The organism is Escherichia sp. WS1265 (genome assembly GCF_046487585.1).
Classification (GTDB): domain Bacteria; phylum Pseudomonadota; class Gammaproteobacteria; order Enterobacterales; family Enterobacteriaceae; genus Escherichia; species Escherichia coli.
Genome location: NZ_JBJQJE010000004.1, coordinates 170,496 through 227,023 on the forward strand (window position 1 = coordinate 170,496; position 56,528 = coordinate 227,023).

61 protein-coding genes (2 of these 61 cut by a window edge) are annotated in these 56,528 nt (G+C 48.0%); 23 read left to right on the top strand and 38 right to left on the bottom strand.

Features of this window, described 5'->3' with window-relative positions; all coding sequences use genetic code 11:
* The 6 genes in view from ACJHX3_RS06055 to potA are tightly spaced (at most 56 nt apart) and all read right to left on the bottom strand, a layout consistent with a single transcriptional unit that may run on beyond the window.
* Window positions 1-530: the 5' portion of a TPM domain-containing protein gene (locus tag ACJHX3_RS06055; RefSeq protein ID WP_042063993.1), read on the bottom strand. It extends 256 nt beyond the left edge of the window; 530 of the gene's 786 nt are visible here — the first part of the coding sequence; it begins with the start codon at window positions 528-530; its stop codon lies beyond the left edge, outside the window.
* A complete protein-coding gene (locus ACJHX3_RS06060) occupies window positions 527-988 on the bottom strand; it encodes a DUF3592 domain-containing protein (protein ID WP_042063992.1) in 462 nt (153 codons plus the stop codon). The genes ACJHX3_RS06055 and ACJHX3_RS06060 overlap by 4 nt, the downstream gene beginning before the upstream one ends.
* Window positions 989-1,044: 56 nt before the next feature.
* Window positions 1,045-2,091, bottom strand: a complete 1,047-nt coding sequence (gene potD / locus ACJHX3_RS06065; RefSeq protein ID WP_042063991.1) for a spermidine/putrescine ABC transporter substrate-binding protein PotD — start codon at window positions 2,089-2,091, stop codon at window positions 1,045-1,047.
* The gene (gene potC, locus ACJHX3_RS06070) at window positions 2,088-2,882 is read right to left on the bottom strand and encodes a spermidine/putrescine ABC transporter permease PotC (protein WP_000580316.1); all 795 of its coding nucleotides are present in this window, start codon (window positions 2,880-2,882) and stop codon (window positions 2,088-2,090) included. Before potC ends, potD begins: the two co-directional genes overlap by 4 nt.
* On the bottom strand, window positions 2,879-3,736 hold the full coding sequence (potB, locus tag ACJHX3_RS06075; protein WP_000799393.1) for a spermidine/putrescine ABC transporter permease PotB: 858 nt from the start codon (window positions 3,734-3,736) through the stop codon (window positions 2,879-2,881). Before potB ends, potC begins: the two co-directional genes overlap by 4 nt.
* The gene (potA, locus tag ACJHX3_RS06080) at window positions 3,720-4,856 is read right to left on the bottom strand and encodes a spermidine/putrescine ABC transporter ATP-binding protein PotA (RefSeq protein ID WP_000531596.1); all 1,137 of its coding nucleotides are present in this window, start codon (window positions 4,854-4,856) and stop codon (window positions 3,720-3,722) included. The genes potB and potA overlap by 17 nt, the downstream gene beginning before the upstream one ends.
* A 249-nt stretch (window positions 4,857-5,105) precedes the next feature.
* Here potA and pepT point away from each other — a divergent pair, with 249 nt between their 5' ends.
* Window positions 5,106-6,332 (top strand): peptidase T, encoded by a 1,227-nt coding sequence (pepT, locus tag ACJHX3_RS06085; RefSeq protein ID WP_042063990.1) that lies wholly within the window; start codon window positions 5,106-5,108, stop codon window positions 6,330-6,332.
* Window positions 6,333-6,380: 48 nt separating this feature from the next.
* Here pepT and roxA read toward each other — a convergent pair whose 3' ends face one another.
* The 8 genes from roxA to rluE form a co-directional block, all read right to left on the bottom strand.
* Window positions 6,381-7,502: a [50S ribosomal protein L16]-arginine 3-hydroxylase gene (gene roxA, locus ACJHX3_RS06090; RefSeq protein WP_001295435.1), complete on the bottom strand. Its 1,122-nt coding sequence runs from the start codon at window positions 7,500-7,502 to the stop codon at window positions 6,381-6,383.
* Window positions 7,503-7,577: 75 nt separating this feature from the next.
* On the bottom strand, window positions 7,578-9,038 hold the full coding sequence (gene phoQ, locus ACJHX3_RS06095) for a two-component system sensor histidine kinase PhoQ (protein ID WP_000735412.1): 1,461 nt from the start codon (window positions 9,036-9,038) through the stop codon (window positions 7,578-7,580).
* Entirely contained in the window at window positions 9,038-9,709 is a 672-nt protein-coding gene (phoP, locus tag ACJHX3_RS06100; RefSeq protein WP_001265481.1) for a two-component system response regulator PhoP, read from the bottom strand. Before phoP ends, phoQ begins: the two co-directional genes overlap by 1 nt.
* Window positions 9,710-9,878: 169 nt before the next feature.
* On the bottom strand, window positions 9,879-11,249 hold the full coding sequence (purB, locus tag ACJHX3_RS06105; RefSeq protein ID WP_000423742.1) for an adenylosuccinate lyase: 1,371 nt from the start codon (window positions 11,247-11,249) through the stop codon (window positions 9,879-9,881).
* Between the two features lie 3 nt (window positions 11,250-11,252).
* Window positions 11,253-11,894: a high frequency lysogenization protein HflD gene (gene hflD, locus ACJHX3_RS06110; protein ID WP_001297479.1), complete on the bottom strand. Its 642-nt coding sequence runs from the start codon at window positions 11,892-11,894 to the stop codon at window positions 11,253-11,255.
* Between the two features lie 35 nt (window positions 11,895-11,929).
* On the bottom strand, window positions 11,930-13,036 hold the full coding sequence (gene mnmA, locus ACJHX3_RS06115; RefSeq protein WP_024044254.1) for a tRNA 2-thiouridine(34) synthase MnmA: 1,107 nt from the start codon (window positions 13,034-13,036) through the stop codon (window positions 11,930-11,932).
* Window positions 13,037-13,089: 53 nt separating this feature from the next.
* Entirely contained in the window at window positions 13,090-13,551 is a 462-nt protein-coding gene (gene nudJ / locus ACJHX3_RS06120) for a phosphatase NudJ (RefSeq protein ID WP_000476093.1), read from the bottom strand.
* Window positions 13,552-13,560: 9 nt separating this feature from the next.
* Window positions 13,561-14,214 carry a 23S rRNA pseudouridine(2457) synthase RluE gene (gene rluE, locus ACJHX3_RS06125; protein WP_001248703.1) on the bottom strand — a complete coding sequence of 218 codons (654 nt, stop codon included), beginning with the start codon at window positions 14,212-14,214 and terminating at the stop codon, window positions 13,561-13,563.
* Between the two features lie 171 nt (window positions 14,215-14,385).
* Here rluE and icd point away from each other — a divergent pair, with 171 nt between their 5' ends.
* Entirely contained in the window at window positions 14,386-15,636 is a 1,251-nt protein-coding gene (gene icd / locus ACJHX3_RS06130; RefSeq protein WP_094308544.1) for an NADP-dependent isocitrate dehydrogenase, read from the top strand.
* Between the two features lie 102 nt (window positions 15,637-15,738).
* Here the strand turns inward: icd and ACJHX3_RS06135 are convergent, their stop codons facing one another.
* The 6 genes from ACJHX3_RS06135 to bluF form a co-directional block, all read right to left on the bottom strand.
* Window positions 15,739-16,062, bottom strand: a complete 324-nt coding sequence (locus ACJHX3_RS06135) for an anti-adapter protein IraM (RefSeq protein ID WP_001469313.1) — start codon at window positions 16,060-16,062, stop codon at window positions 15,739-15,741.
* A 252-nt stretch (window positions 16,063-16,314) separates the two neighbouring features.
* Window positions 16,315-16,359 carry a protein YmgK gene (locus ACJHX3_RS06140; protein ID WP_120795380.1) on the bottom strand — a complete coding sequence of 15 codons (45 nt, stop codon included), beginning with the start codon at window positions 16,357-16,359 and terminating at the stop codon, window positions 16,315-16,317.
* 236 nt (window positions 16,360-16,595) lie between these two features.
* Window positions 16,596-16,706: a hypothetical protein gene (locus ACJHX3_RS06145; protein ID WP_019843048.1), complete on the bottom strand. Its 111-nt coding sequence runs from the start codon at window positions 16,704-16,706 to the stop codon at window positions 16,596-16,598.
* Window positions 16,707-16,758: 52 nt separating this feature from the next.
* Window positions 16,759-17,163 (bottom strand): DUF1398 domain-containing protein, encoded by a 405-nt coding sequence (locus ACJHX3_RS06150; RefSeq protein ID WP_000373096.1) that lies wholly within the window; start codon window positions 17,161-17,163, stop codon window positions 16,759-16,761.
* Between the two features lie 220 nt (window positions 17,164-17,383).
* Window positions 17,384-18,115, bottom strand: a complete 732-nt coding sequence (gene bluR / locus ACJHX3_RS06155) for a DNA-binding transcriptional repressor BluR (RefSeq protein WP_000332298.1) — start codon at window positions 18,113-18,115, stop codon at window positions 17,384-17,386.
* Window positions 18,116-18,319: 204 nt separating this feature from the next.
* The gene (gene bluF, locus ACJHX3_RS06160; RefSeq protein ID WP_094322055.1) at window positions 18,320-19,531 is read right to left on the bottom strand and encodes a blue light-responsive regulator BluF; all 1,212 of its coding nucleotides are present in this window, start codon (window positions 19,529-19,531) and stop codon (window positions 18,320-18,322) included.
* 313 nt (window positions 19,532-19,844) lie between these two features.
* Here bluF and ycgZ point away from each other — a divergent pair, with 313 nt between their 5' ends.
* The 7 genes from ycgZ (at window position 19,845) to ycgH (ending at window position 26,324) form a co-directional block, all read left to right on the top strand.
* Window positions 19,845-20,081 (top strand): regulatory protein YcgZ, encoded by a 237-nt coding sequence (gene ycgZ / locus ACJHX3_RS06165; RefSeq protein ID WP_000554146.1) that lies wholly within the window; start codon window positions 19,845-19,847, stop codon window positions 20,079-20,081.
* Between the two features lie 42 nt (window positions 20,082-20,123).
* A complete protein-coding gene (locus ACJHX3_RS06170) occupies window positions 20,124-20,396 on the top strand; it encodes a hypothetical protein (RefSeq protein WP_000858017.1) in 273 nt (90 codons plus the stop codon).
* A gap of 28 nt (window positions 20,397-20,424) precedes the next feature.
* Window positions 20,425-20,691 carry a biofilm/acid-resistance regulator AriR gene (ariR, locus tag ACJHX3_RS06175; RefSeq protein WP_000888777.1) on the top strand — a complete coding sequence of 89 codons (267 nt, stop codon included), beginning with the start codon at window positions 20,425-20,427 and terminating at the stop codon, window positions 20,689-20,691.
* Window positions 20,692-20,803: 112 nt separating this feature from the next.
* Complete coding sequence (ymgC, locus tag ACJHX3_RS06180) at window positions 20,804-21,052, top strand: protein YmgC (RefSeq protein ID WP_001065758.1); 249 nt, start codon at window positions 20,804-20,806, stop codon at window positions 21,050-21,052.
* A 335-nt stretch (window positions 21,053-21,387) separates the two neighbouring features.
* Entirely contained in the window at window positions 21,388-22,911 is a 1,524-nt protein-coding gene (locus ACJHX3_RS06185; protein WP_001246467.1) for a cyclic diguanylate phosphodiesterase, read from the top strand.
* A 131-nt stretch (window positions 22,912-23,042) separates the two neighbouring features.
* Window positions 23,043-23,261, top strand: coding sequence for a cell division-associated protein YmgF (ymgF, locus tag ACJHX3_RS06190; RefSeq protein ID WP_001306821.1), 219 nt, complete (start codon window positions 23,043-23,045; stop codon window positions 23,259-23,261).
* A 399-nt stretch (window positions 23,262-23,660) separates the two neighbouring features.
* The gene (gene ycgH / locus ACJHX3_RS06195; protein ID WP_001522908.1) at window positions 23,661-26,324 is read left to right on the top strand and encodes an autotransporter YcgH; all 2,664 of its coding nucleotides are present in this window, start codon (window positions 23,661-23,663) and stop codon (window positions 26,322-26,324) included.
* 55 nt (window positions 26,325-26,379) lie between these two features.
* Here the strand turns inward: ycgH and ACJHX3_RS06200 are convergent, their stop codons facing one another.
* The 3 genes from ACJHX3_RS06200 to ACJHX3_RS06210 are packed head-to-tail and all read right to left on the bottom strand — an operon-like array spanning window position 26,380 to window position 27,238.
* On the bottom strand, window positions 26,380-26,715 hold the full coding sequence (locus ACJHX3_RS06200) for a YmgD family protein (RefSeq protein ID WP_000979977.1): 336 nt from the start codon (window positions 26,713-26,715) through the stop codon (window positions 26,380-26,382).
* 3 nt (window positions 26,716-26,718) lie between these two features.
* A complete protein-coding gene (locus tag ACJHX3_RS06205) occupies window positions 26,719-27,063 on the bottom strand; it encodes a YMGG-like glycine zipper-containing protein (RefSeq protein ID WP_000726974.1) in 345 nt (114 codons plus the stop codon).
* Between the two features lies 1 nt (window position 27,064).
* A complete protein-coding gene (locus ACJHX3_RS06210; RefSeq protein WP_000120099.1) occupies window positions 27,065-27,238 on the bottom strand; it encodes a hypothetical protein in 174 nt (57 codons plus the stop codon).
* A gap of 100 nt (window positions 27,239-27,338) precedes the next feature.
* Between ACJHX3_RS06210 and ymgJ the strand changes: the two genes are divergently transcribed.
* Genes ymgJ through ypjA form a run of 3 tightly spaced genes read left to right on the top strand, consistent with a single transcriptional unit; the run spans window position 27,339 to window position 31,025 of the window.
* Window positions 27,339-27,524: a protein YmgJ gene (gene ymgJ, locus ACJHX3_RS06215; RefSeq protein WP_071556296.1), complete on the top strand. Its 186-nt coding sequence runs from the start codon at window positions 27,339-27,341 to the stop codon at window positions 27,522-27,524.
* Entirely contained in the window at window positions 27,485-27,604 is a 120-nt protein-coding gene (locus ACJHX3_RS06220; protein WP_001131445.1) for a hypothetical protein, read from the top strand. Before ymgJ ends, ACJHX3_RS06220 begins: the two co-directional genes overlap by 40 nt.
* Window positions 27,605-27,659: 55 nt before the next feature.
* The gene (ypjA, locus tag ACJHX3_RS06225) at window positions 27,660-31,025 is read left to right on the top strand and encodes an adhesin-like autotransporter YpjA/EhaD (protein WP_167777578.1); all 3,366 of its coding nucleotides are present in this window, start codon (window positions 27,660-27,662) and stop codon (window positions 31,023-31,025) included.
* Window positions 31,026-31,390: 365 nt separating this feature from the next.
* Here the strand turns inward: ypjA and minE are convergent, their stop codons facing one another.
* From minE to minC, 3 genes are read right to left on the bottom strand one after another with little or no spacing between them, the layout of a single operon-like run.
* A complete protein-coding gene (gene minE, locus ACJHX3_RS06230) occupies window positions 31,391-31,657 on the bottom strand; it encodes a cell division topological specificity factor MinE (protein ID WP_001185665.1) in 267 nt (88 codons plus the stop codon).
* A gap of 3 nt (window positions 31,658-31,660) precedes the next feature.
* Window positions 31,661-32,473 carry a septum site-determining protein MinD gene (minD, locus tag ACJHX3_RS06235; protein WP_000101055.1) on the bottom strand — a complete coding sequence of 271 codons (813 nt, stop codon included), beginning with the start codon at window positions 32,471-32,473 and terminating at the stop codon, window positions 31,661-31,663.
* 23 nt (window positions 32,474-32,496) lie between these two features.
* Window positions 32,497-33,192 (bottom strand): septum site-determining protein MinC, encoded by a 696-nt coding sequence (gene minC, locus ACJHX3_RS06240; RefSeq protein ID WP_000072536.1) that lies wholly within the window; start codon window positions 33,190-33,192, stop codon window positions 32,497-32,499.
* A gap of 519 nt (window positions 33,193-33,711) precedes the next feature.
* Between minC and ACJHX3_RS06245 the strand changes: the two genes are divergently transcribed.
* Window positions 33,712-34,080, top strand: a complete 369-nt coding sequence (locus ACJHX3_RS06245; RefSeq protein WP_001056841.1) for a YcgJ family protein — start codon at window positions 33,712-33,714, stop codon at window positions 34,078-34,080.
* Window positions 34,081-34,199: 119 nt separating this feature from the next.
* Here ACJHX3_RS06245 and pliG read toward each other — a convergent pair whose 3' ends face one another.
* On the bottom strand, window positions 34,200-34,601 hold the full coding sequence (pliG, locus tag ACJHX3_RS06250; protein ID WP_000693755.1) for a g-type lysoyme inhibitor PliG: 402 nt from the start codon (window positions 34,599-34,601) through the stop codon (window positions 34,200-34,202).
* Between the two features lie 240 nt (window positions 34,602-34,841).
* Here pliG and ACJHX3_RS06255 point away from each other — a divergent pair, with 240 nt between their 5' ends.
* The 3 genes from ACJHX3_RS06255 (at window position 34,842) to ACJHX3_RS06265 (ending at window position 36,404) form a co-directional block, all read left to right on the top strand.
* Window positions 34,842-35,135 carry a YcgL domain-containing protein gene (locus ACJHX3_RS06255; RefSeq protein WP_001295992.1) on the top strand — a complete coding sequence of 98 codons (294 nt, stop codon included), beginning with the start codon at window positions 34,842-34,844 and terminating at the stop codon, window positions 35,133-35,135.
* Between the two features lie 71 nt (window positions 35,136-35,206).
* Window positions 35,207-35,866: a fumarylacetoacetate hydrolase family protein gene (locus tag ACJHX3_RS06260; protein ID WP_000284277.1), complete on the top strand. Its 660-nt coding sequence runs from the start codon at window positions 35,207-35,209 to the stop codon at window positions 35,864-35,866.
* Between the two features lie 91 nt (window positions 35,867-35,957).
* On the top strand, window positions 35,958-36,404 hold the full coding sequence (locus ACJHX3_RS06265) for a YcgN family cysteine cluster protein (RefSeq protein WP_001306825.1): 447 nt from the start codon (window positions 35,958-35,960) through the stop codon (window positions 36,402-36,404).
* 206 nt (window positions 36,405-36,610) lie between these two features.
* Here ACJHX3_RS06265 and hlyE read toward each other — a convergent pair whose 3' ends face one another.
* A complete protein-coding gene (hlyE, locus tag ACJHX3_RS06270; RefSeq protein WP_094321969.1) occupies window positions 36,611-37,522 on the bottom strand; it encodes a hemolysin HlyE in 912 nt (303 codons plus the stop codon).
* A 371-nt stretch (window positions 37,523-37,893) separates the two neighbouring features.
* On the opposite strand from hlyE, the gene ACJHX3_RS06275 reads away from it, so the two are divergent.
* Together ACJHX3_RS06275 and umuC are read left to right on the top strand one after the other, a co-directional pair.
* Window positions 37,894-38,313: a translesion error-prone DNA polymerase V autoproteolytic subunit gene (locus ACJHX3_RS06275; protein ID WP_000897378.1), complete on the top strand. Its 420-nt coding sequence runs from the start codon at window positions 37,894-37,896 to the stop codon at window positions 38,311-38,313.
* Window positions 38,313-39,581 (top strand): DNA polymerase V catalytic protein, encoded by a 1,269-nt coding sequence (gene umuC, locus ACJHX3_RS06280; protein WP_000457602.1) that lies wholly within the window; start codon window positions 38,313-38,315, stop codon window positions 39,579-39,581. The genes ACJHX3_RS06275 and umuC overlap by 1 nt, the downstream gene beginning before the upstream one ends.
* Before the next feature lie 45 nt (window positions 39,582-39,626).
* Here umuC and dsbB read toward each other — a convergent pair whose 3' ends face one another.
* Entirely contained in the window at window positions 39,627-40,157 is a 531-nt protein-coding gene (gene dsbB / locus ACJHX3_RS06285) for a disulfide bond formation protein DsbB (protein WP_000943459.1), read from the bottom strand.
* 145 nt (window positions 40,158-40,302) lie between these two features.
* A complete protein-coding gene (gene nhaB / locus ACJHX3_RS06290; protein ID WP_000406391.1) occupies window positions 40,303-41,844 on the bottom strand; it encodes a Na(+)/H(+) antiporter NhaB in 1,542 nt (513 codons plus the stop codon).
* Between the two features lie 221 nt (window positions 41,845-42,065).
* On the opposite strand from nhaB, the gene fadR reads away from it, so the two are divergent.
* The gene (fadR, locus tag ACJHX3_RS06295) at window positions 42,066-42,785 is read left to right on the top strand and encodes a fatty acid metabolism transcriptional regulator FadR (RefSeq protein WP_000234823.1); all 720 of its coding nucleotides are present in this window, start codon (window positions 42,066-42,068) and stop codon (window positions 42,783-42,785) included.
* A 49-nt stretch (window positions 42,786-42,834) separates the two neighbouring features.
* Here the strand turns inward: fadR and ACJHX3_RS06300 are convergent, their stop codons facing one another.
* On the bottom strand, window positions 42,835-44,367 hold the full coding sequence (locus tag ACJHX3_RS06300; protein WP_094308252.1) for a SpoVR family protein: 1,533 nt from the start codon (window positions 44,365-44,367) through the stop codon (window positions 42,835-42,837).
* Window positions 44,368-44,696: 329 nt separating this feature from the next.
* On the opposite strand from ACJHX3_RS06300, the gene dadA reads away from it, so the two are divergent.
* Both dadA and dadX read left to right on the top strand, forming a co-directional pair.
* A complete protein-coding gene (gene dadA / locus ACJHX3_RS06305; RefSeq protein WP_001266908.1) occupies window positions 44,697-45,995 on the top strand; it encodes a D-amino acid dehydrogenase in 1,299 nt (432 codons plus the stop codon).
* A 9-nt stretch (window positions 45,996-46,004) separates the two neighbouring features.
* The gene (dadX, locus tag ACJHX3_RS06310; protein WP_000197835.1) at window positions 46,005-47,075 is read left to right on the top strand and encodes a catabolic alanine racemase DadX; all 1,071 of its coding nucleotides are present in this window, start codon (window positions 46,005-46,007) and stop codon (window positions 47,073-47,075) included.
* A 167-nt stretch (window positions 47,076-47,242) separates the two neighbouring features.
* On the opposite strand, the gene ACJHX3_RS06315 is transcribed toward dadX, so the two are convergent.
* The 4 genes from ACJHX3_RS06315 to ldcA form a co-directional block, all read right to left on the bottom strand.
* Window positions 47,243-48,682 (bottom strand): hypothetical protein, encoded by a 1,440-nt coding sequence (locus tag ACJHX3_RS06315; protein ID WP_094321741.1) that lies wholly within the window; start codon window positions 48,680-48,682, stop codon window positions 47,243-47,245.
* Window positions 48,683-48,984: 302 nt separating this feature from the next.
* Window positions 48,985-49,182, bottom strand: a complete 198-nt coding sequence (locus ACJHX3_RS06320) for a hypothetical protein (protein WP_001389602.1) — start codon at window positions 49,180-49,182, stop codon at window positions 48,985-48,987.
* 120 nt (window positions 49,183-49,302) lie between these two features.
* Window positions 49,303-51,039, bottom strand: coding sequence for a potassium/proton antiporter (locus ACJHX3_RS06325; protein WP_094308254.1), 1,737 nt, complete (start codon window positions 51,037-51,039; stop codon window positions 49,303-49,305).
* 94 nt (window positions 51,040-51,133) lie between these two features.
* On the bottom strand, window positions 51,134-52,048 hold the full coding sequence (ldcA, locus tag ACJHX3_RS06330; protein ID WP_000051549.1) for a muramoyltetrapeptide carboxypeptidase: 915 nt from the start codon (window positions 52,046-52,048) through the stop codon (window positions 51,134-51,136).
* Between the two features lie 99 nt (window positions 52,049-52,147).
* Between ldcA and emtA the strand changes: the two genes are divergently transcribed.
* Complete coding sequence (emtA, locus tag ACJHX3_RS06335) at window positions 52,148-52,759, top strand: membrane-bound lytic murein transglycosylase EmtA (RefSeq protein ID WP_001295616.1); 612 nt, start codon at window positions 52,148-52,150, stop codon at window positions 52,757-52,759.
* A 1-nt stretch (window position 52,760) separates the two neighbouring features.
* Here emtA and ACJHX3_RS06340 read toward each other — a convergent pair whose 3' ends face one another.
* On the bottom strand, window positions 52,761-53,495 hold the full coding sequence (locus ACJHX3_RS06340) for a flagellar brake protein (protein ID WP_000020135.1): 735 nt from the start codon (window positions 53,493-53,495) through the stop codon (window positions 52,761-52,763).
* Between the two features lie 200 nt (window positions 53,496-53,695).
* Here ACJHX3_RS06340 and ACJHX3_RS06345 point away from each other — a divergent pair, with 200 nt between their 5' ends.
* Window positions 53,696-53,950, top strand: coding sequence for a GlsB/YeaQ/YmgE family stress response membrane protein (locus tag ACJHX3_RS06345; RefSeq protein ID WP_001330447.1), 255 nt, complete (start codon window positions 53,696-53,698; stop codon window positions 53,948-53,950).
* Window positions 53,951-53,999: 49 nt separating this feature from the next.
* Here the strand turns inward: ACJHX3_RS06345 and ACJHX3_RS06350 are convergent, their stop codons facing one another.
* Both ACJHX3_RS06350 and modD read right to left on the bottom strand, forming a co-directional pair.
* On the bottom strand, window positions 54,000-55,970 hold the full coding sequence (locus ACJHX3_RS06350; RefSeq protein ID WP_094321740.1) for a TonB-dependent receptor plug domain-containing protein: 1,971 nt from the start codon (window positions 55,968-55,970) through the stop codon (window positions 54,000-54,002).
* A 25-nt stretch (window positions 55,971-55,995) separates the two neighbouring features.
* Window positions 55,996-56,528: the 3' portion of a ModD protein gene (modD, locus tag ACJHX3_RS06355; RefSeq protein WP_000576817.1), read on the bottom strand. 322 nt of this gene lie beyond the right edge of the window; the window shows 533 of its 855 coding nt (coding positions 323-855); its start codon lies beyond the right edge, outside the window — the gene reads right to left on this strand; it ends in the stop codon at window positions 55,996-55,998.

Below are 56,528 nucleotides of genomic sequence, written 5' to 3' on the forward strand. Positions count from 1 at the left end.
GGAGGATCATTCTCCTGCTGTTGTCCGGGATGCGGATAATATGTCAGTGGCGGCGTCGGTTGTTTTAATATCTGTGCTTGTAAAACAGCCAATGCATTATTGATTCCCTGATACCAGAGGTCCGCATGTAAATAAGCCTGAGTGTGATTTTCTACCAGAAGGCCGAGATGTTTATCGTCCAGACCGCTTTCAACCTGGCCGTTGGTTATCATAATTAACCGTGGCTCGCGGGTGGTAAAAAGTAACAGGACGCTGCCTTTTACATCACTCAATGAAGATGACGCATGCGCCAGCATCGCTTTGCCATTTTGCCTGAAGCTTGCTTCATTAACGCCAGGTACAACCACGATAAACGGCGCAATCCCGGTTTGTTGACGAAAAAGCTCCGCTTTCCGCGCAATCTCCTCAGCATCCGGTACAGTACCTGTAACATCCGTAAAAAGTGTCTTCATTATTGGGATTAAGGGCTTACTGGTTATCGTCAGAGGCAGGAGTATCAGTAAACTGAGCAGTATTATGATTTTTTTCATGGGCGGGACTTCCGTTTCCTGCGTGTCTTTTTAGAGGAGGACATACTGATTAATAAACCGACGGAGATAAAAATAACGCCCATAATGCCGATAAACCCCCATTTAAAAAAATTAACCCACGGGTTATTTATCTCAGCCTTTTCAGGATGTCCTGGAGAATAATAAACATTAACTTTATCGCCTTCGCTGTCTTCATAAAAATCGCTGCCAATACTCGAATTGAAAATTAGCGTGTAATCTGGCGTCGGGCGAAAGGCAACGACGGGATACCACGAACCATTTTTACCCGTGCGATGAGAATGACTGGAGTGCCAGACGGTATCAACAATGACGCCTTCAGTATGAATCGCGTCTTTGCTATAGGTGAACTGGTTATAAAAGATAACAACAGAAATGAGGATCAGTACCAGACCGATACCGAGGAATATACGAAAGAAAACTTTACTGTCCTGACTCATTAGCCACATCCTTGCTAAATAAAAAGCGGGCGGTAATACCCCGCCCGCTTGCTGAATTAACGTCCTGCTTTCAGCTTCTGATAATACTCTTCATAAATGCTGCTGGCTGCGCCAACGTCATTCTGCCATTCACCATTTTTAATGGTTTCAGCATCCGGGTAGAGCGTTTTATTGTTCGCCACTTCCGGACTTAACAGCTTACGCGCCGCAAGGTTTGGCGTTGGATAACCGATAGTTTCAGCAACCTGTTTTGCCACATCCGGGCGCAGCAGGAAGTTGATCAATTTCAGCGCGCCTTCTTTGTTTTTGGCATTTGCTGGGATCGCCAGGCTGTCCATCCAGAAAATACCGCCTTCTTTCGGCCACACCACGTCAATAGGCGTACCCGCCTGGCGTGCAACGAAAGCAGAACCGTTCCAGATCATGCCGAGGTTAACTTCGCCTTCCATATACGGGTTAGCGGGGTTATCGGAGTTAAACGCCGCGACGTTTGGCATCAGTTTTTTCAGCTCGTTGTATGCAGCTTCAATCTCTTTCGGATCGGTGGTGTTACCGGAGTAGCCCAGCTTACGCAGCGCCATCTGGAACACTTCACGGGCATCGTCGGTCAGCAGCAGGCTGCCTTTGTACTCAGGTTTCCACAGATCGGCCCAGCTGGTGACAGATTTCGGATCCACCGCATCACCGTTAACGCCAATCGCCGTTGCACCCCAGATATACGGAATGGAATAGTCGTTATTCGGGTCAAACGGCTTGTTGAGCATGTCTGGATCGAGGTTGCTGAAATTGCTTAACTTCGACTTGTCGATCTTCTGGATCATCCCTTCTTTACGCATTTTATCGACGTAATAGGTTGAAGGAACCACCAGGTCATAGGCACCGTCTTTGTACGTTTTCAGCTTGGCGTACATGGTTTCGTTCGACTCGTAAGTCGAATAGATAACCTTAATACCGGTTTCTTTGGTGAACTGTTCAAGCAGTCCTGGCGGCACGTACTCGGTCCAGTTGTAGAAATACAGCGTGTTGTTGTCATCGGCGTGAGCGGCGCTCATGCCCAGTGCCAGAGCACCCGCCGCGAGCAGGTGGCGTGACCATTTTTTCATTTAACGTCCCCTGTGTTACCTTTCGTTTTATCACGAGCAATAAGCTGGCTGGCAATTACCATCACCAGCGACAGCACCAGTAATATGGTTGCCAGCGCGTTAACTTCCGGCGATACGCCGACTTTGACCATCGAATAAATTTTTAACGGCAGTATTTCATAACTCGGCCCGGTGACAAACGAAGAAACCACCACATCGTCCATCGACAGGGTAAAGCTTAACACCCAGCCCGCCGCCACCGCTGGCATTGCCAGTGGCAGAATGATTTTTCGCAGAATGGTAAATTCGCTGGCACCGAGATCTTTCGCCGCTTCCAGCATTCGCACGTCAAAACCTTTCAGGCGCGAATACACCGTCACCACCACAAATGGCAGGCAGAAGGTGATATGCGAGAACAGCAGCGACCAGAAGCCAAGCTGAATACCCAGCAGCATAAACAGCACCAGCAGAGAAATCGCCATCACAATATCTGGCGACATCATCACCACAAACAGCATTCCGCTAACGAACGGCTTACCGCGAAAGCGATAACGGTACAGCGCAACTGCCGTCAGTGAACCGATAAGCGTAGCAAACGTCGCTGAAAACACCGCCATCGTCAATGAATGCTGAGCTGCCTGCAACAGACTGTCGTTGTTCATCAGCAGGCTATACCATTTAGTGGTAAAACCCTGCCAGTTGATGCCAAAGCGCGAGCTGTTAAAGGAGTTCACAATCAAAATAATGATTGGGATATACAGGTACGCGTAGATAGCGGTCATAAAACCGCCGCGAAGCAGTCGACCGATCATTCGAGTTCCACCTTCTTATTCAGCAAACGAGAAGCGCGCCAGTAAACCAGCAACATCAGGCCCATTACGATAGTCAGCGTAATGCTGGTGGCTGCACCAAACGGCCAGTCACGAATATTGAGGAACTGTACTTTGATGACGTTACCGATCAGCAGGTTTTTCGCACCGCCCATCAGGTCGGACACATAGAACAGGCCCATCGCTGGCAGCATCACCAGCAGACATCCGGCAATAATCCCCGGCATCGTCAGCGGAATGATAATGCGGATAAAGGTCTGCAACTTGCTGGCACCGAGATCGCGCGCCGCCTCCAGCAACGGCTTATCCAGTTTTTCGATACTCGAGTACAGCGGCATCACCATAAACGGCAGCAGAATGTAAACCAGACCGATAATCACCGCACTGGGTGTGAACATGATGCGAATTGGTGTATCGATAACGCCCAGCCAGAGCAAAAACTCGTTGAGATAGCCTTTGGTGCTGAGGAAAATTTTCAGCCCGTAGATACGAATCAATGAGTTGGTCCAGAACGGAACAATCAGCAGAAACAGTAGCAGCGGACGCACCTTGTGTGGCAGCTTCGCCAGAAACCAGGCAAAAGGATAGCCCAGCACCAGGCAGGCGAAGGTGGCGATCAGCGCCATATTCAGCGAGTGCAATAGCACTTCAAAATAGAGCGGATCGAGCAGACGCGTGTAGTTATCCAGCGTAAAGACCATTTTGACGAAACTGGCGTCGTCGCGGGTCAAAAAGCTGGTGCCAATGATCATCAGGTTGGGCAGAAAGACAAACAACACAAGCCAACCGACAATAGTGACAATCACTACATTCTGGAACTTACTTGTGTTCTTCATCAGCCAGTACGACCTCCCAGCTTTCTACCCAATTAATGGCCATTTTTTGGTCGAGAGAGTGGTCAAAGTCAGGGTCGTCTTCATTGAAGAATTCGCTGACCATCACCATCTTGCCATTTTCCAGTTCAACAACCGACTCCAGCGTCATGCCTTTGTAGTTACGCTCGCGAACGTAACCAATCAGCCCTTCAGCGTGGTTGTCGTCGTTAATCTCTTCAACACGTAAGTCTTCCGGGCGCAGCAGAACATGCAGTTTTTGCCCCGGTTCAACGCCGAAGTTAACGTAGATATTACACTCGCGGCCTTCAACGTTGGCGCGTACGCGCTGCTCGTCGAGACGTTCGATGACCGTGGCATTAAACATATTGATTTCACCGATAAACCCGGCAACAAACAGGTTTTTCGGCTCTTCGTAGATTTCACGCGGCGTGCCGTCTTGCTCAATGCGACCATCGCGCATCACCACAATTCTATCCGACATGGTGAGTGCTTCTTCCTGGTCGTGAGTCACGAAGACGAATGTAATGCCAAGCTTACGCTGTAGCGCTTTCAGCTCGTTCTGCATCTGTTTGCGTAGTTTGTAATCCAGCGCTGAGAGCGACTCATCCAGCAACAACAGACGAGGCTTGTTAACCACCGCGCGAGCAATGGCGACGCGTTGCTGTTGACCACCAGAAAGCTGATGCGGTTTACGTTGAGCGAAGGTTTCCAGCTGCACCATCCGCAGGGCTTCCATCACGCGGGGCGTAATTTCAGCAGCGGGGGTTTTTTGCATGCGTAACCCAAAGGCCACATTTTCGAACACGGTCATGTGGGGGAAAAGTGCGTAGCTTTGGAAAACAGTGTTCACATAGCGGTTTTCCGCCGGAACGTGGGTGATGTCCTCGTTATCCAGCATGATGCGTCCGGAATCAACAGTTTCCAGACCTGCAATCAGGCGAAGAACGGTTGTTTTACCGCAGCCAGAAGGGCCAAGCAGCGTGAGGAACTCGCCATTGTTGATAGTCAGATCCAGCTGGGGAATGACCTCTTTACCATCAAAGCATTTGCGAATTCCCGCCAATTGCACCAGCGGTGAAAGCGAACTCGGTTGTTTATTCAATTTTTTACTCTGTCCCATGTAAACGCAACGGATGGCTTACCGATGCGGGGTTTGTGGTTAACCACCTTGGTGACTCTTAATGAGGGCGGTAATTCTACGGCAAACCGCTTGAATCGCCAATCTTTGTTGTGAATTACTGGCTTAGCTTTATATTCATTAAGGTAATGCTGATAAATATTCCCGCTTGCAGGGGTAAAAGTGACCTGACGCAATATTTGTCTTTTCTTGCTTCTTAATAATGTTGTCACAAAAAGTGAGGGTGACTACATGGATAAACTACTTGAGCGATTTTTGAACTACGTGTCTCTGGATACCCAATCAAAGGCAGGGGTGAGACAGGTTCCCAGCACGGAAGGCCAATGGAAGTTATTGCATCTGCTGAAAGAGCAGCTCGAAGAGATGGGGCTTATCAATGTGACCTTAAGTGAGAAGGGCACTTTGATGGCGACGTTACCGGCTAACGTCCCTGGCGATATCCCGGCGATTGGCTTTATTTCTCATGTGGATACCTCACCGGATTGCAGCGGCAAAAATGTGAATCCGCAAATTGTTGAAAACTATCGCGGTGGCGATATTGCGCTGGGTATCGGCGATGAAGTTTTATCACCGGTTATGTTCCCGGTGCTGCATCAGCTACTGGGTCAGACGCTGATTACCACCGATGGTAAAACCTTGTTAGGTGCCGATGACAAAGCAGGTATTGCAGAAATCATGACCGCGCTGGCGGTATTGCAACAGAAAAACATTCCGCATGGTGATATTCGCGTCGCCTTTACCCCGGATGAAGAAGTGGGCAAAGGGGCGAAACATTTTGATGTTGACGCCTTCGATGCCCGCTGGGCTTACACCGTTGATGGTGGTGGCGTAGGCGAACTGGAGTTTGAAAACTTCAACGCTGCGTCGGTCAATATCAAAATTGTAGGCAATAACGTTCACCCAGGCACAGCGAAAGGTGTAATGGTGAATGCGCTGTCGCTGGCGGCACGTATTCATGCGGAAGTTCCGGCGGATGAAAGCCCGGAAATGACAGAAGGCTATGAAGGTTTCTATCACCTGGCGAGCATGAAAGGCACCGTTGAACGGGCCGATATGCACTACATCATCCGTGATTTCGACCGTAAACAGTTTGAAGCGCGTAAACGTAAAATGATGGAGATCGCCAAAAAAGTGGGCAAAGGGTTACATCCTGATTGCTACATTGAACTGGTGATTGAAGACAGTTACTACAATATGCGCGAGAAAGTGGTTGAGCATACGCATATTCTCGATATCGCCCAGCAGGCGATGCGTGACTGCGATATTGAACCGGAACTGAAACCGATCCGCGGCGGTACCGACGGCGCGCAGTTGTCGTTTATGGGATTACCGTGCCCGAACCTGTTCACTGGCGGTTACAACTATCATGGTAAGCATGAGTTTGTGACTCTGGAAGGTATGGAAAAAGCGGTGCAGGTGATCGTCCGTATTGCCGAGTTGACGGCGCAACGGAAGTAAGCGAAAAGGGATGCGGCATGTGATGCCGCATCCGGCTTAAATCCAAACTTACCCTTCGAAGAACCAATACCCGCTATTGACCAGCGCCGCGAGCATCGCGAGGAATGACGGATCTTCCAGCGCATCGCCAAAATTCTCCGCGGTCAGCGCAATATTGCTGGCGAGCGCATCCAGTGCCGGACGGTGTGGGGAATCGATCTTCTCACCATTGGCATACACGTCGTCGCCAATGCGCAATACGCGCAAACCACCCAGTCGCACCAGCACATCACCTTGTTTCAGCGCATCGTAGATTTCATCCGGCTGATAAGGCGGCTCTGGTGGCGCGATATCCAGTTCATGACGTGACTGGGATATAAACTCGCCAAACCATTGCTTAAAGTGTTCCGGCTGGTTGATCAATTCGAGCATCATCTCACGCAGTTTATCCATCTCTTGCGGCAGAACGTCCGCAGGATGAGCGCGAGGTGGAACATCCGGATCGCTGTAGTAGTTGCCGCCCAGTTCACGTTGCAGCACATAATCGGCAAATCCGCTAATCAGTTCCCGCGTATTTGGCGCGCGAAAACCCACGGAATAGTTCATTGCATTTTCCAGCGCGTAGCCTTCATGCGGGAATCCTGGCGGAATATAAAGGATATCGCCAGGCTCCAGCTCTTCATCGATGATGGCTTCGAACGGATCGACCTGTAACAGATCCGGGTGCGGGCAGTGCTGTTTCATTTGCAGCTTTTCACCCACTCGCCAGCGACGACGTCCGGTACCCTGAATAATAAACACGTCGTACTGATCGAGATGTGGGCCGACGCCGCCGCCAGGTACGGAAAAAGAGATCATCAGGTCATCAATACGCCAGTCCGGCAGTTCACGGAACGGTCGCATCAGCGCGGCGGTCGGCTCATGCCAGTGGTTCACTGCCTGTACCAGTAACGACCAGTTGGTTTCACCGAGATGATCGTAGCTTTCGAACGGGCCGTGGCTGACCTGCCATTTGCCATCCTGGTGACTGACCAGTCGACTGTCGACTTCGCTTTCCATCGCCAGACCCGCCAACTCGTCTGGAGAGATCGGGTCAATAAAATTATTAAAGCCGCGTTTTAACACCACCGGACGTTTCTGCCAGTGACGTTCAAGAAAATCGGGCCAGTTAAGAGTGAGTTGGTATTCCATGTTAAGCATCCACAGGCTGGTATCTGCAACCGATTATAACGGATGCTTAACGTAATGCGTGAAGTATGAACATATTTATTCATCTTTCGGCGCAGAATGCTGGCGACCAAAAATCACCTCCATCCGCGCACCGCCCAGCATGCTCTCTCCGGCGACGATTTTACCCTCATATTGCTCGGTGATTTCGCGGGCTACCGCCAGCCCTACACCTTGCCCAGGGCGTAAAGTATCAACCCGTTGACCACGGTCGAAAATGACCTCTCGCTTGCTTAATGGAATACCGGGGCCATCATCCTCGACCACAATATAGAGATGCTCGTCTGTTTGCCTTGCAGATATTTCGACAAACTCGAGGCAATATTTACAGGCATTATCCAGCACGTTGCCCATCACCTCGACAAAATCGTTCTGCTCACCGACAAAGCTGATCTCTGGCGAAATATCGAGAGAGATATTGACCCCTTTGCGTTGATACACTTTGTTCAGCGCCGAGGTGAGATTGTCCAGCAGTGGGGCGACCGGATGCAGCTCGCGGCTGAGCAATGTCCCACCGCGCATACTGGCACGATGCAGGTAGTAGCCAATTTGCTGTGAAATGCGGCTGATTTGCTCCAGCATTACCGGTTCAGCATCACTGACGCTCATCTTCTCACTACGCAGAGAACGCAGCGTACTTTGCAGCACCGCCAGTGGCGTTTTCAGACTATGGGTCAGGTCGGTGAGCGTCGTACGATATTTGTCGTAACGTTCGCGTTCACTTTTTAACAATCGGTTCAGGTTTCGTACCAGACTGGTCAGTTCTCGCGTTGTGGCTGGATTGAGCAATTCGCGGTTATGTTCTTCCAGTTCGCGGACTTCTTTTGCCAGGGCTTCGATGGGGCGTAAACTCCACCAGGCGGCGACCCACAGCAGCGGGATCACTAACAGCAGATTGGCTGAGAGCACATAGATAAACCAGCTCCAGACCATATAGGAACTTTTTAGCTCCACCGGAATGGTATCCACCACCACAATGGTCAACTTTGGCATCCGCGATGTTGCCGGGTAGACGTTTACCGCCACCGAGTGGGTCATCTCCGCGTCGTCATCATCTTCCCGCACTTCCTGCAACTGTTGCTGTATCGAATGATCTCCACTCAGCAAGAGGCTGGTATCGTTAACATCCGCTTCAATTTCATGAAAACCATTCGATTTCAGCCAGTCAGGCTGGATCATCTTCATCAGCCAGGGCACGTCACGTTGCGCCCATAAAAGCTGCCCGTTCTCATCATAAATTAGCGTCATGGTGGGGCTTTGCTTGTCGATATTTTCGGGTAACTCGACATGCAACTTATTGTTTTCCCACTTCGCAAGGGTATAGAACAGATTGCTCTCGCCACGTAACAGCCGAAACGTAGTTTTATCGAAACTGACGCTATAACCGATCAGCGCGACCATTCCGTAGGCAAGCGAAAGCACCAGTACTACCGCTGCCGTTGCCAACAGAAAACGTACCCGCAGCGAGAGCGGGAAAAAAAGACGCAGTAATTTTTTCATCAGCGCAATTCGAACAGATAGCCCTGGCCGCGAACGGTGGTAATCACTTCTTGCGGATATTGTGCCTGAATTTTTTTGCGCAGACGTCCCATCAGTACATCAATGGTATGGCTTTCCCGCAGCTCCGCATCCGGATAGAGTTGGAGCATTAACGAATCTTTGCTCACCACTTTGCCATTATTGCGTATCAACGTTTCCATAATGGTGTATTCGAACGCGGTCAGTTTGATCACTTCGTCATTAATAGATAATTCACGGCGGGAGAGATCAACCTGAAACGGAGGTAGCGAAATGACCTGTGAAGCCAGACCGCTATTACGCCGCATTAATGCCTGCATTCGCGCCATCACCTCTTCAATATGAAACGGTTTAGTCACGTAATCATCAGCACCGGCACTTAATACTTCGACTTTGTCCTGCCAGCTTTCACGGGCGGTTAATACCAGAATCGGCAGTGAAACATCATTGCTACGCCAGCGGCGAATCAGTGACAGACCGTCCTCGTCAGGCAAACCGAGATCGACAATCGCAATATCCGGTAAATGTTCATTGAGATAATAATCGGCTTCTTTGGCATCTTCTGCGTCATCGACCTGATGACCAGCATCCTGAATCTGAACTTTAAGGTGGTGACGTAACAACGCATTGTCTTCAACAACCAGTACGCGCATTTTTTATTTCTCCCTGTCTTAATTATTAAAATAGTGTAACGCGATTATGTGTTTATGGGGGTAAACATTAAATAAACCAGCGGGGAGGGGAGGTAAAGTGAAAAAAGAAAAAGTGGATAATCTTAATAAGCAGGCCGGACAGCATCGCCATCCGGCACTGATTTGAGGCTTATTTCAGCTCATCAACCATCGTGATAGCTCGACCAATATAGTTAGCCGGCGTCATCGCTTTCAGGCGGGCTTTCTCTTCTTCTGGCAACGCCAGACCGTCGATAAACTGCTTCATGCCTTCGGCGTCAACGCGCTTACCGCGAGTCAGCTCTTTCAGCTTCTCGTACGGTTTTTCGATGCCATAGCGACGCATAACTGTCTGGATTGGTTCAGCCAGCACTTCCCAGTTGTGATCCAGTTCATCCAGCAGATGGTCACGGTTTACTTCCAGTTTGCTCACGCCTTTCAGGGTGGATTGATATGCAATCAGCGCATAACCTATACCCACGCCGAGGTTACGCAGCACGGTGGAGTCGGTCAGGTCACGCTGCCAGCGGGAAACCGGCAGTTTGCTTGCCAGATGCTGCAATACCGCGTTGGAAAGGCCCAGATTCCCTTCGGAGTTTTCGAAGTCGATCGGGTTAACTTTATGCGGCATGGTGGAAGAACCAATCTCACCAGCAATGGTTTTCTGTTTGAAGTGGTTAAGGGCGATATAACCCCAGACGTCACGGTCAAAGTCGATCAGAATGGTGTTGAAGCGCGCAACGCAATCAAACAGTTCGGCAATGTAGTCGTGCGGTTCAATCTGGGTAGTGTACGGGTTCCACTGAATACCCAGCGAGGTGACGAACTCTTCGCTGAACTGATGCCAGTCAACTTCCGGGTAAGCGGCGATGTGGGCGTTATAGTTACCGACCGCACCGTTGATTTTGCCGAGGATCTCCACCTGGTTAAGCTGGCGGTACTGGCGCTCCATACGGTAGGCGACGTTTGCCATCTCTTTACCGATGGTTGACGGCGTGGCTGGCTGACCGTGGGTACGAGACAGCAGCGGGATATCGCGGTACTGAACGGCGAGATCTTTAATGCCATCAATCAGTTGACGCCAGTACGGCAGGATCACTTCATCACGCGCGGTTTTCAGCATTAACGCGTGGGAGAGGTTATTGATATCTTCCGAAGTACAGGCAAAGTGGATGAATTCAGAAACCGCGTGCAGTTCCGGGATCTCCGCCACTTTTTCTTTCAGGAAATACTCAACCGCTTTAACGTCGTGGTTAGTGGTACGCTCGATGGTTTTGATGCGTGCTGCATCTTCTTCGCTGAAACTGGCGACAATTGCATCAAGGTAACCGATTGCGTCGGCAGCAAAAGCAGGAACTTCCTTGATCGCTGCGTGCGCGGCCAGTTTTTGCAGCCAACGTACTTCAACTTGTACACGGAATTTCAGCAAACCATATTCGCTGAAAATCCCGCGCAGCGCGCTGACTTTATCGCCGTAGCGTCCATCGACAGGGGAAACGGCGGTCAGTGAGGATAATTCCATAGATCACAACTCCGGGGTTAAATGAGCAAGAATTTGTTTTGCCTGAGTGGTCAGGCGATTACGAGAAAACATCAGTTGCAGACGTCCGCCGCCGACCTGGTGCCAGAGCACGGCAGCGCGAATGCCTGCCAGCAGGGTGGCGCGAACTTTCGCCTGCACCTGTGGGCTTTGCAGTACAGCAGGGGAACCAGTGACCTGAATGCGCGGGCCTAGCGGGCTGATAACATCAACATAGATGGCGGCCATCGCGCTCATCAGCGTTTCGGACTGTAAATCGAAGTGTTCGAGCTGGCGTTGCAGGCCGTTGATCCGGTTGCCCAGAGTGTCGAGCGCACCTTTCGCTGAGGAGAGTTTGCGCTCAAGCACCATCAGGCTGAGTGTGTAGCGGGTTAACTCCGCGTTTAAGCCCTGGCGACTGCTGGCATTGAGCACGCCGAGCAAGGTTTCCAGTCCGACGCGCAGGTTGGCTTCGCTGCCGCCAAAAACCGCCAGCGTCGAGCTGGGGTTCATATCAATAATACTGTTGAGTGAGACGTGTAGCGCATCGGCATCACAATGCCCCTGGTGAGCGAGTTGTTGCACCAGGCGTGCCGACTGACAAATACCGGCCAGGGCGAGGGTGATGTCATAGTAATTCTTTGCCACGTTCACTGCTTCCTTGTTTTAAGTAAAGATAATAATCAGACCGGCAGCGGCAGACGCTGCTCAATAATACCGCCTCCGAGGCACACCTCACCGTTATAGAAGACGGCAGACTGGCCCGGCGTCACGGCGGCAACCGGCTCATCGAAAGTCACTTCAATGCGATCATCGTCCAGCGCCTTGACGGTGCAGGGGATGTCGGTCTGGCGATAGCGGGTTTTTACCGTGCAACGCATAGTGCCGGTGAATGGTTCGCGATCGACCCAGTGCAGCTGCTGGGCAATCAGACCGACAGACATCAGACGCGGGTGTTCATGGCCCTGCGCAACAATCAGAATGTTGTTTTCGACGTCTTTATCGACCACATACCACGGTTCTTCGGTGCCTTCTTTCGTACCACCGATACCCAGACCTTTACGCTGACCGAGAGTGTGATACATCAGCCCCTGGTGCTCACCAATTTCATCGCCATCGACGGTAATGATTTTGCCCGGTTGCGCCGGGAGATAACGGCCCAGGAACTCGCGGAATTTACGTTCGCCAATGAAGCAAATGCCGGTAGAGTCTTTTTTCTTCGCGGTGACCAGACCAAGATCTTCAGCAATCTTACGCACCTGCGGTTTTTCCAGTTCGCCGACCGGGAACAGGCTTTGCGCAATCTGCTCATGGCTAAGCGTATAAAGGAAGTAGCTCTGGTCTTTATTGCTGTCCAGACCACGCAGCAGGCGGCTCTTGCCATCGACATCTGCCCGACGTACATAATGACCGGTAGCGATATAATCGGCACCTAAATCTTCGGCGGCAAATTCGAGGAAGGCTTTAAATTTGATCTCTTTGTTGCACAGAATATCCGGATTCGGCGTGCGACCGGCTTTATATTCGGCAAGGAACAGTTCGAAGACGTTGTCCCAGTACTCGGCAGCAAAGTTAACGGTGTGCAGTTCAATGCCGAGCTTGTCGCAGACAGCCTGGGCATCAGCCAGATCCGCTGCCGCTGTGCAATATTCCTCACCGTCGTCTTCTTCCCAGTTCTTCATAAACAGGCCTTCGACCTGATATCCCTGTTGTTGCAACAGCCAGGCAGAAACGGAGGAATCGACACCGCCGGACATGCCGACGATTACTTTTTTTGCGGTTTCAGACATTGGATCACTCACGACATTGAACTTCAAGGCGGCGTATTCTATCACGCAGCCTTTTAGATGACACCCTTTGTAAAAGGCCAGTTAAAATCGCCAATCATCTCTAGCGGATAGCGTTGTCCGCTTTGATAACAACGAATACTTTCCGCCACCAGTGGCGAACGAAGATTTGACGCCTGTAAAATTTCTTCGGCGCTAACCCAACGGCAGCAGTCGATATCGCTGTCATGAGGCTGGGTCGGGCATATTTGCTCAAGCTCAATGGCAAAGAGGAAACGCAAAAACGGCGTTTTATCTGGCGCAATCCACTGATGCATACGAATAAAGTGTTGCGGCTGCGCGCTGATGCCGGTTTCTTCCCACAGCTCACGGGCGGCGGCTTCCACTAAGGTTTCATCGGCTTCCAGATGCCCGGCAGGTTGGTTCCATAACGCTTTACCATTAATCGTCTCTTCAACGACTAAAAATTTGCCTTCTGCGTGCACCACGCAAGCAACGGTAACGTGCGGTTTAAACATTTTGCATCCTTAATCTGTCACTTCTCGCCATTCGCCATTGGCAAGATTATCCAAAGAGTAATCACCCATCGCATAGCGAATCAGTCGCAGCGTGGGGAAACCAACATGGGCGGTCATGCGGCGCACCTGGCGATTACGTCCTTCATATAAGGTGATCTTCAGCCAGCTGGTGGGAATACTTTTGCGTTCACGAATTGGTGGATTCCGCGGCCATAACCACGCGGGTTCGTCAACCAGCTCTACGCCTGCGGGCAGGGTAGGGCCATCATTTAAGGTTACGCCATTGCGCAAGGCTTCAAGTGCGTCTTGTGTGGGAATACCTTCCACCTGCACATAATAGATTTTTCCGGTGCGTTTACCCGGCTGGGTTAAACGCGCCTGCAACGCGCCGTTATTGGTCAGCACCAGTAACCCTTCGCTATCGCGGTCAAGACGACCTGCTGCATACACGCCCTGAACCGGGATGAATTCTTTTAATGTTTTGCGTCCGGCTTCATCGGTGAACTGCGGAAGAACATCGTAGGGTTTATTGAACAGGATCACACGCGTGGGCTGGTTTTCAGGTTTACGCCTGGTAGAACGTTGCGAGCTGAATCGCTTAACCTGGTGATTTCTAAAAGAAGTTTTTTGCATGGTATTTTCAGAGATTATGAATTGCCGCATTATAGCCTAATAACGCGCATCTTTCATGACGGCAAACAATAGGGTAGTATTGACAAGCCAATTACAAATCATTAACAAAAAATTGCTCTAAAGCATCCGTATCGCAGGACGCAAACGCATATGCAACGTGGTGGCAGACGAGCAAACCAGTAGCGCTCGAAGGAGAGGTGAATGGAAAGTAAAGTAGTTGTTCCGGCACAAGGCAAGAAGATCACCCTGCAAAACGGCAAACTCAACGTTCCTGAAAATCCGATTATCCCTTACATTGAAGGTGATGGAATCGGTGTAGATGTAACCCCAGCCATGCTGAAAGTGGTCGACGCTGCAGTCGAGAAAGCCTATAAAGGCGAGCGTAAAATCTCCTGGATGGAAATTTACACCGGTGAAAAATCCACACAGGTTTATGGTCAGGATGTCTGGCTGCCTGCTGAAACCCTTGATCTGATTCGTGAATATCGCGTTGCCATTAAAGGCCCTCTGACCACTCCGGTTGGTGGCGGTATTCGTTCTCTGAACGTTGCCCTGCGCCAGGAACTGGATCTCTACATCTGCCTGCGTCCGGTACGTTACTATCAGGGCACCCCAAGCCCGGTTAAACATCCTGAACTGACCGATATGGTTATCTTCCGTGAAAACTCGGAAGACATTTATGCGGGTATCGAATGGAAAGCTGACTCTGCCGACGCCGAGAAAGTGATTAAATTCCTGCGTGAAGAGATGTGCGTGAAGAAAATTCGCTTCCCGGAACATTGCGGTATCGGTATTAAGCCGTGTTCGGAAGAAGGCACCAAACGTCTGGTTCGTGCAGCGATCGAATACGCAATTGCTAACGATCGTGACTCTGTGACCCTGGTGCACAAAGGCAACATCATGAAGTTCACCGAAGGCGCGTTTAAAGACTGGGGCTACCAGCTGGCGCGTGAAGAGTTTGGCGGTGAACTGATCGACGGCGGCCCGTGGATGAAAGTTAAAAACCCGAATACCGGCAAAGAGATCGTCATTAAAGACGTGATTGCTGACGCATTCCTGCAACAGATCCTGCTGCGTCCGGCTGAATATGATGTTATCGCCTGTATGAACCTGAACGGTGACTACATTTCTGACGCTCTGGCTGCACAGGTCGGCGGTATCGGTATCGCCCCAGGCGCAAACATCGGTGACGAATGCGCCCTGTTTGAAGCCACCCACGGTACTGCGCCGAAATATGCCGGTCAGGACAAAGTAAACCCAGGCTCTATTATTCTCTCCGCTGAGATGATGTTACGCCATATGGGCTGGACTGAAGCCGCAGACTTGATTGTTAAAGGTATGGAAGGCGCAATCAATGCGAAGACCGTAACCTATGATTTCGAACGTCTGATGGAAGGTGCTAAACTGCTGAAATGCAGCGAGTTTGGTGATGCGATCATCAAGAACATGTAATTACTACATGTGTTAAATATTGTAACGGGCGTATAACACGCCCGTTGTTTTATTTATGTGGATATTATTAATATCATGTCGAGAATATTTATATGAAGGCCATTACTTGAGTCCATATGGGCATATTTTTATAATACAACTATTATGTAAACATTTATTTGTTATTTCGCTTTCTCCTGGAGGACACTCTTGACTGCTTTTGAGTAAACTCCATAAATTCTTGTTGAATGGTGCAATGTTATAAATAGTAATAGGATATTCTTTATCCTCAAGGATAATACCAGGCTTAACCGGTGTAAATATACTTCCAGGAGGAAGAAATATAGTAGATTGATACCAGATGATCATTTTCATATCACCCCATATGGCTGAAAAAGATATGCCGCATGTAGGTTGAATTACCGTGTCAATTACTACCCACTTCATTTGTTATGTCTTATCCCACGGTATTTAATATAGTTCATTTGGATGTTCATTTCTTTATTTTGCATATGAGTATATTACCCTTCAAAAAAATAAATTAATTAAAACGATTGCTTATATAAAACAAAATTTAAAGCAAGTAATCTCAATAGAGATTAAACAAAATGAGATTTAGTGAAAACATTAAATCATTCACTTCGTTTTAGATTTGTTTAGTTAAAATGTTATACATTCAAATGACTGAACATCCTGTAATTAAAACATAGCCTTTATGCTACTTTGCGCTAATTTGCTAAACATTATGATTGGCCTTTTTATATAACGATAATGATGAATATAAGCATGACATGAGAATAAGGTTTCAATTTTTGAGTTATATAGGAATGATTTAACCTGTTCCTGGCTAAAATACATATAACCGGATGATGACTAAACCAAAACACATGTGCGTTAAGTATTGAAACGGACGTATGGCACGCCCGTTGTTTTTATAAATATGTTAACCGTTATAAAATAACGTATAGAAAGTCAAGTAATCACATTTCAAATATCAATTTGATAGTATTGATCTGGTGATTATTTATGGGTGGCAATAAAAAGATAGTATTACTCATCCATATGAATAGTCTCTGCACTTTTATTTCCATTATGCTAATGCCTTACTGAATTATGAAGTATTTTTTAAGCATCCAACTTTAGCTAGATTAATGGTTTATTATTTTCTACATCTTCAATATATAAAAGCGTATTATCAATGGCGTAGTAACTGCGTTTGTTATGATTAACATCAGTAACCCACCGGAAAACGCCCGCGTCTGCCAGTGTTGAACAGTATTCCCGAAATGTTGATTTTCCGCAAATATGAAGCAATGCGGCCTCTTTTATTTTAGCAGGGTTCTTGGTCGTACTAACTTTTAACAGGTTCCTGGTTCCTCTTAATAACAAAACCGTGTCATCGTGAGTAATAATTCTGATGTTATCCGTAGCCAGATAATAAATGTAATGTGCAATACGGTGATGTTTTAATTCTGAATAAAACCAGGAGAAGTTTTGCTCTTTTCTCACTTGCTCAAACATCTTTTGAAAAACAACAACCTGATCCATCAGGATAATAACCTCTTGTTAGTTGTGAGACTGCGTAGTGTGCACGATCGGTTTTACCACTTCAATCTGGTCTGTCCTTTGGCTGTGATATGTACAAAGTGTGAAAGGGGGATTACCTGAATTCTCCCGGTGAGCATTTTGCAACGGACCAGCTCCGGTACAAACGCTGTTGTGGGTTCAGATTATAAGATTCTGTCTAAGGGGCGGGATAAAGGTGAAATTAGGGGGCATGAAAGATGACTTTATAACCTTGCTCACCCCAGTGTTGTAAAAGTTCGTTTTGCCTTCTCGTTGGTGCCATGCCTGTCCAGACAATCAATGTTTGCGTTGGGAACAGTTCCGGGCGCGGCGCTTCAATGGGATCAGCAAGAACAGAAATGTGCCATCCTGACAATGATAAACGCCATGCTTCCAGCCACAATCGTGCTCTCTCTTCAACATTCCACGCCATCAGAATGGCTTCTTTACCGGGCTTACGGCGCATTTCGAAAAGCGAGGCTGCTGCGTATTCAATTAATGCGCCGTCAAACATACTGCTCATAATGCGGGAGGTGTTGTGATCAAGCACGAGACGCTGACGAACAGGAAGGTAAACATGATTAATCAATTGATCTACCGGGTACTCTCGACCCAGTGAAATAATTCTCGCGCGTAGTTTGGCAGGATTAGCCATACGAAGAATTGACATCATCTCTTCTTGCAGGCGGCTCCAGTCATCTTCCGTATCCTGGCTGGTGGTTTCCAGTAATGCTTTAACTTTGCCTACAGGGACGCCATTACTTATCCAACGCTTGATCTCTTCGATGCGTTGTATGTCTTCTTCATCAAAGAGTCGGTGTCCGCCTTCACTGCGCTGTGGTTTTAACAAACCGTAGCGGCGTTGCCAGGCCCGGAGAGTGACAGGATTAATCCCGCAACGTTCAGCAACATCACCAATGCTGTAATAAGCCACAATTCCTCCTTGCGGTCATAAATCTCCGTCGCCTGTACACGACCCAATAATACTTTGTACAATATACGCTAAAATTGTACAAAGTATAAATAAGATTTCAGCTAAATTGGATGAAACATTATTTTTAATGTGGATTAAATTAAAACATAACGTATTCATTTTCACGATAATTTCTAGAAAACATGCAAAATAATGTGCTGAAAATTATTTTTTCTCCGGCCACGCAACTGAAGGGATACCATTCAATTTAGCTTTTGCAAACAGATCTCCCTGAAACATCTCAATTCCTGCAGATTCAAGCCACATCCACTCTTCTGGTGTTGCCACGCCCATAGCAGAGACTTGAATTTCAAGTGATGTACAGCATTTCATGATCGCCTGAATAATTGCCTGTCGTGGTCCGCTTTTATGAACATTGGTAATCAATTCCTGACTGATTTTAATTCTGTCAGGCTGGAAGCGTGACAGGAGTAACAAACCAGCAAAACCTGCGCCAAAATGATCAATTGCTACACTGATACCGGCAGCCTTTAGCGATTTAACCGCTTCGGCAAACTCATCAAACCGAGATATGACTTCACTTTCAGTAAATTCAACGATGATTTGTTCAGGCACCAGACCATTGGCCTTTATTTCATCAAGTAAAAAAGAGACTGCGTCAGGCTCGTTAACCAGGGTCATAGGTAATAGATTGATTGATATCATTTTATCACCGAGCTCAAGTGCGTGTGCCATCGCGAATGCAAGCGCCTTACTTTTGAGATCCGCTTTGTAGATTTCCCCGTCTTTACGCTGCCCAACCGCTATAGCTGATGGGCTATCTTCATTTTTTTGCACAATGGCTTCAAAAGCGATTATCCGCCGCGATAAGGGATCGACAATAGGATGAAAGGCAAAGTGGTCGTTTATAGTTGGTGAAAGGGTACAGGAATCAAGTTCTTTATCAGATCCGTCAGCGATAAAAAGCCAGGAGTCTTCGGCAGGGATCTCGAAATAGGTTGCTTGTTCGGTTGCAAGGACAAAAGTACGAAAAAATTGTAGCGCTCTGTCATCATAAGTTAGCTGAAATTTTGATGTGCCTTTGTCGAATACGGCCTGTAAAACGTCATCTCGCTCGTGCAGGCGCAAATCAAATAATTCCATTCCCGCTTTGCCAAAACGGCGAGCAGGCGCGTAATCGCACATCAGCTCAACAATATTATAGTGCCGTGGATCCTGGCATATAGCCCGATATATCATTTTAACCTGTTCTTCCGGACCTTCCAGAAGCTGGAAAAAATGAGAACCATTAAACAGTAAGATCCCTGTTACGTCAGACTGAATGTTCCTGCGATTTGCTATCGAAACCATTTCTTCGATTTTTTTGACAGGTTCGTCGTCACGTATATGGCTACGATAAATAAGGGTGGTAAGCATTAACTGTCCAGGGTAATGGGAGAGGCGAGAGTAAGACGGTAACAGACATATCTTCCGGTGTCTTTCTTTTAATACCAAAACATAACTGTTTCTTTACATTGATAAAAAATGGAAAAAGTTGAAGATGAGTTAGCGAAAATTCTTGTATAGGTTGTCATTTAAATGATGCAATATTTTTTATCATAAGCTGTTGTTTTATATGTATTAGCACTAAATGCAAAAAATTAATTTATCATTCTGTACACATATTTCGTACAAGTTTGCTATTGTTACCTCACTTAACATTGATTAACATTTTTAACAGAGGCGTAGCATGCATCAAAATTCAGTGACTTTAGATTCTGCGGGAGCAATCACTCGTTACTTTGCAAAAGCTAACTTGCCTACTCAGCAGGAAACTCTCGGGGAAATTGTGACTGAGATTTTGAAAGATGGACGTAATCTGAGTCGAAAGTCGCTTTGTGCCAAACTTCTATGCCGACTGGAACAAGCGACAGGGGAAGAGGAACAGAAACATTATAATGCACTAATTGGGTTGCTTTTTGAATAATGCAACAGCCTGATTATTTAACAGGTTAGCTATGAAGTCGTTATGAAGACATCTGATAATGAAAGTACAAAATATGAAATTACTGGCCAGGCGGTGCTCCATATACTGCGCATGAAGATAAATTTTTCGTTGCAGACTCTTATTAAGCAATTACTCGTAATGAAATCGGCTGAGGAAAATGCTTTCCGACGAGATTTAATTGACAGCATAATTCGTGATTTTAGCAACAGTGATACAGGAGAGCCAAACAGAAGAACAGCGATAGCTGACAATAAAAGTATGTTCAATGGTAAGAAAATAAACAGAATACATTAAAATTTCATAAGTAAGATGAGAGGTTACCATGCTTGAAGATACTACAATTCATAATGCAATAACTGATAAAGCGTTATCAAGCTACTTTCGCAGTTCGGGTAATTTGTTAGAAGAAGAGTCAGCTGTGTTAGGGCAGGCTGTGACCAATTTAATGCTTTCAGGCGATAATGTTAATAATAAAAATATTATCTTAAGTCTGATACACTCCCTGGAAACAACAAATGATATCCTCAAAGCTGATGTGATCAGAAAAACACTGGAAATCGTGTTGCGATACACAGCGGATGATATGTGACTTTTAATTATTAAGTATAAGTTTATAGAAAACTCATTCATCTTATTTTTGTCTGTCGCTTTAGACTATACACAGCATAATTTTATTGGGTTAATATTTCTACGAGGCTGACATGAATAATTCAATCCCAGAGAGATTTATTTTGCAATGTGCGTTGTTTAAAAATCTCGAGAGGGAGGTGTTCATGACGCATGGATATGTTGATAGTCATATTATTGATCAGGCTTTACGCTTGCGTTTAAAAGATGAAACTAGTGTGATTCTTTCTGATCTCTATCTGCAAATCTTGCAGTACATTGAAATGCATAAGACTACACTAACGGATATCATTATTAATGACAGGGAATCCGTGCTCTCTTAGAACTTGTGTAAGTTTTCAGAATACAGATCTGATGTATCACCATGTTGGTGCAAAGTGAGCATTTCAGGCGTTATGCTTTCTTAATATATCCACAATATCAGGGAGCAAACAAGAATGGAGAGCACTCGTTTTCCATTCTTGACGCCTGATATCCCGCCTAATTTGTTTAATTCTGCCTACATTATGCTCAATAATTAATAGGTTAGATGAAGATGGAGAAAATTTTATCTTGGGCGTGGATATTTGTGATGCTCTCTACCATGCTCTCTGTAGACGCCAGCGCGAGCGAATGAATGTCATTTTTATGTATTAAACCCTTTGGCGGGGACAAGTGAATGCGCAATACACTCATACCCATCCTCATTGCGATATGCTTGTTTATAACCGGTGTCGCTATTTTGAACATCCAGCTCTGGTATTCCGCAAAAGCAGAGTACCTGGCGGGAGCGAGATATGCCGCCAACAATATCAATCATATACTTGAAGAAGCGTCACAGGCGACTCAAACGGCGGTTAACATTGCCGGGAAGGAATGCGACCTCGAGGAGCAATATAAGCTTGGCACTGAAGCAGCTCTGAAACCTCACCTGCGCACAATCATCATTCTCAAACAGGGAACGGTCTGGTGTACATCCTTACCGGGGAATCGGGTCTTGCTGTCTCGTATTCCTGTTTTCCCGGACAGTAATTTACTGCTGGCTCCGGCAATCGACACCGTTAATAGATTACCTATCCTGCTCTATCAGAGCCAATTTGCAGATACGCGCATTTTGGTTACGATAAGTGATCAGCATATTCGCGGGGCGCTTAATGTACCCTTGAAAGGGGTAAGGTATGTATTACGCGTGGCAGATGACATTATTGGACCTACGGGTGATGTGATGACGCTTAATGGACACTATCCCTATACCGAGAAGGTTCACTCCACAAAATATCATTTCACTATTATCTTTAACCCGCCGCCACTCTTTAGCTTCTATAGACTTATCGATAAAGGCTTTGGGATTTTGATATTTATTCTGTTAATCGCCTGCGCCGCTGCCTTCCTGCTTGATAGGTATTTCAATAAAAGCGCAACGCCTGAAGAGATCCTGCGACGGGCTATAAATAATGGGGAGATCGTCCCATTTTACCAACCTGTGGTAAATGGTCGGGAAGGGACATTGCGGGGAGTTGAGGTGTTAGCCCGCTGGAAACAACCTCACGGTGGATATATATCACCCGCGGCATTTATTCCACTTGCTGAAAAATCCGGATTAATCGTTCCGCTTACGCAAAGCCTGATGAATCAGGTTGCCAGACAGATGAACGCTATCGCGAGTAAACTGCCGGAAGGTTTTCATATTGGGATTAATTTTAGCGCCTCGCATATTATTTCGCCGACATTTGTCGACGAGTGCTTAAATTACCGTGACAGTTTTACCCGTCGCGATTTAAACCTCGTTCTGGAAGTTACCGAGCGTGAGCCATTAAATGTTGATGAAAGTCTGGTTCAGCGGTTGAACATTCTGCATGAAAATGGTTTTGTCATCGCGCTGGATGATTTCGGTACTGGCTACTCAGGGCTTTCTTATCTGCATGACCTGCATATTGATTATATCAAAATTGATCACAGTTTCGTTGGCCGCGTAAACGCAGACCCAGAATCAACTCGGATTCTGGATTGTGTATTGGATCTGGCGCGTAAACTTTCGATCAGTATCGTCGCTGAAGGTGTCGAAACGAAAGAACAACTTGACTATCTGAATCAAAATAATATCACATTTCAACAGGGTTATTATTTCTATAAACCGGTAACATACATCGACCTGGTCAAAATTATCCTTTCTAAACCGAAGGTGAAGGTTGTGGTTGAGTGAAAATCGATCAGTAAGGCCATAGTGCGGTGTAATTATAGACAGCTAATTAGCTCGTTGCCTCTTGTTACTATTGTTCATTATTTTGTTTGCTATAATTGTTTGAAAGTTTTGACAGGATTGCCATTAGTAGCATGAACAATAGTAATAATCTGGATTATTTCACTCTCTATATCATCTTTTCCATTGCATTTATGCTGATCACTCTCCTGGTCATCCTTATTGCAAAACCCAGTACCGGGCTGGGAGAAGTGCTTGTGACGATAAATTTGCTTAATGCCCTTGTTTGGCTGGCGATCAATCTGATTAATCGATTAAGGGAAAGACTCGTCAGCCACAGGGATCAGCAATAATCTTTCAGTTTCTCACTGTCAGTATGCGGCTGAATGGGGTGCTGACAGTGAACGCCTGGATCATTTAAGGAAAGGAATTATTGCGCAAATAGTTGTCAACCCTGGTGTTATCACAGTTGGTTTTATATATCATCGAAATAATTTCTATGGCAACTATTAATAATTTTGATGTCGAAGAGTTATTTGTTAAACAAAATCGTCACCCCAAAGTGATCAATGTCATGAAAATAAGGTGAAAAATGATAATGCCGCCTTATTTATCATTTATATATTGTCGCTGTTTATCTATTTAAATTTTTTGTGCTTTTGTTTTTGTCTTTACCCTCCGTTTTGGTAATCTGAACTCATAGGTTATTTGACCAGGAATGTTTGTTAATCCAATGAATGGATGGTTAATCTATGAAACTGAAAAAACTCCCCGGGTTTAGTTTAGGACTTATTGCTTTGGCGGTGGGTAATGCATATGCAACACAATTGTTGGATGATTATAGTATACTTTCCTATATAACTGATGAAGAATCGCCGATTGAAATCAAAGATAATAATTCGATAAGTAATGGAGAGTATCTAACCACTAAAGACGAAAGCCATGCTGTGAAAGTGGATGACGGTGTAACTGGATATATAAATAATGCCAGTGTGATGACTAGTGGTGATGGATCTTATGGTATTTCTGTTGATAGTCATAACAAAGTATTATATATAAGCGATAGCGATATTAAGACCTCTGGAAGCGTATCTGACAAAGGAAATAACCAAGATGTTAATGGAGGGATAACAGCCAGCGCAGTAGTCAGTGAATTTGGTGGCACCATCGTTATGAATGGTGATAATTCAGTCGAGACGAGGGGGGCATATTCAGCGGGACTTTTAAGTCAGGTTAATGATTCTGGGATTGTGGAAAATAACACCCGTCTTGAAACCACAGATAAAACGAACATTGTTACCTATGGGGAAAATGCAGTAGGTGTTCTTGCATGTTCAAGTCCTGGAGAGTCTCGAACATGTGTCGATGCTGTAGATGATGAAGTTAGTGATTCTAACAGTTACGAAGTTATTAGCCGTGCTGATTTAAAAATGAATGGTGGTTCCATAACAACTAATGGCACTAATAGCTATGGTGCTTATGCTAATGGGGAAAAAGCATATATTAATTTAGATTATGTGGCACTTGAAACCGGGGAGCATGGAAGTTATGCAGTTGCTATTCGACAAGGTAACATTGATATAAAAAATAGTTCTATTACAACAAAAGGCACTAAAGCCCCCATTGCAAAAATATACAATGGTGGAGAGTTATTTTTTTCCAATGTCACCGCGGTATCAGAACAAGATAAAGGAATATCAATTGATGCATCAAATATCGATTCTCAAGCCAAAATAGCACTATCAAGTGTCGAACTTTCAAGTGCTTTGGATAGTATTGATGTTAACAAAACTACAACGGATGTAAGCATCCTTAATCGAAGTATTATCACGCCTGGTAATAATATTCTGGTTAATAATACTGGAGGTGGCTTAAACATAATTTCGTCCGACTCTACTCTAAATGGAGCGACTAAACTCGTTAGCGGCACAACTACACTGAAGCTTTCAGAAAACACAATCTGGAATATGAAAGATGACTCCGTTGTTACCCATCTGACTAATTCAGACAGTATTATCAATCTTTCGTATGATGATGGTCAAACATTTACCCAGGGAAAAACGTTAACCGTAAAAGGTAATTATGTCGGTAATAATGGTCAGCTTAATATCCGCACCGTATTAGGTGATGATAAATCGGCTACTGACAGACTTATTGTTGAGGGTAATACTTCGGGTTCAACTACCGTCTATGTGAAAAATGCTGGAGGAAGCGGCGCGGCCACGCTAAATGGGATCGAACTCATAACTGTGAATGGCGATGAATCTCCAGCAGATGCCTTCAGACAAGGTGATGCAAGGATTGCAGCTGGAGCTTTCGAATATCAACTAAAACAACAAGGCAAAAACTGGTATTTGACAAGTTATCAGTCAGTGAATGAGGAGGATAACAGCTCAGAGGGAAATTCAGAATCAACAGAAACGCCTACCCCCGTTCTGCGCCCCGAAGCTGGAAGTTACGTCGCCAACCTGGCAGCCGCTAACACTCTTTTTGTTATGCGTCTGAACGATCGTGCAGGTGAAACGCGCTACATCGATCCTGTAACTGAACAGGAGCGTTCAAGCCGACTTTGGCTACGTCAAATTGGCGGGCATAATGCCTGGCGTGACAGCAACGGACAGTTGAGAACGACCTCGCATCGCTACGTCTCGCAGTTAGGGGCGGATCTGTTAACCGGTGGTTTTACCGACAGTGACAGTTGGCGTTTGGGAGTGATGGCTGGTTATGCCCGCGACTACAACTCAACTCATTCCAGCGTGTCGGATTATCGTTCGAAAGGGAGTGTCAGAGGCTATAGCGCAGGGCTGTATGCCACCTGGTTTGCCGATGACATCAGTAAAAAAGGCGCATACATTGACGCCTGGGCGCAATATAGCTGGTTTAAAAACTCGGTGAAAGGAGATGAATTAGCCTATGAATCCTATAGCGCGAAAGGTGCAACCGTCTCGCTGGAAGCGGGTTACGGTTTTGCCCTGAATAAATCCTTTGGTCTGGAAGCGGCGAAATATACGTGGATCTTCCAGCCACAGGCACAGGCTATCTGGATGGGCGTCGATCATAATGCGCACACGGAAGCCAATGGCTCACGTATTGAGAATGACGCAAATAACAACATCCAGACCCGACTTGGTTTCCGCTCCTTTATTCGTACTCAGGAGAAAAACAGCGGTCCGCACGGTGACGACTTTGAACCTTTTGTTGAAATGAACTGGATCCATAACAGTAAAGATTTTGCTGTCTCAATGAACGGTGTGAAAGTCGAACAAGACGGGGCGCGTAATCTGGGGGAAATTAAACTTGGCGTAAATGGCAATCTGAATCCGGCGGCCAGCGTCTGGGGTAATGTGGGCGTGCAGCTGGGTGATAATGGCTACAATGACACCGCAGTGATGGTGGGCCTGAAATATAAGTTCTGATCCCCGTTAGCTAAAATACCGCGTCGAATTCATCGACGCGGTAACATATTAAATATTATTTTTTGCCGATAGCACGCATGGTGTCATCAATTGCCGTGATCAACAGCATTTGCGGGTCTTTAGCGCAAACCTGATTCAGTTTTTCTACCACTTTGGCGCTCAGTTCCGGAGATTGCTCAATTTTTAAATCACGGCTGGCAACGCTGGCATTACCCATTACCGCAACAATTTCTGCAACCTGTGCGCTGTCAGTTTTTGCCATTTCGTTGGCTTCTGCGCAAGTAATATAGGTTTCTGACGGCAAACCGTTTTTAATATTGTAGTCCTGCGCCCAGGTCATTGGTGCGAAAACAAACAGACCCGCCAGTAAAGCAAATTTTTTCATCATCATTCCTTATTTCATTTTACCCAGAATTGCACCACCCGTACCGCCAATCACGGCACCTTTAATCGCCCCTTCGAGGCCATTGCCGGTCAGAACGCCAGTGACAGCACCAACGGCGGCACCCACTTTTGCACCTTTACGCGCATTTTTACCGTCGCGGCCTTTTTCTGTTACTGCACCAACACCAGCGCCAACAGCTGCACCTTTCAGTACGCCATTAACACCATTGCCAGTAAGTAAACCAACGCCTGCGCCTAGCAATGCACCTTTCGTGGTGCGATTCATATCCGCCATCGCTGGCGTGGAGCAGAACAATGCTGAGATAAGCCCGAAGGCAAGTATTTTTTTCTTCAACTTAGATGTCCGGTATTAAGTAAGTTGCACACACAATAATTTCGTCTTCAATTAAGATCTGCTTAACTAAAGAACGCTCGCTATTATTCAGATAATTCAAAATGAGCGTGACTGTGATGATAGGAATTATGTTTTTTACGGGAATGAGAATAATCTCAAATGAGAAATAACTCATTGATTGACAATATTTTTATTCAAGAAGTGTTATTGACTGTTAATACAATGTTGTAAAGGTAAGATAATCTGATTTATCAATATTATTGTGTGATTTTTATGTGAGCAGAAGATATTCATCAGCAACGATTACATTAGTCATTTTATTTTGCCGACGGCCTCATTGTCGAAAAATAAGCGTACGACAGTATTATCAGAAAAGAGTGATTTTTTATCCAACTACACTTCAGCGCACTGCGTTTAAAAAGTGCCTCTTTCTTATGCGGGATATCATCATTTCATCATGATGTCTTTGATGAGCGGTGAACACAATACACCTGCGCTGTCTCTTCAGGATGAATCCCCTGGTCTGGTGCCTGCGGGCTGATGTTGCAGCAGAGCTTAGGTCACTTAGACGCTACTCAGTATTCATTTTTCAGAGGATGAAATTTAGGAACAGAACCAGTCGCTATTATTTTCACCGCTCAGTACTTTCCTTATTGATAGCTGCCATGATATATGCCCCTCCCGGGATGACGGCTTTCACTTCTAATGTTATTGGTGTTGTAAATGATGAGACTGTAGACGGCAGCCAAAGAGTAGATGAACGAGGTACAACAAATAATGCTCATATCATCAATCACGGCAATCAGGAGGTATATGGCGGGATTTCTAATGGAAGTGTTATTGATACTGGTGGACATCAAGAGGTATCTGGTCATGGCTCTTATCAGGGGCAGGCTAATAATACAGTCATTAACGGTGGCAGCCAGACAATTAGTGAGGGAGGAATTTCTACAGGGACGATAATTAACGATAAAGGAACAATGTCAGTTTTAACGAATGCTAAAGCTGATGCGACCCGAATAGATAACGGCGGGGCCATGGATGTTGCCGGGAACGCGACTAATACCATCATTAATGGTGGTACACAGAATATTTATAATCATGGTATTGCTACGGGAACTAATATCAACAGTGGCACGCAAAATATCAAGAGCGGCGGGAAAGCTGACACAACAAATATCTCTTCCGGGAGCAAGCAGGTTGTTGAGAAAGGAGGTACGGCAACTGGCAGCAATATTCGCGCCGGAGGCACGCTGATTGTCGATACCGGCGGTATCGCACATGGGGTTTACCTGGACACGGGGAGCGCTTTAGTTGCCAATACGGGCGCGGGGACTGATATTGATGGATACCAGAGGTCATCTCACTTCACTATTACCGGAGGCAGGGCTGAGCATGTTGTGCTGGAAAATACCGGCCAACTGACGGTCGTAGCTCAAACCTCGGCGGTAGATACCATCGTTGATGCTGGCGGTAAGCTGATTGTCCACGAGGAGGCCGTAGCATATACCACCAGACTTAACAATGGCGGCATACTCGATGTGCGGGAGAAAGGCAGCGCAACGGGGATACAGCAGAGTAGTCAGGGCGCGTTGGTTGCAACCACCAGGGCGACGCGGGTCACAGGGACACGCGCTGATGGCGTCGCGTTCAGCATCGAGCAGGGTGCGGCGAACAATATCCTGCTGACAAATGGCGGCGTGTTAACCGTGGAGTCAGACACCACTTCCGCCAAAACACAGGTCAATGCGGGCGGTCGGGAGATCGTCAAAACAAAAGCCACTGCGACAGGCACGACGCTCACTGGCGGTGAACAAATCGTCGAGGGTGTGGCAAATGAGACAACAATTAACGACGGCGGAATACAAACAGTTTCAGCTAACGGAGAGGCAATAAAAACAACGATCAATGAAGGCGGAACGCTGACAGTCAACGATAATGGCAAAGCGACAGATATCGTCCAGAACAGCGGTGCCGCTCTCCAGACGAGCACGGCTAACGGTATTGAAATCAGCGGTACGCACCAGTACGGCACCTTTTCCATTGCCAGCAATTTAGCGACCAATATGTTGCTGGAAAATGGCGGTAATTTATTGGTATTAGCAGGTACCGAAGCCCGTGACTCCACGGTTGACAAGGGTGGTGCAATGCAAAACCTGGGTCAGGACTCCGCCACAAAGGTTAACTCTGGTGGGCAATATACCCTTGGGCGGTCAAAAGATGAGTTTCAGGCTCTGGCCCGGGCAGAAGATCTACAGGTCTCTGGTGGGACGGCAATCGTCTACGCAGGTACGTTGGCGAATGCATCGGTCAGTGGCGCGACAGGAAGCCTGTCGTTAATGACGCCACGGGATAATGTTACGCCAGTTAAACTTGAAGGGGTGGTCCGGATTACCGATAGCGCGACATTAACTATCGGAAATGGCGTCGATACGACGCTTGCCGACCTGACGGCTGCCAGCCGGGGCAGTGTCTGGCTTAACAGCAATAATTCCTGTGCAGGCACCAGCAACTGCGAATATAGAGTAAACAGTTTGCTACTCAACGACGGTGATGTTTATTTATCAGCGCCTGCCACAACTAACGGTATCTACAATACGCTGACCACCAGTGAACTTTCCGGCAGCGGTAATTTCTACCTGCATACCAACGTTGCAGGCTCCCGGGGCGATCAACTGATCGTCAACAACAACGCCACTGGTAATTTTAAAATCTTTGTTCAGGATACCGGCGTCAGCCCTCAGTCTGACGATGCGATGACGCTGGTGAAAACAGGGGGAGGGGATGCGTCGTTTACGCTGGGCAATACCGGCGGTTTCGTTGATCTTGGGACCTATGAGTATGTCCTGAAAAGCGACGGCAACAGCAACTGGAACCTGACTAATAATGTCAACCCAAATCCAAATCCGAACCCGAACCCAAATCCGAACCCAAATCCGAACCCAAATCCAAATCCAAATCCGAACCCAAATCCAAATCCAAATCCAAATCCAAATCCAAATCCAGACCCGACTCCCGAGCCAACGCCGACACCCGTTCCGGAGAAACGCATCACGCCTTCTACGGCTGCCGTACTCAATATGGCAGCAACATTACCGTTGGTCTTTGATGCTGAGCTAAACAGTATTCGCGAGCGGTTGAACATAATGAAAGCGAGTCCACACAACAATAATGTCTGGGGGGCGACGTATAACACCCGTAATAATGTCACCACCGATGCGGGGGCTGGGTTTGAGCAGACGCTGACCGGAATGACAGTGGGGATCGACAGTCGTAATGATATTCCTGAGGGGATTGCGACGCTGGGCGCTTTTATGGGTTATTCCCATTCACATATCGGTTTTGATCGTGGAGGACATGGCAGTGTGGGCAGTTATTCTCTGGGGGGCTATGCCAGCTGGGAACATGAAAGTGGTTTCTATCTGGACGGTATCGTGAAGCTGAACCGCTTTGAAAGTAACGTAGCCGGTAAAATGAGCAGCGGTGGAGCCGCCAACGGCAGTTATCATAGCAACGGGCTGGGGGGGCACATTGAAACCGGGATGCGATTTACCGATGGTAACTGGAACCTGACGCCGTATGCATCGTTAACGGGGTTCACCGCTGATAACCCCGAATATCATTTATCCAATGGCATGGAATCGAAATCAGTCGATACCCGCAGTATATATCGTGAACTGGGCGCAACGCTGAGTTACAACATGCGTCTGGGGAACGGCATGGAAGTTGAGCCGTGGCTGAAGGCGGCTGTGCGCAAAGAATTTGTCGATGATAACCGGGTGAAAGTGAATAATGACGGTAATTTTGTCAATGATTTGTCGGGCAGACGTGGAATATATCAGGCAGGTATTAAAGCCTCATTCAGCAGTTCGTTAAGCGGGCATCTCGGGGTGGGGTATAGCCATGGTGCCGGTGTGGAATCCCCGTGGAACGCGGTGGCTGGTGCGAACTGGTCGTTCTGACCATCAACGATTAAACTGCGCTTCGGCGCAGTTTTCGTTTACAGGGTGTTAAAAGGAAAAATTCTGCGGCAAAAAAAGCCCGCCAGTTACGGCGGGAAACCTCATCCTATGGGAGAACAATGAATAATGAAATTGCGGGGTTATCATCACCCAGTATACCCATACTAACAATAAGGTTATTTACTCAGCCAGGTACAAACAATTTGTTCTGTGTGGGGGGAACGGCATTAAGGTGTAAAGGGGGGGAAGCAATGAGTAGCATCAGCAAGAATACTCGCCGCTCTTATCAAACGTGGATGAGGGGGATGAAAAACGCAAGGCAGAGATGACTCTGCCTTGAAGAGAAATGCGCTTTTACAGCGGGCCTATTTCAGCTCTTCTGCTTCCGGCAAGGTCACGTTCAGCTCAAGAATAGAAATATCGCCATCTTTTTGCTCAAGCTGTACGGTTACCATCTCAGGATCAATTTGTACGTATTTACAAATGACCTCAAGAATATCTTTACGCAACTGCGGCAGATAATGCGGTTCTGCATCGCTGCGACGGCGTTCAGCAACAATAATCTGCAGCCGTTCTTTTGCAATGTTGGCCGTGTTTTTCTTCCGCGAGAGAAAGAAATCGAGTAATGCCATAACTTATCCTCCGAACAAGCGTTTGAGGAAGCCTTTCTTCTCTTCTTCAATGAAGCGGAAAGGACGTTCTTCTCCCAACAGACGTTCTACGGTATCTGCGTAGGCTTTACCCGCATCGGCGTTAATGTCGAGAATGACCGGTTCACCCTGGTTAGAGGCGCGCAATACTGATTGATCCTCTGGGATCACGCCGACGAGTTTGATGCGCAGGATCTCCAGCACATCTTCCATGCTCAGCATGTCACCTCTGCTTACGCGGCCTGGGTTATAGCGCGTTAACAGCAGGTGCTCTTTAATAGGCTCTTCGCCATTTTCTGCGCGGCGTGATTTCGACGCCAGAATGCCTAAAATACGGTCAGAGTCGCGTACTGAGGAGACTTCCGGGTTGGTGGTAATAATGGCTTCGTCTGCAAAATAGAGTGCCATTAGCGCACCGGTCTCAATCCCTGCCGGGGAGTCGCAAACAATAAATTCAAAGTCCATCGCTTTCAGATCATCAAGAACTTTGGCGACCCCTTCACGGGTGAGGGCATCTTTATCGCGAGTTTGCGATGCCGGAAGAATATAGAGATTTTCAGTACGCTTATCTTTAATTAACGCCTGATTTAGCGTTGCATCGCCCTGAATGACGTTGACGAAATCGTAAACGACCCGACGTTCACAACCCATAATCAGGTCGAGATTACGCAGGCCGATATCAAAATCTATCACGACAGTTTTCTTTCCCTTCTGGGCCAAACCAGTGGCGATGGCCGCGCTGGAGGTTGTCTTACCAACACCCCCTTTGCCCGAAGTAACAACAATAATGCGTGCCATAGAAATTCCTTGTTAAAAAGGGATCAATTTAACGGTTGAACGGTCAAAGCGTTTTCGACTAACTGCAGTCGCGCCGCTTTGCCATAAAATTCTGCTGGGATTTGATCACTCAGCCAGTATTCACCTGCGATGGACACCAATTCCGCCATCAGGTTCGTACAAAATATTTGCGTTTCCCGGTCACCACTTGCCCCTGCCAGCGCACGACCGCGCATCATGCCATAGACATGAATGTTCCCATCGGCAATCAATTCGGCCCCAGCGCTAACGTGGCTTGTAACAATCAGATCACATTGTGGAGCATAAATACGCTGACCGGAACGCACCGGGGTATCTATTAAACGCGTTTTTGTGACCGGCGTTGTATTTTGCGCTGGAGCCTGCGGTGCGGGAGCTGGACGCGGCGCTTTTTCCTTTCCTTCCGTCAGGATAGGCAGCCCCATTTTTTCAATTTCGGCTTTAAGTTGCGCATCTTTGCAGCCACTTACGCCAATAACCCGCAAACCGGTTGCCGAAACCGCCTTATGCATCGCTGACCAGTTTACCGGGTCTTCCAGTGCACTGACGTTGAGTACAACGGGGGCATGTTTTAAAAATGCGGGGGCCTGAGCGATTTTGTCTTCCAGCGCCTGATGGATAACCTTAGGTTCTGCCTCATGCAGATGAACCACAGATAAAGTGAAGCTACTGCCTTTAAGCTCGATTGGCGTGTTTGACATCCTGGCCTTACTCAATTAGCTATTAATCATCGCCAGCGCGCGATGATGTTCCGAAGACTATAAGGCATGTTATAGTCTGGATTATATTGAGGCAAGTCACCCTCCCATTTATTCAGAGTAAAAGTCTATTCTGTGATAAATGGCGCTGATTCATAGCTTAAAAAATACCCTTGTCAATCAACCCATTGCCGTCGTACTTTTGATTGTTCTTATTTACGCTTCCTTTTTCCGCACCCTAATCGTGACAGCATCTTCAGAACTGTTTAAATATCCAGTGTTGAGGCGAGTGTATTTTTTCACCACGCCAGGCTTTCTTAACTTTCCATTTTTTGCGGCATCATTAAAGAACAGATACCCGTTATCTTAATATCCGCCACAGAATTGCTCTATCATAGAAACCGCAGAAGACGTCTGATACTTCTGTCAGGTCATCGTAACTCGTCCAGGTCAGCGGTTTTGATTACGGATTGATGATGAAATGAGCATAAGTGTTGTACGGTTGGATTATCAGGATGTGCTATGAATATGATGCGTATTTTTTATATCGGATTGTCAGGTGTGGGGATGATGTTCTCATCAATGGCGTCTGGAAATGACGCTGGCGGACTTCAATCTCCGGCGTGCGGCGTTGTTTGCGACCCGTATATTTGTGTGAACTCAGATGGCATTTCCCCAGAGTTAACAAGGAAATATCTCGGCGAAAAAGCCGCTGAAAACTTACAATCATTACAAGGCTACGATCCCAGCGAATTTACATTCGCTAACGGTGTATTTTGCGATGTTAAAGAAAAATTATGTCGTGATGATCGTTATTTTGGTGTGGATGGTAATCGGAGTGGAAAAATCAATCAAACCACCACAAAGATGTTATTTATGTGTCGTGAGTGATGCCTTGTTTACATTATGTTCTATTCGGCATTGTCTGCTATTCGTCATTAACCTCTTGAGCGACAGAGAGGAGTGGGGCGTTAACGTTTATGACGGGGAGAGTCCCCGTCGGTTGACATTTACTTAATTTGAATATCGACGTTATATTTTTTGGTTTTGTTTTTACGGGCGTCGTTTCGGGTTTGCAGCACTCGCAGCTCATATTTGCCAGAAGCAGGGAGTGAGTATTGTCCGTGACTATCGAGTTCTGGGGAATATCTGGATAAATCAACAGAATCATCGATTCCTGGCCCGAAGAGGTAAGTATCAGCGCCTTCATTAGAGATACTCACATGCACTTTCTGACCTTTTTTGGCATAGAAGGTATATGTATCGTAATCGTATCCCTTTATTTCGCCGGAGTACTGAGCGCTGCTATGGCCTTTTCTGAACTCAACATTGACATTCTTACCCGCAGCAAAGCTCGTGGAGGTTAGCAGTGCAAGCAATAATACAGCCTTACTGATGCCCTTGATTTTCATAGGTAGTCTCCTGTTCAGAATGAGGATGATGAACTGTTATAATATAACAATTCATCACAGGAGAATTCCAGTGGCTTTCCTGCGTTCGGTTAAATCCCGGCGCGGCATTTTTGCCGGGGGATCACTTATTAAGGGCGCATGGACTGAACAAACCGCAGAAATCTACAGCTGGCTGGCTTGTGGCGCGGGTTTCATTGATGTTAGCTTATGCCAAAACTTGGCATCTTAAAGAGTAAAAGTATGTTTTGTGTGATTTATCGAAGCAGCAAGCGTGACCAGACCTATTTATATGTCGAAAAAAAAGACGATTTTTCGCGTGTACCTGAGGAACTGATGAAAGGTTTTGGTCAGCCTCAGTTAGCGATGATTCTGCCGCTGGATGGGCGGAAGAAACTGGTCAATGCCGATATTGAAAAGGTTAAACAGGCATTAACCGAGCAAGGTTACTATTTGCAGTTACCGCCACCACCCGAAGATTTGCTGAAGCAACATCTTTCCGTCATGGGGCAGAAAACAGACGACACGAACAAATAACCGATATCCGGCGGTGGCATTATCTTTGTCGGCGCGGGTTTTCATATCCACGATAAGGTGAGGGGAACGTTATGTATCAACATCACAACTGGCAAGGTGCGCTGCTGGATTATCCGGTGAGTAAAGTAGTCTGTGTTGGCAGTAACTATGCCAAACATATCAAAGAGATGGGCAGCGCAGTGCCCGAAGAGCCAGTGCTGTTTATTAAACCAGAAACGGCACTGTGCGATCTGCGGCAGCCATTGGCGATCCCATCCGATTTCGGTTCAGTTCATCATGAAGTCGAACTGGCGGTATTGATTGGCGCGACGCTGCGTCAGGCTACGGAAGAGCATGTCCGTAAAGCCATTGCCGGTTACGGCGTGGCGCTCGATCTGACATTGCGTGATGTTCAGGGAAAAATGAAGAAAGCCGGGCAGCCGTGGGAAAAGGCCAAAGCGTTTGATAACTCTTGTCCGCTTTCCGGGTTTATTCCCGCGGCGGAATTCACCGGCGATCCGCAAAATACAACGCTGGGCCTGAGCGTAAACGGCGAACAACGCCAGCAAGGTACGACTGCGGACATGATCCATAAAATCGTTCCGCTGATCGCTTATATGAGCAAGTTCTTTACCCTCAAGGCCGGTGACGTTGTGCTGACAGGCACGCCTGATGGCGTCGGCCCGTTGCAAAGTGGTGATGAGCTGACAGTCACTTTCGATGGGCATTCTTTGACAACTCGCGTTTTGTAATACTTTTTGCCGCCTGAAAGCGGCGGCAAAACTTGCATCGCTGTGCCAGACTGGTTATAAGGTGCGTTTTAACGTAATGGCGGAACACCTGATGAGCGATGTACCTTTCTGGCAAAGTAAAACCCTGGACGAAATGAGCGATGCGGAATGGGAGTCGTTGTGTGATGGTTGCGGTCAGTGTTGCCTGCATAAACTGATGGATGAAGACACCGACGAAATCTACTTCACTAACGTCGCCTGTCGCCAGCTCAATATTAAAACCTGTCAATGTCGGAACTACGAACGTCGTTTCGAGTTTGAACCTGACTGCATTAAATTAACCCGTGAAAATCTGCCAACATTCGAATGGCTGCCAATGACCTGCGCTTATCGCTTGCTGGCGGAAGGTAAAGATTTACCTGCGTGGCATCCGCTGCTTACTGGTTCGAAAGCGGCAATGCATGGCGAACGTATCTCTGTGCGTCATATCGCAGTGAAAGAATCAGAAGTGATTGACTGGCAGGATCATATCTTAAATAAACCTGACTGGGCGCAGTGATAAATTTAATAGATGTTGATGGGGGCTTTCTTAATATACGTCTGGATGCTCGCCATTTCGTAGCCCTGTTTTTGAAAGCGCTCTGTCATAATGAGAGTTACCCGATACCTTATTATCAGCAGGTAACTCTCAATCTTTAAAAAACGGCTGTATTTTTAAATGTGATAAACTTTATACCTTGAGTACATGGAGAGAATAATCGCTTATCAGACTTCAGGTACCTCAAAGAGTGTCTTCTTACCGTGTCTTTTCTGATACTCATTACAGGTGTTAATCATTTTTTTTGCCGCTTCTTTTAGCAAAGAAAGCATTAAATCATCATAATCAACGTAGAATCTGGTTGTTTCAGTTTCCGTTTTTATCTCCCCGATGGCGGCTATTTCGGTGGTTAATTTCAATTTGGCGGCATCGATATCTTTATTCGCTTGTTTAACCGTGTTAGACAGGGTGGTAAAGAAACTCTGCACAGATTTTAACTTGTTCTTCAATTCTGGAATCAGTTTCCCTTCAACTACGCCCGCAGCAATAGAATAGGAAATGATTAATCCAAATGGACCGGCGACGACACCGGCTGCGGCACCGGCATACGCTTCCTTCCTGATTTTATCTACCTGTGACTGGAAATAGCTGCTTTTTTCTGAAAAATCATTGGTTAACTGGCTATCTAACGCCAGCAGTTTCCCGGAAGCGTTGTTGAAACTTTGTGAGCTTACCAGCAGGGATTTTTGCGCTTCATTCAGCTTCGTGATGCCGTCATCCAGTACCTTAATGAGAATGTCTTTCTGGGCGGATGCTTTCTTCTCATTGTACTCATCAAATAGCAAAATATACGCTGCGAGCAATTGCGTCGCAACACCACACCATTCATACACCGTTTGGGTTGCTTCAAAATACTTATCCTGGCTATCCATAAGTAAGGTTTTAATATCGCCAACTAAAACGGAGGCTGCCTGTGAATACTCCTGTTTAAAGCGACTTAACTCTTTTATGGTTTCATCGAAGGTCTGCCAGGTGATGACCTGATCGAGATATTTATTATAAAGGTATAATGCTCCATCTGCGGTTTCGATTGCGTTTTTAACTACCTCTACCGTTTTATCTGCAACGATTTCAGTCATAATCATTCGCCTCTTTAAATATATAAATTGTAATGAAACTCCTGTTTTACAACTATTAATGAATTTTACTTCATCTAATTCATAGTTAGCCGGGCGAGATGCGTCAATGTCTTTATTTCTATTAATATGATAAATATCAAACAATGTTTAATGTCATTATGGCGAATGCTTCTATTCTATTTTTTAGCCAGGTGATATTTTTCATTTCTGCTGGATGAGCGTCGTCGCCAGAAGGCGCGTGAGCACAGGATAAGAGAACGAAAAATCAGCAGTCTATGCAGCGACAAATATTGATAGCCTGAATCAGTATTGATCTGCTGGCAAGAACAGACTACTGTATATAAAAACAGTATAACTTCAGGCAGATTATTATGTTGTTTATCAAGCCTGCGGATCTCCGCGAAATTGTGACTTTTCCGCTATTTAGCGATCTTGTTCAGTGTGGCTTTCCTTCACCGGCCGCAGATTACGTTGAACAGCGCATCGATCTGAATCAACTGTTGATCCAGCATCCCAGCGCGACTTACTTCGTCAAAGCAAGTGGTGATTCTATGATTGACGGTGGGATTAGTGACGGTGATTTACTGATTGTCGATAGCGCTATTACCGCCAGCCATGGTGATATTGTCATCGCTGCTGTTGACGGCGAGTTTACGGTGAAAAAATTGCAACTACGCCCGACAGTGCAGCTTATTCCCATGAACAGTGCATATTCACCCATTACCATCAGTAGCGAAGATACGCTGGATGTCTTTGGTGTGGTGATCCACGTCGTTAAGGCGATGCGCTGATGTTTGCCCTCTGTGATGTAAACGCGTTTTATGCCAGCTGTGAGACGGTGTTTCGCCCTGATTTATGGGGTAAACCGGTGGTTGTGCTATCGAATAATGACGGTTGCGTTATCGCCCGAAACGCTGAGGCAAAGGCGTTGGGCGTTAAAATGGGCGATCCCTGGTTCAAACAAAAAGATCTGTTTCGCCGCTGTGGCGTGGTTTGCTTTAGCAGTAACTATGAGCTTTACGCCGATATGAGCAATCGGGTGATGTCGACGCTGGAAGAGTTATCGCCCCGCGTCGAGATTTACAGCATTGATGAGGCATTCTGCGATCTGACCGGTGTGCGTAATTGTCGCGATCTGACTGATTTTGGCAGAGAAATTCGCGCAAAGGTGCTACAACGTACCCATCTTACTGTTGGCGTGGGGATCGCCCAGACCAAAACGCTGGCTAAGCTTGCCAATCATGCGGCAAAAAAATGGCAGCGGCAGACGGGTGGGGTGGTGGATTTATCAAATCTGGAACGCCAGCGTAAATTAATGTCTGCTCTCCCCGTGGATGAAGTCTGGGGGATTGGACGGCGGATCAGCAAAAAACTGGACGCGATGGGGATCAAAACCGTTCTCGATTTGGCGGATACAGATATCCGGTTTATCCGTAAACATTTTAATGTCGTGCTCGAAAGAACGGTGCGTGAACTGCGCGGTGAACCCTGTTTGCAACTGGAAGAGTTTGCACCGACAAAGCAGGAAATTATCTGTTCCCGTTCGTTTGGTGAACGCATCACGGATTATACGTCGATGCGGCAGGCCATTTGTAGTTACGCTGCCCGGGCGGCGGAAAAACTTCGCAGTGAGCATCAATATTGTCGGTTTATTTCCACGTTTATTAAGACGTCACCATTTGCGCTCAATGAACCTTATTACGGCAATAGCGCGTCGGTAAAACTGCTGACGCCCACTCAGGACAGCAGGGATATCATTAACGCCGCTACGCGATCTCTGGATGCCATCTGGCAAGCGGGCCATCGCTACCAAAAAGCGGGCGTGATGCTGGGAGATTTCTTCAGTCAGGGAGTCGCGCAGCTCAATTTATTCGATGACAACGCACCGCGCCCCGGGAGTGAGCAATTGATGGCGGTAATGGATACGCTAAATGCTAAAGAGGGCAGAGGAACACTCTATTTTGCCGGGCAGGGGATCCAGCAACAATGGCAGATGAAGCGTGCCATGCTTTCACCACGTTATACAACGCGAAGTTCTGATTTACTGCGGGTCAAATAAACATAGCGGCAGGAAAAAAGCGCTCCCGCAGGAGCGCTGAATGGATTAGCGACCGAACAGGTCACGTTTTTTCGCTTTAAACGGCTGGGAAATCACCACTAGCACCGCGACAATCAGGTAAGCGATAAAAATACCGAGCAACCACTGCGGCATTTCCAGACCTAAAAAATCCCACTGACGCTCGGCGCAATCGCCAGAGGCGACAAACACTTGCGGCACCCATTTATCCAGCGGCAGCCATTCCGGGAAACGAACCATAAAATCACAGGTCGCAAACGGCGAAGGATAGAGCTGAAGCATGGTGTGCTCGTAAGTTAACTGCACACCGCGGAACGCACTATACAACCAGATAACCATCGCTACATAACGCAGCGGAGTTTTCGGGGCGATCGCGCCAATCAGCGCAGCACCCAGAACGCCGAATAATGCGCAGCGTTCATAAATACAGAGCACGCAAGGTTTCAGTAACATCACATGCTGGAACCACAGTGCCGTCAGTTCCAGTGCCAGAGCGGTAAACGCCATCAACAGCCACGCGCCCCGGCCTTGTGAACATTGGTTCAAAAATCGCAACATAATCATTTCCCTGCAATATGCATAGAGTGCGCAGTTTAAACCAATTCATTCGCTGCGCCACCAGGAGGCAGCAAAAATAGGACGCAATTGGACAATTATCGGGCGAAAAGGCAAACCGGGCATTTATATGCCCGGTAAGTTGTTATCAAAGCGTTGCTATCCAGCCCATTTGCATAAACCATTCGGTTACAGGGGCAAGCGTAAACTCGACGCAAAGTAGTCCGACGAGTGTCAGGACGAGGGTGTAAGGCAGGGCCATCCACACCATGCGCCCATAAGAGAGGCGAATCAATGGCGCGAGTGCAGAGGTCAGCAGGAACAGGAACGCAGCCTGACCGTTCGGCGTAGCGACGGAGGGCAGATTGGTACCGGTATTAATGGCGACCGCCAGCAGCTCGTATTGCTTCAACGTGATAGCGCCACTTTCCATTGCCGCTTTCGCTTCGTTGATATAAATCGTCCCCACGAAGACGTTATCCGAAATGGATGACAGCAGACCGTTGAAAATATAGAACAGCGACAGCTGAGCATGTTCCGATGCCTGCAACACAAACTGAATAATCGGCGAAAACAGTTGTTGGTCGATAATCACCGCGACTACCGAGAAAAACACCGTCAACAGTGCGGTGAATGGCAGAGATTCGGTGAAGGCTTTACCGATAGCATGTTCATCGGTGACACCGGTCAATGATGTCGCCAGAATAATGACCGACAAACCAATCAAGCCAACCTCCGCCAGATGCAACGCCAGCGCAGTCACCAGCCAGACGCCAATAATCGCCTGGACAATCAGACGGATTTTATCCTGACGGGTACGCTGGTGGCGGCTTTGATCGTCAAACTGTTGCAACACTTCGCGGACTTTCTCCGGCAGCGTTTCACCATAGCCAAACCAACGCAGCTTCTCTACCAGCAGGCAGGTTAACAGGCCACAAATCAGAACCGGAACGGTCACTGGCGACATGCGCAGGAAGAAATCGCCAAAATGCCAGCCAGCCGCTTTAGCGATGATCAGGTTCTGTGGTTCGCCCACCATGGTCATCACGCCGCCTAATGCGGTGCCGACACCGGCATGCATCATCAGGCTACGCAGAAAGCCACGGAACTGTTCCAGAACCACTTTGTAATGCTTGTCGATATGACTATCGTCTTGCAGGTCGGTATCTTCGGTACGGGAAGAGGCTACGCGGTGATAAATCCCATAAAAACCGACTGCAACGCTGATCACCACCGCCACGACGGTTAAGGCATCGAGGAACGCGGAGAGGAACGCCGCCGCCACGCAAAAAGAGAGCGACAGCAGCATTTTGGAGCGAATGCTTAACAGCAAACGGGTAAATATGAACAGCAATAGCTGTTTCATAAAATAGATACCCGCCACCATAAACATCAGTAACAGCAAGACTTCAAGATTTGCCGCCACCTCTTCACGGACGTGTTCCGCGCTGGTCATGCCGATGAATACCGCTTCGATAGCCAACAGACCACCGGGGAGCAGCGGGTAGCATTTCAGGGCCATCGCCAGAGTGAAAATAAATTCCGCTACCAGCAACCAGCCCGCGACGAAAGGGCTGATGAGGAAAATTAACGGATTTACGATTAAGAAAATGATGAGGGCGAGTTTGTACCAGTCGGGGGACTGGCCCAAAAAATTGCGCCATAGCGCGCGGCCCCAGGAGATCTCCATGATGGTTTCCCTTACCTTACAAATAATCAATGATGTTTTTATGTTTAAACGCAAAGCTTAACGGTCAGGCAGGAGTGAGGCAAGTCTTGATAGTCAAGGGTAAAGAGATGCGGAAAATGAAGCCTTGATCCCTTTTTTCTTCTTTTTGTCTGCTATCAGCGTAGTTAGCCCTCTGGTATGATGAGTCCAACTTTGTTTTGCTGTGTTATGGAAATCTCACTATGGTCATTAAGGCGCAAAGCCCGGCGGGTTTCGCGGAAGAGTACATTATTGAAAGTATCTGGAATAACCGCTTCCCTCCCGGGACTATTTTGCCCGCAGAACGTGAACTTTCAGAATTAATTGGCGTGACGCGTACTACGTTACGTGAAGTGTTACAGCGCCTGGCACGAGATGGCTGGTTGACCATTCAACATGGCAAGCCGACGAAGGTGAATAATTTCTGGGAAACCTCCGGTTTAAATATCCTTGAAACACTGGCGCGACTGGATCACGAAAGTGTGCCGCAGCTTATTGATAATTTGCTGTCGGTGCGTACCAATATTTCAACTATTTTTATTCGCACCGCGTTTCGTCAACATCCCGATAAAGCGCAGGAAGTGCTGGCTACCGCTAATGAAGTGGCCGATCACGCCGATGCCTTTGCCGAGCTGGATTACAACATATTCCGCGGTCTGGCGTTTGCTTCCGGCAACCCGATTTACGGTCTGATCCTTAACGGGATGAAAGGACTGTATACGCGCATTGGTCGTCACTATTTCGCCAATCCGGAAGCGCGCAGTCTGGCGCTGGGCTTCTACCACAAACTGTCGGCGTTGTGCAGTGAAGGCGCGCACGATCAGGTATACGAAACAGTGCGTCGCTATGGGCATGAGAGCGGCGAGATTTGGCACCGGATGCAGAAAAATCTGCCGGGTGATTTAGCCATTCAGGGGCGATAATCCCTTCCGTTTAAAAAGAAACCCCTCAAACGAGGGGTTTTTGTTGTTTTTACAGATTTCCCATTCTCGGCGGGCAACGTTCCAGCAACTCGACGCTGCCGTCTTCGTTTTGCTGTTCCAGCATTACATCAAATCCCCACAGGCGATGCACATGCTTCAGTACTTCTTTGCGCCCCCGATCCAGCGGTGCGCGATTATGTGGAATGTAACGCAGCGTCAGCGAACGGTCGCCGCGCAAATCCACGTTCCAGATCTGAATATTCGGCTCCAGATTACTTAAGTTATATTGCGACGATAGCCGGTTACGGATCTCCCGATAACCTTCTTCATTATGAATAGCGGAAATCTCCAGATAATTATGCCGATCGTCATCCAGCACGGTGAAGAAGCGGAAATCACGCATCACTTTCGGTGACAGGAACTGGCTGATAAAACTCTCATCTTTGAAATCACGCATCGCGAAATGCAGCGTTTCCAGCCAGTCGGAACCGGCGATATCCGGGAACCAGTATTTGTCTTCTTCCGTTGGCGACTGACAAATCCGTTTAATATCCTGGAACATGGCGAACCCGAGGGCATACGGGTTGATGCCGCTGTACCACGGGCTGTTATAGGGCGGCTGGAAGACCACATTGGTGTGGCTGTGCAAAAACTCCAGCATAAAACGTTCCGTTACTTTCCCTTCATCATACAGTTGGTTAAGGATGGTGTAGTGCCAGAAGGTCGCCCAGCCTTCGTTCATCACCTGAGTCTGTTTTTGCGGATAAAAATACTGGCTCACCTTACGCACAATACGCAGAATTTCACGCTGCCATGATTCCAGCAGTGGCGCATTTTTCTCCATAAAATAGAGCAGGTTTTCTTGTGGCTCGGACGGATAGCGGCGCGCTTCAGCAACCGTTTTCTCTTCCTCGCGCTTCGGCAGGGTACGCCAGAGCATATTGACCTGACTTTGCAGATACTCTTCGCGACTTTTCTGCCGGGCTTTCTCTTCTTGCAGCGAGATTTTTTGCGGACGTTTGTAGCGGTCCACGCCGTAGTTCATCAGTGCGTGGCACGAGTCCAGAAGCCGTTCAACTTCATCAACGCCATAACGCTCTTCGCACTCGGTAATATATTTACGGGCGAAAATCAGATAATCGACAATGGAACTGGCGTCGGTCCAGCTACGGAATAAGTAATTGTTTTTGAAAAAAGAGTTATGTCCATAGCAGGCGTGTGCCATCACCAGCGCCTGCATGGTAATGGTGTTTTCTTCCATCAGGTAAGCGATACACGGGTTAGAGTTAATGACGATTTCATAGGCCAGTCCTTGCTGACCGTGCTTATACAGCCGTTCAGTCTCGATAAACTTTTTACCGAATGACCAGTGCGGATAGTTAATTGGCATGCCGACGCTGGAGTAGGCATCCATCATCTGTTCTGAGGTTATCACTTCAATCTGGTGCGGGTAGGTATCCAGCCGATAGAGTTTCGCCACCCGGTCTATCTCTGCCAGATAAACATCCAGCAGGTCGAACGTCCAGTCGGGTCCATCGCTCAAACGTGTGGTGTCCTTATTCATAGAATCGATCGTCGCCATACGCGCACCTCATTGTTGTCGGCGCTCTCTTTGTGGAGCACCTCATTTCAAGCATAGAACACCTGTTAAAAACCGCGTCGCCGGAGAATTTTTTTCTTTGCGATTTCTTATTATCAGAGTGCCACTAATCCGCTTCTGAACGGAATTTTATGCTGGATAAAAAGGCCGTTCAGCAGGAGATACTAAAGACGTCATATTGCCGCAGAGTCAGGGAGATGTGAGCCAGCTCACCATAAAAAAGCCGTATGTTGAATAATATTTTCAACTGAGTTATCAAGATGTAATTAGATTATTATTCTTTTACTGTATCTACCGTTATCGGAGTGGCTATGCGAGTTGTCATACTGGGAAGTGGTGTGGTAGGCGTTGCCAGCGCCTGGTACTTAAATCAGGCAGGACATGAGGTCACCGTCATTGATCGGGAGCCGGGGGCCGCCCTGGAAACCAGTGCCGCGAATGCCGGGCAAATCTCCCCCGGATATGCAGCACCGTGGGCGGCACCAGGTGTGCCTTTAAAAGCGATTAAATGGATGTTCCAGCGCCATGCGCCGCTGGCGGTTCGTCTCGACGGTACGCAGTTCCAGTTGAAATGGATGTGGCAAATGTTACGTAACTGCGACACCAGCCACTACATGGAAAACAAAGGGCGGATGGTGCGTCTGGCGGAATACAGCCGTGATTGCCTGAAAGCATTGCGCGCCGAAACCAATATTCAGTATGAAGGGCGTCAGGGTGGGACGCTGCAACTGTTCCGTACCGAACAACAGTATGAAAATGCGACCCGCGATATCGCCGTGCTGGAAGATGCTGGCGTACCGTATCAACTGCTGGAATCCAGCCGCCTGGCGGAAGTGGAGCCCGCGCTGGCAGAAGTAGCGCACAAACTGACGGGTGGTCTGCAACTGCCCAATGACGAAACCGGAGACTGCCAGCTGTTTACCCAGAATCTGGCGCGGATGGCGGAGCAGGCGGGGGTTAAATTCCGCTTTAATACGCCCGTTGACCAACTGCTTTGCGACGGCGAGCAAATCTACGGCGTGAAGTGTGGCGATGAAGTGATTAAGGCCGATGCATATGTGATGGCATTTGGTTCTTACTCGACGGCGATGCTCAAAGGCATTGTTGATATTCCGGTGTATCCGCTGAAAGGCTACTCGCTGACTATTCCGATTGCGCAGGAAGATGGTGCGCCGGTGTCTACTATCCTTGATGAAACCTACAAAATCGCCATTACCCGTTTCGATAACCGCATTCGTGTTGGCGGAATGGCGGAAATTGTTGGCTTTAACACCGAGCTGTTGCAACCGCGTCGTGAAACGCTGGAGATGGTGGTTCGCGATCTCTATCCACGCGGCGGTCATGTCGAGCAGGCCACATTCTGGACGGGTCTGCGCCCGATGACGCCAGACGGCACGCCGGTTGTCGGGCGTACACGCTTTAAAAATCTGTGGCTGAATACCGGTCACGGCACGCTCGGCTGGACGATGGCTTGCGGTTCCGGTCAGTTGTTAAGCGATCTGCTCTCTGGTCGCACGCCAGCGATTCCGTATGAGGATCTAAGCGTAGCGCGCTACAGCCGTGGATTTACGCCATCACGCCCGGGCCATTTACATGGCGCGCATAGCTAAGGAAACGAGATGACCCGTCCGATACAGGCCAGCCTCGATCTGCAGGCATTAAAACAGAATCTGTCCATTGTCCGCCAGGCCGCGCCGCACGCGCGCGTCTGGTCAGTGGTAAAAGCGAACGCTTACGGGCACGGTATTGAGCGTATCTGGAGCGCGCTCGGGGCCACCGATGGCTTTGCATTACTTAACCTGGAAGAGGCAATAACGTTACGTGAGCGCGGCTGGAAAGGACCGATCCTGATGCTGGAAGGATTTTTCCATGCTCAGGATCTGGAGATTTATGACCAGCACCGCCTGACCACCTGCGTACACAGCAACTGGCAGCTCAAAGCACTGCAAAATGCACGGCTAAAAGCCCCGTTGGATATTTATCTTAAAGTGAACAGTGGGATGAATCGGTTGGGCTTCCAGCCCGATCGCGTGCTTACCGTCTGGCAGCAGTTGCGGGCGATGGCGAATGTTGGCGAAATGACCCTGATGTCGCATTTTGCCGAGGCGGAACATCCTGATGGAATTTCCAGCGCGATGGCGCGTATTGAGCAGGCGGCGGAAGGGCTGGAGTGTCGGCGTTCGTTGTCCAATTCGGCGGCGACTCTGTGGCACCCGGAAGCGCATTTTGACTGGGTTCGGCCTGGCATTATTTTGTATGGCGCTTCGCCGTCCGGTCAGTGGCGTGATATCGCCAATACCGGATTACGTCCGGTGATGACGCTAAACAGTGAGATTATTGGTGTCCAGACGCTAAAAGCGGGCGAGCGTGTGGGCTACGGCGGTCGCTATACTGCGCGCGATGAACAGCGAATCGGCATTGTCGCCGCAGGATACGCCGACGGTTATCCGCGCCATGCGCCTACCGGTACTCCTGTTTTAGTGGACGGCGTGCACACCATGACGGTGGGGACCGTCTCGATGGATATGCTGGCGGTTGATTTAACGCCTTGCCCGCAGGCGGGGATTGGTACGCCGGTTGAGCTGTGGGGCAAGGAGATCAAAATTGATGATGTCGCCGCCGCTGCCGGAACGGTGGGCTATGAGTTGATGTGCGCGCTGGCGTTACGTGTCCCGGTTGTGACAGTGTAACTTGTTGTAAGCCGGATCGGAGGCAGCGTCTTCTGGTTGCGAAAAAATCATCCATCCGGCTGGTCAGCAACTGTAGTTGTTGATGTGACAGAGCCATTTCCCATGATAGTGTCCATTAAAAGGATGGACACTATTTCCCCGGAACCTGAACTCACCGCACAGGCGTTCTACATAAAACGCTTACGTTTCATTGTTGACTCGAACTCGACTTCAGATAAATCACGCTTCACATTTGATGCAGGTTCGGGTTCATGTTCAGAATGTTGATTAACAGGCTGCGAGTCCTGTTTTCTTTCCAGACTCAACAGGCCCAACTGCTGATTCAGGAGTTCCAGGTCCTCCTGTACCTTCACGCGCTCCAGGAGTACCGGGTCATCCAGGAGCTCCAGATCCATAAGGTCATCCAGGTCCTCCAGCTTCTCCAGCTTCTCCAGCTTCATCTGGCCCTCCTTGTGCAAAAAGCCCAAAAGGTCCTTCAGGCCCTGCTGTTTTTTCAGGCCCTCGACGGCTTTGAGCAGCGTCGGTAAATTGTCTTTGTCCCACGGGTTACCATTACAGTCAAACACCTTCAGGCTCTGGGGCTGCGGCACCTGTACCGTTTTAAACTTGTTTTCTCCACAGTAGTAAATTATTAGTTTGGGCGGCAGCCGTGGTGAAGAGATCAAATCGTTACTAGAACAGTCAAATACTTTCAGGCGAGTCAAGTTCTCCAGCATCTCATCAGGTATTGAGTGAATATTGTTGCCAGCACAGGATAGTTTATACAGGTACTGGGGCATCGACGGCGGTAAAAATTGCAAGAAGTTTGCAGAATAGTTAATCACTCTCAGGTTAGTCGACAGCTCAGGCAGCCAGATAATACAGTTGTCATAGCAATTCAGTACCATCAGTTTTGAGGGCTGCACCTTCGGTAACAAGATCAAGACGTTATCTGTACAGTCAAGCACCAGCAGCCACTTTGGCATCACCTTCGGTAACGCGGTCAACACGTTTTTACTGCAATAAAATTCAATCAGATGTGGAGGCAAATTTTCAGGGAGTGAAGTCAATCCAAGGTTGCTAAGATTGAGCATACTCCGTCTTGTAATGAGACATTCCTTCATTCTGCGCAATGCTTCTGCCCGGTTTTCAATCCGGCTTGCTGGCAGGTTTTCTTCCAGGATATTTACCTTGATTTCTTCCAGACTTTCTTTCAGGTCTTCTTGGGGAATTTCTGACTGTTTGTTTTGCTGGTTTTCTTCCAGGATTTCGTACAGGTTTTTTTGCAGGTTTTCTTGCAAACCATCCCGCTCCATAGCCCATTGGCACCATTCGGCGACCATCATGAACTCGTTATGTTGCGGATTCGGATTCAGGCGCTCCAACATGATGATGGTATTGTCTACCATATGTATTTTCACTTCGCCCGCGGTACTGAGGTCAATGATCTGCCGGTGGTCATCACCCCAGCTAAATATTTGCGGGCCGATATACTTCATGTTCCGCAAAATTTCATTCTTGAGTTCCACCGACAGGAAGAGCCGCCCTGGCGGGCGTCGTACGCCTGGGTTAACGGAAGATGGGGAAATGGCGGGGGCGAAGGGGTGGATGTCTTTAAAGCTGGCCATAGTGCTACGTATCCTTGAAATAAATATCCTCTGGCAGCGCCGGAGACGTGAATGTGGTCACCGCAAAGGAGCCACAGGACGTCATTTGCGCTGATATAACGACTCATCGTTGACTTTTTCCCTGGTCAGAAATGCCGTGTCGGGTCTGGTACATGCTGTATTACGGCCCAGGCAGCTCTGACGTAATAAAGAAAATACGAGAGCGAACGACCCGGAAATAATCGTTATTAAGCAAAGGAATAACTATAAGAAATCGCTCATGCATCCGGTGCTACAAGCGGATGAAACGCCTATTGTGTGGGCTATGTCAGCGCGGCAGGTTGCGTGGGGGAATATGTTCGGGCGATGTCAGGCAGGGGCCCCTGATGGTTGACGGGTATACAGATAATATGGGGCAGGTTTTTCTTCACCTGTTGCAGTCGGAAGAAGCCCTTACGCTGACTTTCTTGAGCCGGTGTTTTGAATTTATTAGCCAGAGCCTGCAATGGTTTGTCATCCATAATTTAACCCTCTTCTGATGTTGGAATGTGCATATCAAAATCAGGAAATGACAAGTTTATATACAGGCTCAGGCTGCGTTAAGCAAAGCATCGCAACCGGCGATAGATGCTGCATTAAATTTAAGATTCAGCTTCCTCTTCAGCCACTCGAACGCCAATCTTCAACACTTCATTATCTTCTTTCTCGGCCACCGTCCAGATCATCCCGGCAAACTCTACCTGGTCACCGACAACCGGTGCCGCGCCTAACAACTGCTGGACAATTTCACCCAGCGTTTGCTGCTTATCACGATATTCTCGCCCGTCTTCCAGGCCATATATCAGCGCCACATCAGCATATTTAGCGCTGGCTTCGAGAATGAAGTCACCAAAGAAGCGTTGATCCAGCGCGACAGGTGGCGACTGGCTGAACAGTTTACCGAGCGCCGGGAGATCGCGTTCCCGACCAATTACACACAACACATCGCCTTCGCGCAGTCGGGTGCTGCCAGTAGGATGAAGCAACTGGTTATCACGAAACAGTGCCGCAATACGCGTCTCTTTTGGCATATGCAGATCGCGCAGTGCCGCGCCCACGCACCATTTATCGGCACTCAATTGATAAACAAACTGCTCCCATGGATTTTCCGGATGAATATCCAGGCCAACGCGTGACACCGGACGTCCGACGGGCGGAACCACCACTTTGGCTTTTTTCGCCGCCCACGAGAGAGATGTTCCCTGCAAGAGCAGTGAAACCAGAACCACAAAGAAGGCGACATTAAAGAACAGACGCGCATTCTCCAGCCCCGCCATCATCGGGAACACGGCCAGGATGATTGGCACCGCTCCGCGTAATCCCACCCAGCTGATAAACACGCGCTCACGCAGATTAAAACCACGGAACGGTAGCAATCCGGCAAATACCGAAAGAGGACGAGCGAAGAATATCATCCATGCGGACAAAATGAGCGCCGGAATGGCAATAGGCAGCAGATCGCTTGGGTTAACCAACAGCCCCAGCACCATGAACATGGCGATTTGCGCCAGCCAGGCAAGGCCGTCGAAATTTTGCAGAATGCCGTAGCGGTTGCGAATCGGCCGATTACCCAGCAGAAAACCGCACAGATAAACAGCCAGAATACCGCTGCCTTCCAGCGCCGTGGTTAAAGCAAAAATTAAAATACCGCCGCTTAATGCCAGCAATGGATATAAACCGGCGGGCAGGGCGATGCGATTAATCATTTGCAGCAGTAAATAACCACCGCCAAGACCGATGACAATCCCGAGGCCAAATTGCTGCAAAATATCGACCACGAACATCCAGCTGACACTGCTTTCATGCTGCTGGATCATCGCAATCAGGGTAATCGTCAGAAAGACCGCCATTGGATCATTACTGCCGGATTCAATTTCCAGCGTCGAGCCAACGCGTTCGTTAAGCCCCTTACCACCCAGCAGAGAAAAGACCGCTGCAGCATCGGTGGAGCCGACGATAGCGCCGATTAATAAGCCTTCAATCAAATCAAGATTAAACAGCCACGCCGCCATCATGCCGGTTAAACCAGAGGTGATAAGCACGCCCAGCGTCGCCAGCGACAGCGCCGGTCCTAACGCCACACGAAAGGAACTGGCCTGAGTGCGCATCCCGCCGTCGAGCAAAATAATCGCCAGCGCCAGGTTACTTACCATGTAGGCGAAGGGGTAATTATCAAACGGGATACCGCCGACGCCATCGACTCCCGCCAGCATGCCGATCGCCAGAAAAATAACCAGAATAGGAATGCCAAGACGGGAAGAAAATGAACTAAGTAATATACTGCTGGTGACAAGGATGGATCCTAAGATGAAAAGGCTAATTATTGTTGTGGCATCCAACGGTCGGTTACTCCTGATTACGCTGTCTCTTATATAAACCCTACCATATTAGCGGCAGAGACAGCGTTTTACTTAGCCCTGAAGCGTGATTTTTTTACATTTTAAGAACAGGATGACCGCTAATCGTCAACTGAGTGCCTTCCCGGGTGTTAGTAAGAATGGCATGTGCGCCCAACGGCAGCGTAACCGTGCGTGGTTCATGACCAAAATCGAGGCCGGTAATGAGTGGAATCGACAGGCGGGAACGCAAAAACGCGTACACTGACTCCAGGTTGTAACCTGCGTCATAATCATTGGGCGTGCTGCCGCTAAAGCTACCGAGAATAATCGCCTTCTGACGTGGCAAAATTCCAGCATGATAGAGCTGCAACAGCATACGTTCGACGCGGAAAGGGTGCTCGTTAATATCTTCCAGCACCAGAATACCGTTTTCGATTTGCGGCATCCACGGTGTACCAATCAGTGAAATCAGCATCGCGAGATTGCCTCCCCATAACGTGCCTTCGGTCTGACATGTCGGGCCTTCCCCTTGCCATTCAATGGTGAAGGTTTCATTGCGTAACGCCAGCCAGAAATGGTGCTCGGTAAAGGCGTTCAGTTCATCCGCGCCAAAGTTTGCTACCAGCATGGGGCCGCTAAAGGTGATGACATTGCCATGCGCCAGAAGACCGCACTGAATGGCGGTAAAATCGCTATGTCCGCAAATGAGCAACGGGTCATGTTGTTGGCGAGCCACCAGTGCCTGCCAGTCAATATCCGCCAGTAAACGACTGGCACCGTAACCACCGCGTACAGCCAGCACGATAGTGTTGGGGGTAGTCAGTCTGGCAAGGGAATTGAGATCTTCCAGACGCTCCGTTTCCGTACCCGCAAAACGCTCACAACGACGGGCAATAACATCGACGTTATTGACCTGATGCCCCGCGTCGGTAAGGCGCTGGATACCACGCAGCGCGGCGTGCTGTTTAATGCAGTAACCCGATGGGGCAATTAAGTGAAACAGAGACATGGCAATTCCTTGCTGACAACAGAAACGAAATGTATATCATGCCGCTTAGGTGTGCCGTTGTCACCTCAACGGCGATTCCAGGCTATAAGGATAGAAGAAGTGAAATTGAGATGGTTTGCCTTTTTGATTGTGTTATTAGCAGGTTGTTCATCAAAGCATGACTACACGAACCCGCCGTGGAACGCGAAAGTTCCGGTGCAACGTGCGATGCAGTGGATGCCAATAAGCCAGAAAGCCGGTGCAGCCTGGGGCGTCGATCCACAATTGATCACAGCGATTATCGCTATCGAATCGGGTGGTAATCCGAATGCGGTGAGTAAATCGAATGCCATTGGTTTGATGCAGTTAAAAGCTTCAACCTCCGGACGTGATGTTTATCGCCGAATGGGCTGGAGTGGTGAGCCGACGACCAGCGAGCTGAAGAATCCGGAGCGTAATATTTCAATGGGCGCGGCTTACCTGAATATTCTGGAAACCGGCCCGCTGGCAGGCATTGAAGATCCGAAGGTACTGCAATATGCGCTGGTGGTGTCATATGCTAACGGGGCAGGTGCGCTGCTACGGACTTTCTCGTCAGATCGGAAAAAGGCGATCAGCAAAATCAACGATCTGGATGCTGACGAGTTCCTCGATCACGTAGCGCGAAATCATCCTGCGCCGCAGGCTCCGCGCTATATCTACAAACTTGAGCAGGCACTGGACGCGATGTAAATCAGTCGCGCACTTTGTCCGCTTTCTCCCGGGCTTCCCGCTCGAGAGAGAAAATAATCCGCTGTAATTGCCGCTCCACCGTCGGGCTGACGTTAAGAAAACGGAAGCTCAGACGGGGAGTGGTGATGGTTTCATTCTTGCCATCAATCACTTTGCGCTCGCTGATTGAGATTAACTGGGCGTCAAAGTGAAAAACACCCCATTGCCCCATGTTGACTTCAATCTGAGCGAAGCGCATGCCTTCGTGCAATCCGGCAGGCTTTGCTGTTTCCAGTAATGCGCCCATGCCGCCTAACGACAAATCATACAGGCGGAAACGTAACGTACTGTTATCCGCCAGTTTGGTCTGGCAAAAATAAGGCGGATGGAGTGGGGCGGAGATGCGGAAATATCGGCGTCGTTGTACAAACCACAAGGTGGGAGGCGGTACGGTAATAAATGCCGGAAGCTGCAAGTATTCACTCTGCTGTAGTTGTTCAACAGTAAATTCGACTTTCGCGCCCTGGGTTTCGGCGGTAATGATAATGTGCTGCGCCTTTAACACAGCGTTGTTATCTTCGGCTTGACTGCCGAAATCCAGCACCAGTTTATCCGGGGTTATTGCCAGTATTTTGCTGATCAGCTGCCCGCCATTCCAACTGATACGCAAAGGAATTGCGGCTTTGTGCAAATCGCGTAACACGCCCAGGACGGCTAACGGATTTTGTTTCAGGAACTGCTCATGGTAATGACTCACGCGGAAAAACTCCTGACTGACAAACTGTCTTTGGTTTATCGGTCACAGTTAACAAAACTTAATACAAATGCATGAATATTTTTTACATGTTGTTCTTAAATCAGCCGACATACGCCCAGCATCGATTCCGCCCTTGCCTATACTTAGAGCGTTGACGTAAGCATTTCTTGCGTCCGATTCATCGAAACGAGGGCCTGAACATGGGAATTATTGCCTGGATTATTTTTGGCCTGATAGCCGGCATTATCGCCAAGCTAATCATGCCGGGGCGTGATGGTGGTGGATTTTTCCTGACCTGTATTCTCGGGATAGTCGGTGCGGTGGTCGGCGGCTGGCTGGCGACCATGTTTGGCATTGGTGGCACCATCAGCGGTTTTAATTTGCACAGCTTCCTGGTGGCGGTGGTGGGCGCTATCCTGGTGCTGGGCGTATTCCGCCTCCTGCGAAGAGAATAAGATTTTCATAAGGCGGATAGCGATACAGATGCCGCTATCCGCTTTCACATCAGAACGTATACTCGATACCTGCCCAGAAATTGCGACCTTCTTCAATAAACCCTTCACTGTAGGCATATTTGGTATCAAACAGGTTATTGACCGACGCATTGACGCTGAAGCCATGACCTAAGGTGTAATCGGCTCGAATGTGGGTCACCGCAAAACCGGCGGCTTTTTGTGAACCGTCACTGTTGCTGTAGCTGGAGGAACGCGCCTCTTCCGACAGCGTTACGCTTAACGGCTCCCACGGTTTGAGAGTCATCCATGCGGTCATTGTCTGCGTTGGCAGATCGGTTATCTTGCCGATGTCTTTGCGTTTGGCATCAGCGTGGATCAGGGCATAGCTCAATCCTACATCCAGTATATTGCTGATTTTCCCCTTAATACCGGCATCCAGACCGCTGTAATCCACCGTGCCGCTGTTCTGATTTTGAATGGTATCGGCATCGATATTGTGCGAGAGGATGGCATCACTCACCCGGTTATAGTAAATGCTGACCTCAAACCCCCAGTCGTGCGTGAAGGCACCATTCCAGGTTAAATCCACCCCGCGCGCGCGTTCCGGTTTGAGCTGCGGGTTAACAATCGCTATCTGGTTATACGCAGGTTTGGACGTGGTATAGCGTTCTTTCAGCGTCGGAAAGCGTGTGCGGTCATAGTACGAAAGCGCCAGCGTGTCTTCATTGGCAAAGTGGTATTTCCCCATCACCTGCCAGTTAAAAGCTGACTGATTGTTGTCGTCATAATGGGTGATGCTTCCATCTTTCTCATGTTTTTTCGCTTCTACGCTATCGCGCCAGTCATAGCTGATTCCAGCCACGACATCGACATTATCGGCAGCAGCCCATTGATATTCACTGGCGAGCGACCAGGTACGATCTTCATAGCGATCGTAAGCGGCGTGCGGCGCACTTTTTTCCCGGTGTACGTCATCTTTCCAGTTAACGGCAAACGACAGCAGATCGTTTTCACGTACATCGGCTGCCAGTTGTAACCCGGCACCGTCGCTGTAATCGGAATAATGGCTGTAGCTGCCTTTTTTATTTTTCAAATCAGCCAGCGAGTTGTACATCATCAGCGTATTTTCAAAGGTGTCGCGATATAGCCGACTTTTCAGGGTAAAACGATCGTTTAGTTGGGTCGTTCCCTGATAATAAAAACTTTCTTTGTCATACTCTGGCCACTGCCAGTAGCGTGATTTTTGACCACTATTTCCACTGTATGGCGGGTTATCTTTTTCACCATCCTGCTTAATGTAAGTCAATGTGTATTCATCGTTTTCGCGTGGTGTAAAACCGAGCTTCACAATGCCGCGTTTATCATCAGCCGATGAATTAATCATCTTGCCGTGTTTGCCTGCAATATCATTATTTACACCATGCGGCAGGCCGAGAAAATCCTGCTTTAGCTGGCTACCGCTGACTTGCAAATACCCCAGATCGCTGCTGGCGGCAAATGAAGCATGCATATCGTAGGCATTGTCCTGGCTACGGCTCCATCCCTGGCGATATCCCAGACTTGCTTCCAGAGGTTTTGTTGGCTTCTGGGTGGTGATATTAATGGCTCCGCTCATCTGATTAGGCCCCTGAAGCAGCGACGAATACCCTTTGGAAACTTCAACTGCCCCCAAATTGTTGGTCAGAATCCGCGCCAGATCGAGGTTGCCGTCATAGGGAACATAAATGGGCACACCGTCGAAATAGACCGGCACCTGACGACTATCAAAGCCACGAACTTTGACCTGTTCTTCGTTGCGGCTACCTGACTTTTGCAGCACCACGCCGGGGACGACACTTAATGCCTGAGCGACATTCTGTTTATCCAGGGCCTTCATGATGGGTTGATCGAGAACGGTGGTCGTCGTTGATGATACCGGACTGGACCATACGGTCAGCGTGTCACTCTCCTGAGCCGCTACGGCCTGCTGGGTAAAGGCAAGTGATAATGCTGTGCAGAGATAACGTTTTTTGAGTCTCATAGAATAAATTCCGTTTAACAAAGAATTAAATAGAGGCTGCGGGTTGCAGACTGACTTTAATGTCAGCTGGTGTCGCGTAATAAGGCGCGGAGGTAATAAAAAGGCGAATGCCGCAGTCGAGGTAATTTTTGAGTGTTGTCAGATTAATTCCGCCGGTCAGAGCCAGCGTGCAGTGGGGAGCCAGCGACGGTGCTATTTGCGCAATTTCAGTTGCCTGTTGTGGACTAAATTTGTCGAGCTGAAGTACGTCTGGTTGCGCGCGTAACGCGGCGATTGCCTCTTTCGGCGTGTCGGCTTCAACAACTATTTTCTTCTCGGGTGCGTGGCGACGTAACTGATTGATTGCGCCTGACCAGTCCTGATTGTCATGAAGAAAATGACGGTGGTTGGCAAACAATAATATGGTTTCCGCACATCCGGCACGATGAATCAGTCCTCCGGCAGCCAGAATTGCCTGCGAGGCCAGTAAGCGGGTGCCCGGAATTGCTTTTCGGGTGCAGGCGATATTGCCATCAGGGTAACGTTCACGAAGTAACGCCAGCATTTGAGCGAGATAAT

Excerpts from the sequence above, each read along its gene's own strand:
- ACJHX3_RS06060 (WP_042063992.1), bottom strand. The coding sequence starts at position 988 with ATGAGTCAGGACAGTAAAGTTTTCTTTCGTATATTCCTCGGTATCGGT.
- potD (WP_042063991.1), bottom strand. The coding sequence starts at position 2,091 with ATGAAAAAATGGTCACGCCACCTGCTCGCGGCGGGTGCTCTGGCACTG.
- potC (WP_000580316.1), bottom strand. The coding sequence starts at position 2,882 with ATGATCGGTCGACTGCTTCGCGGCGGTTTTATGACCGCTATCTACGCG.
- potB (WP_000799393.1), bottom strand. The coding sequence starts at position 3,736 with ATGAAGAACACAAGTAAGTTCCAGAATGTAGTGATTGTCACTATTGTC.
- potA (WP_000531596.1), bottom strand. The coding sequence starts at position 4,856 with ATGGGACAGAGTAAAAAATTGAATAAACAACCGAGTTCGCTTTCACCG.
- pepT (WP_042063990.1), top strand. The coding sequence starts at position 5,106 with ATGGATAAACTACTTGAGCGATTTTTGAACTACGTGTCTCTGGATACC.
- roxA (WP_001295435.1), bottom strand. The coding sequence starts at position 7,502 with ATGGAATACCAACTCACTCTTAACTGGCCCGATTTTCTTGAACGTCAC.
- phoQ (WP_000735412.1), bottom strand. The coding sequence starts at position 9,038 with ATGAAAAAATTACTGCGTCTTTTTTTCCCGCTCTCGCTGCGGGTACGT.
- phoP (WP_001265481.1), bottom strand. The coding sequence starts at position 9,709 with ATGCGCGTACTGGTTGTTGAAGACAATGCGTTGTTACGTCACCACCTT.
- purB (WP_000423742.1), bottom strand. The coding sequence starts at position 11,249 with ATGGAATTATCCTCACTGACCGCCGTTTCCCCTGTCGATGGACGCTAC.
- mnmA (WP_024044254.1), bottom strand. The coding sequence starts at position 13,036 with ATGTCTGAAACCGCAAAAAAAGTAATCGTCGGCATGTCCGGCGGTGTC.
- nudJ (WP_000476093.1), bottom strand. The coding sequence starts at position 13,551 with ATGTTTAAACCGCACGTTACCGTTGCTTGCGTGGTGCACGCAGAAGGC.
- rluE (WP_001248703.1), bottom strand. The coding sequence starts at position 14,214 with ATGCGGCAATTCATAATCTCTGAAAATACCATGCAAAAAACTTCTTTT.
- icd (WP_094308544.1), top strand. The coding sequence starts at position 14,386 with ATGGAAAGTAAAGTAGTTGTTCCGGCACAAGGCAAGAAGATCACCCTG.
- ACJHX3_RS06135 (WP_001469313.1), bottom strand. The coding sequence starts at position 16,062 with ATGAAGTGGGTAGTAATTGACACGGTAATTCAACCTACATGCGGCATA.
- ACJHX3_RS06145 (WP_019843048.1), bottom strand. The coding sequence starts at position 16,706 with ATGGAAATAAAAGTGCAGAGACTATTCATATGGATGAGTAATACTATC.
- ACJHX3_RS06150 (WP_000373096.1), bottom strand. The coding sequence starts at position 17,163 with ATGGATCAGGTTGTTGTTTTTCAAAAGATGTTTGAGCAAGTGAGAAAA.
- bluF (WP_094322055.1), bottom strand. The coding sequence starts at position 19,531 with ATGCTTACCACCCTTATTTATCGTAGCCATATACGTGACGACGAACCT.
- ycgZ (WP_000554146.1), top strand. The coding sequence starts at position 19,845 with ATGCATCAAAATTCAGTGACTTTAGATTCTGCGGGAGCAATCACTCGT.
- ACJHX3_RS06170 (WP_000858017.1), top strand. The coding sequence starts at position 20,124 with ATGAAGACATCTGATAATGAAAGTACAAAATATGAAATTACTGGCCAG.
- ariR (WP_000888777.1), top strand. The coding sequence starts at position 20,425 with ATGCTTGAAGATACTACAATTCATAATGCAATAACTGATAAAGCGTTA.
- ymgC (WP_001065758.1), top strand. The coding sequence starts at position 20,804 with ATGAATAATTCAATCCCAGAGAGATTTATTTTGCAATGTGCGTTGTTT.
- ACJHX3_RS06185 (WP_001246467.1), top strand. The coding sequence starts at position 21,388 with ATGCGCAATACACTCATACCCATCCTCATTGCGATATGCTTGTTTATA.
- ymgF (WP_001306821.1), top strand. The coding sequence starts at position 23,043 with ATGAACAATAGTAATAATCTGGATTATTTCACTCTCTATATCATCTTT.
- ycgH (WP_001522908.1), top strand. The coding sequence starts at position 23,661 with ATGAAACTGAAAAAACTCCCCGGGTTTAGTTTAGGACTTATTGCTTTG.
- ACJHX3_RS06200 (WP_000979977.1), bottom strand. The coding sequence starts at position 26,715 with ATGATGATGAAAAAATTTGCTTTACTGGCGGGTCTGTTTGTTTTCGCA.
- ACJHX3_RS06210 (WP_000120099.1), bottom strand. The coding sequence starts at position 27,238 with ATGAGTTATTTCTCATTTGAGATTATTCTCATTCCCGTAAAAAACATA.
- ypjA (WP_167777578.1), top strand. The coding sequence starts at position 27,660 with ATGAAATTTAGGAACAGAACCAGTCGCTATTATTTTCACCGCTCAGTA.
- minE (WP_001185665.1), bottom strand. The coding sequence starts at position 31,657 with ATGGCATTACTCGATTTCTTTCTCTCGCGGAAGAAAAACACGGCCAAC.
- minD (WP_000101055.1), bottom strand. The coding sequence starts at position 32,473 with ATGGCACGCATTATTGTTGTTACTTCGGGCAAAGGGGGTGTTGGTAAG.
- minC (WP_000072536.1), bottom strand. The coding sequence starts at position 33,192 with ATGTCAAACACGCCAATCGAGCTTAAAGGCAGTAGCTTCACTTTATCT.
- ACJHX3_RS06245 (WP_001056841.1), top strand. The coding sequence starts at position 33,712 with ATGAATATGATGCGTATTTTTTATATCGGATTGTCAGGTGTGGGGATG.
- pliG (WP_000693755.1), bottom strand. The coding sequence starts at position 34,601 with ATGAAAATCAAGGGCATCAGTAAGGCTGTATTATTGCTTGCACTGCTA.
- ACJHX3_RS06255 (WP_001295992.1), top strand. The coding sequence starts at position 34,842 with ATGTTTTGTGTGATTTATCGAAGCAGCAAGCGTGACCAGACCTATTTA.
- ACJHX3_RS06260 (WP_000284277.1), top strand. The coding sequence starts at position 35,207 with ATGTATCAACATCACAACTGGCAAGGTGCGCTGCTGGATTATCCGGTG.
- ACJHX3_RS06265 (WP_001306825.1), top strand. The coding sequence starts at position 35,958 with ATGAGCGATGTACCTTTCTGGCAAAGTAAAACCCTGGACGAAATGAGC.
- hlyE (WP_094321969.1), bottom strand. The coding sequence starts at position 37,522 with ATGACTGAAATCGTTGCAGATAAAACGGTAGAGGTAGTTAAAAACGCA.
- ACJHX3_RS06275 (WP_000897378.1), top strand. The coding sequence starts at position 37,894 with ATGTTGTTTATCAAGCCTGCGGATCTCCGCGAAATTGTGACTTTTCCG.
- umuC (WP_000457602.1), top strand. The coding sequence starts at position 38,313 with ATGTTTGCCCTCTGTGATGTAAACGCGTTTTATGCCAGCTGTGAGACG.
- dsbB (WP_000943459.1), bottom strand. The coding sequence starts at position 40,157 with ATGTTGCGATTTTTGAACCAATGTTCACAAGGCCGGGGCGCGTGGCTG.
- nhaB (WP_000406391.1), bottom strand. The coding sequence starts at position 41,844 with ATGGAGATCTCCTGGGGCCGCGCGCTATGGCGCAATTTTTTGGGCCAG.
- fadR (WP_000234823.1), top strand. The coding sequence starts at position 42,066 with ATGGTCATTAAGGCGCAAAGCCCGGCGGGTTTCGCGGAAGAGTACATT.
- ACJHX3_RS06300 (WP_094308252.1), bottom strand. The coding sequence starts at position 44,367 with ATGGCGACGATCGATTCTATGAATAAGGACACCACACGTTTGAGCGAT.
- dadA (WP_001266908.1), top strand. The coding sequence starts at position 44,697 with ATGCGAGTTGTCATACTGGGAAGTGGTGTGGTAGGCGTTGCCAGCGCC.
- dadX (WP_000197835.1), top strand. The coding sequence starts at position 46,005 with ATGACCCGTCCGATACAGGCCAGCCTCGATCTGCAGGCATTAAAACAG.
- ACJHX3_RS06315 (WP_094321741.1), bottom strand. The coding sequence starts at position 48,682 with ATGGCCAGCTTTAAAGACATCCACCCCTTCGCCCCCGCCATTTCCCCA.
- ACJHX3_RS06320 (WP_001389602.1), bottom strand. The coding sequence starts at position 49,182 with ATGGATGACAAACCATTGCAGGCTCTGGCTAATAAATTCAAAACACCG.
- ldcA (WP_000051549.1), bottom strand. The coding sequence starts at position 52,048 with ATGTCTCTGTTTCACTTAATTGCCCCATCGGGTTACTGCATTAAACAG.
- ACJHX3_RS06345 (WP_001330447.1), top strand. The coding sequence starts at position 53,696 with ATGGGAATTATTGCCTGGATTATTTTTGGCCTGATAGCCGGCATTATC.
- ACJHX3_RS06350 (WP_094321740.1), bottom strand. The coding sequence starts at position 55,970 with ATGAGACTCAAAAAACGTTATCTCTGCACAGCATTATCACTTGCCTTT.